Here is a 56,195-nt window from a genome sequence, read left to right on the forward strand (position 1 = left end):
TTGCCGCCCACCAGCTTGAGGGGCGCCGTGCCGGTCCCGCCGAGGTCCAGCACTAGGGGGCCTGCGGGGGAACTGCTGGCCGACGGGTCAGGACGTGCAGTATCCATTGCGGGCCCCTACTCAAGGTCCGTTGGACTGCCGGTGTCCTCCCACATCACGTCCAGGTTCCGGAACACCGGCGGCCCATCGCAAAGGGCCGCCATCCGGGCGGCGAAGTCGGAGGTCTCGGGCCGCGCCGAGTTCTCCATCGCCGAGTCGTAGGAATCGAATTCGACCAGGGTGAGATAGGTTCCGGGACGGTCGCGGTCCGCGGTGGCCAGGATCCGGCGGAACGTGGGCGGGGTGCTTCCCTCGGTTCTCGACGGCCGGCCCAGCGCCTCAATTTCCTCGATGCGGGAGGTCTGGAATTCGATGATCTGCACAAACCTGGCCATGACGGCTCCTCGACAGCGGCGGATGCTGATGCGCTCACGGTAGACCCGGTCCCCTCGGAAGAACAAGAGCCAGAACAAGAGCCGGCAAGAGGCGATCCCTTAGGGGGTCAGCAGGACCTTGATGGCCCGTCGTTCGTCCATCGCGCGGTAGGCCTCCGCGGCCTCCTCCAACGGCATAACGACGTCGAAGACGCGGCCCGGGTTGATCGTGCCGTCGAGGACGTCCGCGAGCAGTTCCGGGATGTAGGTGCGTGCCGGGGCCATGCCGCCGCCGATAGAGATGTTCGTGTCGAAGAGGTAGCGCAGCGGGACCTCGCTGCCGCCGGTGGGGACCCCGACAAAGCCCAGAGCGCCGCCCGGGCGGGTGCTGTGCAGCGCCTGGTCCATGGATTCCTTGGTCCCGACGCACTCAAGGACGGAGTCGGCCAGCACTCCACCGAGGAGTTCACGGACCTTGGCGACGCCGTCGTCCCCTCGCTCCGCCACGATGTCGGTGGCCCCAAACTCGCGGGCGATCGCCTGGCGGTCGGCGTGGCGCGACATCGCGATGATCCGTTCCGCCCCGAGCCGCTTGGCGGCCAGCACCCCGCAGAGTCCGACGGCGCCGTCGCCCACCACCACCACGGTGCGGCCCGGACCGGCTTTCGCGGCGAGGGCCGCGTGGTGGCCGGTGGCCATCACGTCGGACAGCGTGAGCAGGCTCTTCCGGAGGGCATCATCCGGTTCCGTGATGCCGGGCACCTTGACCAGGGTGGCGTCGGCCAGCGGGACGCGGACCGCCTGCCCCTGGCCGCCGTCGACGCTCAAGCCCGTGTCGTCCCTGCCTCCCCAGCCGGCCAGATGGTCACAGGCCACAGTGACCCCGTTCAGGCACTGGGGGCAGGCCCCGCAGCTGATCACGAACGGTGCGATCACGAGGTCGCCGACGGCCAGGCCGGTGATCCCGGAGCCGATGCTCTCCACGGTGCCGATGAACTCGTGGCCGATCGCGGTGGGCCGGCGGGTGGGCCGCACGCCGCGGTAGGGCCACAGGTCCGAGCCGCACACGCAGGACGCGGTGACCTTCACGACGGCGTCGGTGGGCAACTGAACCGTGGGATAGTCGCGGTCTTCAACCCGGATGTCGCCGGGGGCGTGGATGATCGTGGCGCGCATGGAAGCTCCTCGCATGGGGGCGGGCGGGTTTGGATCGAGTTTAGTCCTCCCTGCCCGCCGGCCCTTGTGTTGGCCGCTGTCCCTGCCCTTGTATTGACGCCAAGGGCACCAGCACGAACCGCATCCACCTGGCCGCTGCATCGGTGCACGCCGCTGAAAGGAATTGGCATGACCTACACGCTCCCCGCCAACATCGCGGACCGGCCCATTACCGTCGTCGGCGGCGGAACCCGGGGCCGGCGCATCGCCTTGATGCTGTCGCTCCAGGGCGCGGAAGTGCGCGTCTTCGACATCAGCCTCGCCGTGGCCAGAGCCGCACTCGAGTATGTCGCCACGCAGCGCCACCGCACCGTCGAAGAGCTCGGCGGCAGCCCGGCGGTCCGGCTCGCGGCGCGGGACAACCTCGCGGACGCCCTGCGGGATTCGTGGCTCGTGGTCGAGGCGGTGCCCGAAAAGCTGGGCCTCAAGCAGGCCATCTTCGCTGACCTTGACCAGCTGGCAGCCACGGACGCCGTGCTGGCCAGCAGCTCTTCCGCGTTCGCTTCCTCCGAATTTATCGGCGGCGTGAACAACCCGGAGCGGGTCCTGAACATGCACTTCTACATGCCGCCGGAAGTGCGTTCGGTGGAGCTGATGTCCAGCGGCCACACCGACCCGCGGATCATCGAACTGCTCATGGCCGAGCTGCCCAAGTACGCGCTGGTCCCGCATCGGGTGCGCAAGCAGAGTGCCGGTTTCATCTTCAATCGGATCTGGGCGGCGATCAAGCGCGAATCGCTGCTGGTCGTGGCCGAGGGGGTGGCGGAGCCGCGGGACGTGGACGCCTTGTTCGCCGACCTCTTCAAATCCGAGATCACCCCTTTCCGCTTCATGGACGAGGTGGGCCTGGACGTGGTCCTGGACCTCGAGAACCACTACTGCGAGCTGGCCGGGGTCGAGAACAAATCGGCCCCCATGCTGCAGGAGTACATCGCCAACGGCTGGCTGGGGGTCAAGAGCGGCCGCGGCTTCTACAACGACTACGCCTGACCCGGCCCCGCAGCGTCCCGGCCCCGCCCGACCCGGCACCGCACGAGCAACCCATCACAAGCAACGCCGGGGTCAGACACGGCCCATCAAGGCGTCCGGCACCGGCCGGATCTGACTGTGAGGATTGCGCTGGTTTCCTCAGACGGCTTCAAGCACGCTGACGTAGTTGGCGATGCCGACCCCGCCCATGTTCTGCACGGCGCCGCGGCGCGGATTCGCCAGCTGCATGGCGCCGGCGGTGCCGGTGAGCTGCATCGCGGCGATGACGTGCTGCGAGACGCCGGTCGCACCCACGGGATGGCCCTTGGCCTTGAGTCCGCCGGAGACGTTGACGGGCAGCTTGCCGTCCTTGAAGACCCAGCCTTCCTCGATGGCGCGGGAACCCTGGCCCGGTTCGGTCAGTCCCATGGCCTCGTACATGAGCAGTTCGGCGATGGTGAAGCAGTCGTGCACCTCGGCGAAGTCCAGCTCATCGAGCCCGACGCCGGCCATCCCCAGCGCGCGCTGCCAGGAGGCCCGCGTCGCGGTGAAGGCGGTGGGGTCGCGGCGCTCGGTGGGGAAAAAATCGTTGGCATGACCGAACCCGGCAAGCCGGACCGGGGCCGTGGCACCGCCGGTGGGGGAAACGCTGAGCACGACGGCGGCAGCGCCGTCGGACACGGGCGAGCAGTCGGTGCGGCGCAGCGGGTCGGCGACCATCGGGTTCTTGTCCGAGACGGTGCGGCAGAACTCCTCGCCAAGGTCCTTGCGGAGCTGGGCGTAGGGGTTGTCCACGCCGTTGCGGTGGTTCTTCGCGGCGATGGTGCCCAGGACGTCCGACAGGTTCCCTGCGCCAGCGCCATAGCGCTTCTCGTAATGCTTGGCGACCTCGGCGAAGAGACCGGTGAAGCCGGTGCTGGAGGCCTTGCCGGCCATGTCGTAGTCGGCGCCGAGCAGGGCAGCCCCGACGACGTCGGCCCCGGCGTGGGTCATCTTTTCGGCGCCGATCACGAGGACGGTCTTCGCGGTTCCGGCCAGCAGCGATTTGGTGCCCTGCTGGAAGGCGGCCGACCCGGAGGCGCAGGCGTTCTCGACCCGGGTGGACGGGACGTTGGCCAGCTGCTCCGAGACCTGCAGCGCGAGTGAGGACGGGAACGCCAGCGGCATCATGCCGGAGTTGAACTGGCCGAGGTAGATCTCGTCGATCTGGCCGGGTTCGATCCCGGCATTGCCGATCGCTTCCGTGGCGACCTGGACGATCAGGGATTCGAGGGTTTCATCGGTGAGTTTTCCGAAGCGGCTGTGGCCCCAGCCGGTCAGCAGGACGTCTTTGCCGAACTGTTCGCGCAGGCTCATGCGGTTGCTCCTTCAAGGGTGCTGGCTTCTATGGTCGGGGTGGTGTCCAGGGACGGGGCAACCTCGAACGGGGCCTCGGTCTTCCCGCGGAGTTCCTCCACGGTGACGCCCGGGGCGAGGCGGGTCAGCGTGAGCTGCCGGCCGCCGCCTGCAACGTGTTCATTCTTCACAAGGTCGAACACCGCGAGGTCGCTGATGATGCGGTCCACGCAGCTCAGCCCGGTGAGGGGCAGGGTGCATTCCTTGACGATCTTGGCGGTGCCGTCCTTGGCGTTGTGCTCGGTGAGGACCACGACGCGCGGGGTGCCGGCGACGAGGTCCATGGCCCCGCCCATGCCCTTGACCATCTTGCCGGGGATGGTCCAGTTGGCGAGGTCGCCGTCCCCGGAGACCTGCATGGCGCCCAGGATGGCGACCTTGACGTGCCCGCCGCGGATCATGCCGAAGGAGGCGGCGGAGTCGAAGATGCTGCCGCCAGGCAGGACCGTGACGGTTTGCTTGCCGGCGTTGATGAGGTCCGCGTCCTCCTCGCCCTCGTAGGGGAACGGGCCCATGCCGAGAAGGCCGTTTTCGCTCTGCAGCACGACGCGGACGCCTTCGCGCAGGTTGTTGGCGACCAGCGTGGGGATGCCGATGCCGAGGTTGACGTAGTCGCCGTCGTTGAGCTCTTCGGCCGCGATGGCAGCCATTTCATTCCGGGTCCAAGCCATGATGTTTCTCCTGAAGGAAGTAGGGGCGGGCGCTTAGGCCGGGACGGATGCGGCGGCCGCGGCGGCTGCTGCGGCCGCTTCGGCGCGGGGGCGGACCGTGCGCTGTTCGATGTCCTTGACCCGGTCGCTGGCCTGGACCAGGCGCTGGATGAAAACGCCGGGAGTGATGATGTGGTGGGGGTCCAGGACGCCGGGTTCGACGATGACCTCGGCCTCCGCGACGGTCACGGCGCCGGCAGCCGCGACGACGGGGTTGAAGTTCTGCGCGGTGTAGCGGTAGATCAGGTTGCCGTCGGTGTCGGCGGTGTGGGCGTGCACCAGGGAAACGTCGGCCTTGATGGCGCGTTCCAGGACGAACGTCTCGCCGTCGAACTCCGCAAGCGGTTTGCCTTCAGCGACGAGGGTGCCGACGCCGGTCTTGGTGTAGAACGCCGGGATGCCGGCGCCGCCGGCGCGGAGGCGCTCGGCCAGGGTGCCCTGCGGGGTGAACTCCACCTCCAGCTTGCCGGCGAGGTACTGCTCCGCGAAGAGCTTGTTCTCGCCCACATAGGAGGCGATGACCTTGCGGACCTGGCCGGCTTCAATCAGCACGCCGAGGCCCTTGCCGTCCACGCCCATGTTGTTGGACACCACGGTGAGGTCCTTGACGCCTGAGTCGCGCACCGCCTCGATCAGATCAGCCGGGATGCCGCTGAGGCCAAAGCCTCCGACAGCGAGCGTCATGCCGTCCCGCAGTACGTCCTGCAGCGCGGCGGCCGCTCCGGATTTCAGCTTTGACATTGCATCTCCTCATTGAGCTCTTGACGCAATCCACTTTGTGGACTGTTCCTCTGGTGTTGGAGCCTACGGTGCCGAAATGGGGGCTGTCAATGGATAATTTTGGCCTCAAAGGTGCCGTTATTACAGTGTGGACGGTAGGCTGTTCACCATCCACAATGTGGATAGTCTGGATGGATCCAACGCAAAGTCCGAGGAAAAAGATGTCTTCATTACCGGTCCAGGGCGCACAAGTCGTCAGCCGCGTGGCGTCCCTGCTGCGCATCGTCGGGCGGAAACCGGAGGGCTCCCCGCTTGTGGAACTCGTCAGGGAATCCGGGCTCACCCGTCCCACCGTGCACCGCCTGCTCAGTTCGCTGGCCGCCGAGGGGCTGCTGGACCAGGACCCGGCCAGCGGCAACTGGGTGCTGGGACCGGAAATCCTGCTGATGGGTTCGGTGGCCTCGGCGCGGTTCCCGCTGGAGGACATCGCCCGGCCCAGCCTCCGCCGGCTCGCCGAAGAGACCGGCGAAAGCGCATTCTTCTCCATCCGGCGCGGCGCCGAAACGGTGTGCCTGCTCCGGGAGGAGGGCAGCTTCCCGGTGCGGTCCTTCGTGCTGCACGAGGGCGTCCGTTTCCCGCTCGGGGTCGCTTCCGCCGGGACCGCCATCATGACGTTCCTGCCCGAGGCGGAGCAGGAGGAACTGCTGGCAGACTGGCCCGCGCACGCGGGCAGTTTCGCGGCAGCCCACACCGAGGCGTTGGTCCGGGCCAACCTGGCCGCGACGCGGCAGGCCGGCTACTCGGTGAATCCTGGGCTCGTGCTGGAAGGCAGCTGGGGGATGGGGGCAGCGGTGTTCGACCAGCGCGGGCGTCCGGCCTGGGCGCTGTCACTGACCGGCATCGAACCGCGCTTCAAGGGGGAACGCCAGGCGATGCTGGGCCGCCTGCTGATGGACGAGGCCCACCGTATCTCCACGCTGCTGCAGGGCACCACCCAGGCGCAGGGCACCACCTAGCTTCCGCCGTCCGGGGGCACATTGGCACGGATACGCCGGCCCCGGGCGCCGAAACCGTCCGGTCAGGGCTCAAAGTGCCCCCGGACGGCCGGACCGCTGACTATCCGGGGCCGGCTACTTCCACCAGGTGTCAAAGATGGTGACCGGGACGGTGCGCTTGTGCCGGGTGCGGAGGTATTTCTCTTCGATCAGCTGGGCCTCGGCATCGGGGATGTCTCGGCCCTCAAGGTAGTCATCGATCGTGTCGTAGCTGATGCCCAGTTCGTCCTCGTCGGTGCGTCCGGGCTGGCCGTCGAGGAGGTCGGCCGTGGGCACTTTCTCCCAGATCCGGGCCGGGGCGCCCAGCTCGGCGAGCAGGGCACGGTTCTGGCGCTTGTCCAGTCCGAACAGCGGCAGGATGTCCGCGCCGCCGTCGCCGTACTTGGTGAAGAAGCCGATGACCGATTCCGCGCCGTGGTCCGTGCCGATGACCAGGTAATTGTGCTCGCCGGCGAGGGCGTACTGCGCGATCATGCGGGTGCGGGCCTTGGTGTTGCCCTTGTGGAAGTCGGAGATGCCGTTGCCCACGGTCTTTTCGAATTCGTCCTCAAAGCCGTCCACGGCCGCGGAGATGTTGAACGTCCACTCGGTCTTCGCCTGGATGAAGTCCAGTGCGGCCTGGGCGTCGTGCTCGTCGTGCTGCACGCCATACGGGAGGCGGACGGCGACAAAGTCGGCGTCCACACCTTCGGCGGTGAGCTCGTCGACGGCGAGCTGGGCCAGACGGCCGGCGAGGGAGGAGTCCAGCCCGCCGGAGATCCCGAGGACGAATCCCTTGGTGTGGGTCGCTTTCAGGTAGTCCTTGAGGAAGGTGACGCGTTTACGCACCTCCCCGGCGGGGTCGATCCGGGGCAGCACGCCCATTTCTTCGATGATCTTCGCCTGGAGTTCACGCATGACTCAAAGCCTAGCCAGCAGTGTCAACCATGCTCAACTGTGTCCGTCCGGCTGGCGCGCCCGCCGTCACACCAGCGGAGCCGGCCCGGTGGAGCCGCGGACCGTGAGGTGCGTGGGCATTACGGACCGGTTGCGGGCACCGCCGCCGGCCAGGGGATTCAGCCGGGCGAGCAGCATGGACACGGCCACCCGGCCCGCCTGCTCGATCGGCGAGGCCATGGTGGTCAGCGGGGGGTTGCAGAAGTCGGCGCCGAAGATGTCGTCGCAGCCCACGATGCTCATGTCCTCCGGTACGCGGATGCCGCGTTCGCGGAGCCGCTGGAGCATGCCGATGGCGATGAGGTCGTTGAACGCAATGCAGGCTGTCACCCCGCTATGCACGGCGGCGTCCGCGGCTGCCGCGCCGGACTGTTTCTTGGGCGCGAACGGTCCCAGCCGGCGCACTTCCACGCCGCGCTCCTCGGCCGCCCCGGACAGGGTGGTCCAGCGCCGGGTGCTCGACTGGGACGTCAGCGGCCCGGCCATGTAGGCGATCCGGGTGTGGCCGAGCGAGATGAGGTGGTCGAGCGCCTGGCTAGTGGCGGACGGGGTGTCGATGAGGACGGCGGGGACGCCGGGAACGTCACGGTTGATGGTGACCAGGGGCATCTTGGCCGCCGCGGCCAGCAGGGCGTCGTCGCTGAGCCGGGACGCGGCAACGATGATGCCGTCGGCACTCTTTCGCAGCTGCTCCACGGTGCTGGCTTCCACTTCGTCCGATTCCTCCGTGTCCACCAGCAGCTGGGTGTAACCGGCCGCCTTCAGCTGGAGCTGGGTGCCCCGGATGAGGTCGAAGTAGAACGGGTTGGTGATGTCCGGGACAAGCACTCCCACTGCGCCTGTGCGGCCGGAGCTCAGCGCCTTGGCCTGGCTGTTGGGGATGTAGTGCAGCTGCGCCGCGGCCGCCTGGATCCGCTGGCGCGTCCTGATGTTGACACGGTCCGGTGTGGAGAGCGCCCGGGAAACGGTGGAGGCCGCCACGCCGCAGAGCGCGGCGATGTCATGGATGGTGGCAGGGCGGTCCGCTGCTGCTGGTTGCGTCGTAGCCACGGCGCTCCTCTCTGAACGTGGTGGCCGGGCCGTGCCGGCCGGGTCGATGGGACAGGCCTGTGACTGGAGACACAGATCCGCTCTGCAAAGAATGCCACAGATTGTCAAACTATGGCAACCGGTTGTCATGGTTCGCTGCGCTGGCTAAACTGAGCCGGACACCGTTTGTGAACTGCGTCACCGCGCTGGAGCCGAAGTGAGGGCTGCCCGTGCGGTGGCCTCGAAATCCAGGAGATCCGCGTGAGCGAAACAACAACCGCAGTCTGGCCGCTCTCAGGCTTCGGCGACGAAATTGATCCCGATCCCGCGGTGCAGGCCGCCGTATTGCTGGCCCTCGGCGCTGGCTACATCGAGGTGCGCAGCGCGTGGGGCACCAATGTTTCCGAGCTGGAACCGAAGCAGGTTGCCGCCCTCAAGGACATCCTCGATGAGAAAGGCCTCAAGGTCTCGGCCGTGGCCAGCCCGATCGGCAAGGTGGACGTGAGCCTGCCGGTGGAGCACGAACTGGCCCGTCTCCGCCAGATCATCTCCGTGGCCAAAGGCCTCGATACCAAATACGTCCGGATCTTCTCCTTCTACCGGGCGGACGGCCGGAGCGCCGAGAACATCCGCGACGACGTCATGGTGCGCATGGGTGCGCTGGCAGCGCTCGCTGAAGAGGCCGGCGTCGTGCTTCTGCATGAAAACGAAAAGGGCATCTTCGGCGACACTCCCGAACGCGTCCTCGACATCATGACGACCGTGGATTCCCCGGCCCTGCGGGTCGCCTGGGACAACGCCAACTTCGTCCAGGTGGGCGTCAAGCCCTATACGGACGGTTACGCCATGCTGCGCCCCTACCTCGAGTACTTCCAGGTCAAGGACGCGCTGTCCACCACCGGCGAAGTGGTGCCCGCCGGCGAGGGCGACGGCGAACTGGACGCCACCATTGCCGCACTCAAGGCGGACGGCTATTCCGGCTTCGCCTCCCTGGAGCCGCACCTGGCCAGCGCCCACGAACTGGGCGGCTTCTCGGGTCCCGTCGCTTTCGGCACTGCCGCCCGCGCCTTCGCGGCGCTCGCCGCGAAAAACGGGGTTGAACTCTCGTGAGTGCAACGGCAGCGGTCATCGGCTGCGGCGACGTTTCAGCCGTGCACTTCGAGGCGGTGGCAAAGCTCGACGGTGCCGAACTGGTGGCGGTCTGCGATTCGGATCCGCAGCGGCTGGCGGCCGCGGTGGCCGTCCACGGCGTCCCCGGCTTCGCCGACCACTTGAGCCTCCTCGAGGCGGTCCGGCCGGATGTGGTGCACATCTGCACGCCGCATGACCAGCACGCCTCGGTGGCGGCGGACTGCCTGGAGCGTGGCGTGCATGTCATTGTGGAGAAGCCGCTGGCCCACACCCTGGCCGAGGGCCGGCGGCTGGTTGAAGCCGCCTCGGCCGGCAGCACAAAGATCGCCGTGTGCTTCCAGAACAGGTACAACGCGACGTCGCAGGCCATGCACGGACTGCTGCAGTCCGGCGAGCTGGGCGCGGTGGTGGGAGCATCGGCAACGGTGATGTGGCAGCGGTCCGCGCAGTACTACCTGGACCGGCCATGGCGGGGGACCTGGGCCGGCGGCGGCGGCGGGCTGATGATGAACCAGGCCATTCACACCGTGGACCTGCTCCAATGGCTGGTGGGCGACGTCGTTGCCGTCACCGGAAATGCCTCCACGCGGTTCCTGGGCGGCACCATTGAAGTGGAAGACACGGCGGAATTCGTGGCGGAACACGCGAACGGTGCACGAAGCGCGTTCTATGCCACGCTCGCCAATGCCTTCAACGCGCCGGTGACGCTCGAAGTGGTCACCGAGAAGGCGGTCCTGAGCCTGCGGGGCGACCTCACGGTGGCCCATGGGGACGGACGGGTGGACGTCGTTCCGGAGCGCCGGAGCGACTCCGGCGGCCGGTCCTATTGGGGGGTTTCGCACGAGCTGCTGATCAACGACTTCTACGCCCGGCTGGACGAGCCGGAGCCGTTCTGGATCAGCCCGGCGGAGGCTGATAAGTCGCTGCGCATCATCAAGGACGTCTACCGCCAGAGCTACCCGGAAGCGGCTGACCTAGTCTCCTGAGCGTCCACTGATACAACCGGTTGCGACTCCGTGCCGGTCCTTTGAACGTTTCATTTCCGGGCATTGAGAGACAATAATGCAACACCATTGACAATCGGTTGCCAAAACGGGCAGCACTGCGTACTGTGAGTCTCACCAGGCAGGTGTGGCCCACGCCACACCCACCTACTCCGTAAGCCCCAAGTTCCACAGATTCAAGGAGCCAACAATGAAGTTAGGTCCCAAAGCGGCAGCAACCGCCCTCACAGTCAGTGCGGCACTAGCCCTGACCGCGTGCGGCGGCGCCGCGAACTCCGGCCCGGCGGCCGGTGCGGCTGCCACCGCACTGACGATCGGCACCATCCAGGACGTACGTTCCTGGGACCCGGCCCAGGCCCACGTGGGACACGTGCTCCAGCCTTACCAGGCTGTATATGACTCGCTGATCCTGCGCGAACCGGATGGAAAGCTCAGCCCGCTGCTGGCCACCGGCTGGAAGTACAACGACACGAACACCAAGCTCACCGTGGACCTGCGCACGGACGTCACTTTCAGCGACGGCGCCAAGTTCGACGCCGAAGCCGCCAAAGCCAATATGGACCACTTCAAGAAGGCCAACGGCCCGCAGCTGGCCCAGCTCGCCGCCGTCCAGGATGTCGCCGTGGTCGACGCGGACACCATCGACATCAACCTCGCCACGCCGGACCCGGCACTGGAGTACTTTCTCAGTCAGGCCGCCGGCCTAATGGGCAGCCCCACGGCGCTGGGAACCGAGGGGATCAAGACGGAGCCGGCCGGTTCCGGCCCCTACGTTATGGACAAGGCCGGCTCCGTCAAGGATTCGCAGACCGTGTTCAATGCTCGCCAGGACTACTGGAACAAAGACCTGCAGAAGTACCAGAAGCTCACATTCAAGATCCTGGCGGACATCACCGCCCGCACTAACGCCTTGGTTTCCGGCCAGGTTGACGCCACAATCCTGGACCCCAAGACGGGCAAGCAGGCCGAGGGTGCCAAAATGAAGCTCGCCGCCAACGAGGTGGACTGGCAGGGGCTGCTGCTGATGGACCGTGACGGCACCAAGAACGCTCCGCTGAAGGACGTCAAGGTCCGCCAAGCCATCAACTACGCGTTCGACCGCAAGACCATCCTTGACCAAGTCATGCTGGGCCAGGGCACCCCCACGTCCCAGCCGTTCGGCAAGGAAAGCGGAGCCTGGACCGAAGGGCTGGAGAATCACTACAGCTACGATCCGGCCAAGGCCAAACAGCTCCTCAAGGAAGCCGGCTACGAAAACGGCGTCACCCTGGAAATCCCGGGCATCCCGAACTTCGAAACCCAGATCTCCGTAGTGAAGCAGCAGCTGGCGGACGTGGGCATCACCCTCAACGTCGGTGCCGCGCTGACCAACACCTTCACATCCGACGTCGCAGCACAGAAGTACACCACCATGTACTTCTCCCTTTTCCAGGGCGAGCCGACGGTCGCCATCAACCAGATCATCTCCACCAAGGCGCTCTACAACCCGTTCAAGAACGCCGATCCGGAGCTGGACGCAAAGATTGAGGCCGTACGCACCGGCGGCGCCGATGCCGGCAAGCTGGCCCAGGACGTGAACAAGTACGTCGTTGACCAGGCATGGTTTGCCCCGCTGTTCCGCGTCAACCAGATGTACTACCACAACTCCAAGGTGGACGTGGTGCCGCAGATCCAGCAGGCCGTTCCTTCCATCTACAACTACTCACCGGCCAAGTAGGGCACCATGATCAGGTTCATTGCGAAAAGGCTGGGCAGCGGGCTGGCGGTGCTGTTTGTTGTCTCGGCGATCACCTTCTTCCTGCTGTATATGTCCAGCGGAAGCATCGCCCGGAACATCCTGGGCGATCAGGCCACGGCTGAGCAGGTGGCGCTGAAAGAAGCGGAACTGGGGCTGGACCAGCCCCTAGTGGCCCGCTACTTCTCTTGGGTGTTCGATGCCCTGGGCGGAAACCTGGGTGCTTCGTGGTTCACCTCGGAGCCGGTGGCCAATTCCCTAGCCAGCCGGATTCCGGTCACCATGACCATGGTTTTCGCTGCAATGATCCTGATCGCAATTTGTGCCACGCTCATCGGCGTTACTGCCGCGGTGAAGCGCGGCTGGGTGGACAGGGTGGTCCAGGTTGGCGCCATCATCGGTGACTCCATTCCGGGGTTCGTGATCGGCGTTATCCTGGTCACCGTCCTGGCCATCCAGCTGGGCCTCTTCCCGGCCACCAGCACCATTTCCCCGGAATCCGGTCCCGACGCGTGGGTCTATTCCATGTCCCTTCCGGTGATCGCCTTGCTGGTCAACGGCGTCACCGGTGGGGCGCAGCAAATCCGCAGCGCCGTCATCAAACAGCTCGAGCGGGATTATGTCCGCACCCTTCGCAGCCGCGGCATCGGCGAGCGCGAGATCCTGTTCAAACATGTACTGCGCAGTGCTGCTCCGGCCGGTCTGACCGTTCTGAGCCTGCAGCTAATCGGCATGCTTGGCGGCGTGGTGATCATCGAGCAGATCTTTGCCCTCCCGGGCATGGGTCCACTGGCGGTCACTGCCACCGGCCAGTCGGATCTTCCCGTGGTGATGGGCGTCGTGATGTACACGGTGGGCGTCGTCATCGTGGTGAACCTGCTGGTGGACGTTCTTAACGGCTGGCTCAACCCGAAGGTACGTGTGTCATGAGCGATTCAGTAGAAACTGCGGCAGTGGCCGCGCCGGCCCCCGGTACCTCCACTCAACCCGCCCCGACTCACACAGGGCAGAGCGGTACGGTGGTCCGTTCCACCGTCCTCCGGCGCCTGTTCAAGAACCCCCTTGGCATCGTTGCCATGGCGATCCTGCTGGTGATCTCGCTCCTGGCCGTCCTGGCTCCGGTCCTGGCGCCCTTCGAGGAGAACTACTCGAACATCGCCAAGACGCTGGCCGCTCCGGACTCCGTGAACATCCTCGGAACGGACAGCGCCGGGCGCGACGTCTGGAGCCGGCTGCTGTTCGGTGCGCAGCTGACCCTTCTGTCCGCTTTGCTCTGCGCGGGCGTTGCCATCGCCATCGGCCTGCCCGCCGGCCTGATCGCTGGCTACTACGCCGGAAAGTTCGAAGCGGTCTCCAACTGGGTGGTCAGCATCCTGATGAGCCTTCCCGGCCTGATCGTGCTCCTGACCATCCGGGCGGCGTTCGGCCCGTCGGTATGGATTTCCATGATCGCCTTCGGCATCCTGATCAGCCCGTCCTACTTCCGGCTGACCCGCACGGCCGTGCAGTCGGTGCGCAACGAGCTGTACGTTGACGCCGCCCGGGTGTCCGGGCTGTCCGACTGGAGCATCATCGCGCGCCACATCTTCTCCGTGGTCCGCGCCCCCATCATTATCCAGACCGCGGCCATTGCCGGCGTGGCCATCGCCATCCAGTCCGGGCTCGAGTTCCTCGGCCTGGGCGACCCCAGCAAGGCAACCTGGGGTGTGATGCTCTCCGAGGGCTTCAAGAACGTCTACCTGACCCCCACGCTGCTCTTCTGGCCCGCGCTTGCCATGGCGCTGACCATCGGCGGCCTGGTCCTGCTGGGCAACGCTATCCGTGACGCCCTGGAAGACGGCGAGAAGATCAAACACCGCAAGAAAAAGGCCACGCTGGAAGGTTCGACGGCGGCGCCCGCCGCCGCGCGCCCGTCCCGTAAGTCTGTTGCCGCCGTCGACGCCGGCACCGAGCACCACCTCGTGAAGGTGACCAATCTCGGCGTCGGCTATCCGCAGGCCGACGGCTCCATCAAGAAAGTGGTGGACGACGTCTCCTTCCACGTGGACCGCGGCGAGATCCTGGGCATCGTGGGAGAATCCGGGTCGGGCAAGTCCCAAACCGCCTTCTCCATCCTGGGACTGCTTCCGGACAACGCGCGCATCGTTGCCGGCTCCATCCAGTTCGATGGCAACTACACCGTGGCCCCCGGCGAGGAACTCGTCAGCCAGGCGCGGCTGTCCAAGCTGCGCGGCAGGCGGATCTCCTACATTCCGCAGGAACCCATGAGCAACCTGGACCCGGCCTTCACCATCGGCTACCAGTTGGTCACCCCCATGGTGCGGGTCCTCGGCATCGCCAAGGAGGAAGCCCGCAAGCGGGCCCTGAAACTCCTGACCGACGTCGGGATTACCAACCCGGAGCGGACCTTTAACGCCTACCCCCACGAGGTCTCCGGCGGCATGGCGCAGCGCGTGCTGATCGCCGGTGCCATCAGCTGCGAACCTGACCTGGTCATCGCGGACGAGCCCACCACGGCTCTGGACGTCACGGTGCAGGCGGACGTGCTGGACCTCCTGCGCGAACTCCAGCAGCGCCTGAACATCGGCGTGATCCTGGTGACCCACAACTTCGGGGTGGTGGCGGACCTCTGCGACCGGGTGGCCGTGATGCAGAACGGCCGGCTCGTGGAGGAAGGATCCGTCCGCGACATTCTCCGGAACCCCAAAGAGCCGTACACCCGGACCCTCCTGGCGTCCATGCTTGAAGGCAAAACCCCTATGTCCATGCTTGTATCCAGGCAGAAGGAGCCGGTCGCATGAGCACCACGGAGAACGACCCGGTCCCGGCAGCCCCGCTCCTGTCTGTGGACCACCTGGTGGTGGAATACCCCAGCAAGAAGTTCAGGGCCAAGCCGTTCCGGGCGCTGACGGACATCAATATCACTATCGGCCGGGGAGAAACCCTCGGCCTGGTGGGGGAGTCCGGCTCCGGCAAGACCACCCTGGGCCGGGCGGTCCTGGGCCTGGCCCCGGTGACCGGCGGAAAAATCATCTTCGAGGGCAAGGACATCAGCCACGCCACTCGCAGGCAGCGGCGCACCCTGAGCCGGGACCTGCAGGTGGTCTTCCAGGATCCGTACACCTCGCTGAATCCGGCACTGGAGATCGGCGCCATCCTCGCCGAACCCCTCGGCGTGCAGGGCATGGAACAGACGGCGGCGAAGAAACGGGTCAAGGAACTGCTGGACCAGGTGGGGCTCCCGTCGGACGCCATCCACCGCCTGCCCCGGGAGTTCAGCGGCGGCCAGCGCCAGCGCGTGGCAATCGCCCGGGCGCTCGCCCTCTCGCCGAAGCTGATCGTCTGCGACGAACCCGTCAGTGCACTCGACCTGTCCACCCAGGCGCGTGTCCTTGACCTGTTCCTGCAGATCCAGAAGGACACCGGCGTTTCGTACCTCTTCGTCTCCCACGACCTGGATGTCGTGCGGCACATCAGCCACCGGGTGGCTGTGATGTACCACGGCGAGATTGTGGAGCAGGGGCCGGCCGACGTCGTCACCCGGGACCCGGAGCACCCCTATACCCAGCGTCTCCTGCTGGCGTCCCCGGTACCTGATCCGGACCGGCAGGAACAGCGCCGGGCGGATCGCCATCGGCTGCTGGAAATCCAGCGGCATCAGAAAGAACAGGCCGGTGCAGTCGCCTAACACCCGGCAAGCACAACACCCGGCAGGCACAGCACCCGGCCAGCACAGCAAAACGGCAAAGCGGCCCTTGCGGGTCCGGAACACAACGGAGGAACACAGTGGCCAAAATTGGCGTACAGGCGATGATGCTGAAAGGCAGCTTCGCCGAACTCGGAGCATTTGAAACGCTTCGCAAGGTCAGCGCGATCGGTTACAACGCCGTCGAGATCTCCCAGATCCCGATGACACCGGAGAACGTGGCGGAACTGGACCGCTCCCGCAGTGAGCTGGGCATGGACATCGCGGCGTTGTCGGTCGCGGTGGAAGCCCCCAAAGGAATGCCCGTTGATTCCCTCAAGGACGATTTCGACAAGATCGTGGACAACGTCAAACGCCTCGACTCAACGCTCCTGCGGATCGGCATGTTGCCCTTTCCGGCCATGAAGTCGATTCATGCCGTGATGGACTTTGCCAAGCAGGCCAACGAGTACGCCGAGCGGCTGCAGGAGCAGGGAATCAGCCTCTACTACCACAACCACCACATCGAGTTTGCGAAGTTCGACGGCAAGTACATGCTGGACATCATCGCCGAGAACTCCCCGGCCATGGGTATGGAGATCGACGTCCACTGGGTGCAGCGCGGCGGCCTGGACCCGGTCCGGACGCTGGAGAGGTACGCCGGCCGCACGGCCATGGTGCACCTGAAGGACTACCGCATCGGCCAGATGCCGGAGGCGGCGTTCGGCATGTTGCAGACCGGCGATTTCCCGGGCTTCATGGCGGAGTTCAGGAACGTGGTCCAGTTCGCCGAAGTGGGCGAAGGCAACCTGGACTTCCCCGCCATCATCCCGGCCGCAGAGGCCGCCGGAGCCCAGTACATGCTGGTGGAGCAGGACGAACTTTACGGCCGCACCGTGTGGGACGCGCTTCAGACGTCCTACGACAACCTGACGGCCATGGGCCACTCGAACCTTTTCTAGACAGGAGCATCACCATATGAGCAAGAAAGTACGCCTCGGCATCATCGGCCTGGGCCAGCAGGGCGGCGCCTACGCCAGGTTCATCAGGGACGGCATGGTCCCCAACATAGAAGTCGGCGCCATCTGCGACACCGACCCCGCGAAGAAGGAACTGGCCGCGTCGCAGTACCCGGACGCACCCTTCTACGACGACTACATCACGATGTTGGAAAGCGGCGACGTCGACGCCGTCGTCACGTGCGTACCGCACTTCCTGCACCCGGAAATGGGCATCGAGACGCTCAAGCGGAACGTGCACGCCCTCGTGGAGAAGCCCGCCGGCGTGTACACCAAGCAGGTCAAGGAGCTCAACGAGTTTGCTGCGAGCAAGCCCGATCTGTCCTTCGCCATCATGTTCAACCAGCGCAACAACCCGCTGTACCGGAAGCTCAAGGAGATCGTCGACAACGGCGAAATCGGTGCCATCCGCCGCAGCAACTGGATCATCACCAACTGGTGGCGCCCGCAGGGCTACTACAACTCCAGCGAATGGCGCGCCACGTGGGGCGGCGAAGGCGGCGGAGTCCTGGTCAACCAGGCACCGCACCAGCTGGACCTGTGGCAGTGGATCTGCGGTGTGCCCAAGTCCGTCTACTCCAAGGTTGCCTACGGCTTCCGCCGCGACATCGCCGTGGAGGACGAGGTCACGGCGGTGGTGGATTACGGCAACGGCGCCACCGGCGTCTTCGTCACGGCCACGCACGACCTCACCGGCACGGACCGCTTCGAGATCCTGGGCGACCAGGGCAAGATCGTCGTCGAAGACTCCAAGACCGCCACCGTGACCCGCCTGAAGAAGCCCGAGCGCGAACTCAGCGACGCCATGGATATGGACGATGTCCGCAAGCTCTTTATGGGCGAGCTGAACCCCGAGCAGTACTACACCACCGAGGTCATCGAGTTCGAGTCCGTCTGGGGCGCCCAGCACGCCGGCGTCCTGGAGAACTTCGCGGCGAACATCCTGGACGGCACCCCGCTGCTGGCGCCGGGCTCGGACGGCATCAACGGTGTCCGCCTGGCCAACGCCATCCACCTTTCCAGCTGGACCGGAAGGGAAGTGGGACTGGACTTTGACGAGGACGAGTTCCTCGCCGAGCTCAACAAGCGCATCGCGGACGAAGGCAAGTTCCCCGAGCGCTCCTAGTCCAGCCCAACTGAGTCGCAGCTGCGGCCGTTCTGAGCGCTCAAAACGGCCACAGCTGCGAGCTAGTTAGGTTGTTTCGTCGTTAGGATGGGGCGGTGACTGAACCCAAGACGCCGGACGCTGACGCCACCAAGGCTCCGGCCAAGAAGCACGCCCGCGACGGAAAATCCAGCGCCACCATCTACGACATCGCCAAGGTAGCCGGCGTCAACCCGTCCACGGTTTCCCGGGCGCTCAGCAAACCCGGCCGGGTGAGCGCCAAGACGCAGAAACTCATCGAGGATGCCGCCGCCGAGCTCAACTACCAGGTCAACCCCTTCGCCCGTGCGTTGCCGACCGGCCGGACCAACACCTTCGGGCTGATCGTCGCGGACATCACCAACCCCACGTTCTTCGACATCATCCGGGGGGCGGAGACCACCGCGACAGCCCGGGACTACACCCTGGTGCTCGCCGAGTCGGCGGAATCCGCGATCACTGAGCTGACGGCCGCCCGGCGGATGATGGCCACCGTGGACGGCCTCATCCTGGCCAGCCCGCGCATGGACGACGACGACATCCGGGCCCTCGCCCGCGACAAGCCCGTGGTGGTCATCAACCGCGAGGTCGACGGCGTGCCGTGCGTGGTCCCCGACGTGAACAAGGGCATCAGCGAGGCGGTCCGCAGCCTGGCCGCCAACGGCCACCACAAAGTTGCCTTTGTGGCCGGACCGCCGCAGTCCTGGATGTCCGCCCGCCGCTGGGAGGGTGTGCAGGCGGCCTGCGAGTGGTCCCGGCTGGACGCCGTGCGGCTCGAATCCGGCAAACCCACGGTCGACGGCGGCCGACAGGTGGCGCGCGACGTCCGGGCCAGCGGCGCCACGGCCGTGCTGACCTACAACGACCTCCTGGCCATCGGCCTGATGCAGGAACTTCAGGCCGCCGGGGTGGTGGTCCCGGACCAGATCAGCATCGTGGGCTTCGACGATATTTTCGGGGCGGATTTCACCACGCCGCCGCTGACCACCGTGCGTTCGCCTCTCGGCGAGTGCGGCTCGGGTGCTGCCGCGTTGCTGCTGGATCTCCTGCACGGCACGGGGGAGCCGGCCGGGACCGTGCGCGTCGAAACAGAACTCGTGCTGCGGGGTTCCAGCGGACGGTTGCTGCCCGCGGGCTAGCGTTGCCGGGAGGGCGAACCGCGCAACTGAATGGCAATTTATGGCAACCGGTTGACAAGAACCTGCGGCAGGCCGGACCATTGAGCTATGTCACAGTCGATTGCCGCCAACCCTGACCGGCTCCTGCCCGCGGATCCCGGAACGCGCAGCATTGCGCGCGAACTCCTCGGCCGGGTCCAGGACCTCCCCATCATTTCTCCGCACGGGCACGTTGACGCCGCCGTCATCGAGCACAACACCCCCTTCCCGGACCCGGCAGCGCTGCTGGTCAGCCCGGACCACTACGTCACCCGGCTGATCCACGCCAGCGGCGTCCCGCTGGACCGGCTGCGGGATACCTCGGAACCGGACTCCCGCACCGTCTGGCGCGAGTTCTGCCGGGCCTGGCCCTTGTTCGAGGGCACCGCCTCCGGATACTGGCTCCGCACCCAGTTCGAAAACGTCTTCGGCCTCGAGCAGGAGATCAGCGCCGAGGCCGCAGACGCCAGTTACGATGCCATTTCCGCCAAGCTGCTGGAGCCCGGCTTCCGTCCCCGGCAGCTCTTCAAGGACTTCAATATCGAGGTCCTGGCCACCACGGACGACCCCCTGGACAGCCTGGCCAGCCACAAGTCAATCGCCCAGGACCCCACGTTCCACGGTCGCGTCCTGCCCACGTTCCGCCCGGATGCCTACCTCAACATCGCGCACTCCACGTGGTCCGCAAACGTTGACCGGCTCATCGCGGCAGCGGGCGACGGCGCCACCGGCTATGCCGGCTACCTCACCGCGCTGGAAAACCGGCGTCGTTATTTCGTGGACCACGGCGCAGTCTCCGCCGACCACGGCGTCCGCACGCCCGCAACGCTCAAGCTCGACGCCGCCGACGCAGCGAAGCTGTTTGACCGTGCGCGCTCCGGCCAGGCGACGGCGCAGGACCGCGACGACTTCGAAGCCCACATGATGTACCAGATGGCGCGGATGTCCGTGGAGGACGGCCTCGTGATGACCATCCACCCGGGGTCCTACCGCAACCACCACGGCCCCACGTTCGAAAAGTTCGGCACGGACACCGGCCACGACATCCCGTTCGCCGTGAACTACACCGAGGCCATCCGCCCGCTGCTGCAGGACTTCGGCACCGCCAAGGACTTCCACCTGGTGCTGTTCACCCTGGACGAGACGGTCTTTTCCCGCGAACTCGCGCCGCTGGCCGGCTTCTACCCGTCCGTCTACATTGGCGCCCCGTGGTGGTTCCTTGATGCTCCGGATGCCATGCTGCGCTTCCGCTCGGCCGTCACTGAAACAGCCGGCTTCTCCCGGTCCTCAGGCTTCATCGACGACACCCGGGCCTTCTGCTCCATCCCGGCACGGCACGACGCCTCCCGCCGGATCGAGGCCTCCTTCCTGGCCCGCCTCGTGGCGGAGCACCGGGTCAGCGAGGACCGCGCCCACGAACTCATCGTCGACCTCGTCGACGCCTCACCCCGAAGGGTCTTCAAACTGTGAGCATCGACCTGCAACCCGAAGCGGAACCCGCTGTGGAACTTCCCCGGCTGAACCGCCGCCTGCTGCCGGCGACCAAGTCTCCCGTGCGCATCGTGCACCTGGGGCTGGGCGCGTTCCACCGCTCGCACCAGGCCTGGTACACCCACCAGGCGGGCGACGCCGCGGACTGGGGCATCGCTGCCTTCACCGGCCGCCGCCCCGACGCGGCCCTGGCCCTGGCCGAACAGGACGGGCTCTTCACCGTGGTGGAACGTGCCGACGCCGGCGATTCCTTCACCGTGGTCAGCAGCATCGTGGAGGCAGCGGACGGCGCTGACGTGCAGCGGCTGGCGGAACTGCTCGCGGCTCCTGCCACCACCGTCGTCACCCTGACCATCACCGAAGCCGCCTACCGGCTCGGCCCCGACGGACAGCTTGACCGCACCGCGTCCGACGTCGTTGCCGACCTTGCGCTGCTGGCTTCCGGAAGCGGACATCCGACGACGCCGCTGGGCCGGCTGGTGCTGGCCCTCGCCGCCCGCCGGGCTGCCGAAGCGGGACCGCTGGCCGTGGTCTGCTGCGACAACCTCTCCAGCAACGGGACCGTGGCACATAACGCCGTGGTGGGTATGGCCGGCGCCTGGGACGAAGGCCTCGCCGACTGGATTGACGCAAACGTCAGCTTTGTCAGCACCTCCGTGGACCGCATCACGCCGCGTACCACGGAAGAGGACGTTGCGCTGGTGGAGGCTGCGTGCGGCTACCGGGACAATTCCCCCGTGGTGGCCGAACCCTTCTCTAACTGGGTGCTCAGTGGGGACTTTCCCGCGGGGCGCCCGCGCTGGGAAGACGCCGGCGCCGTGTTCGTCGCGGACATCGAGCCCTACGAAAACCGCAAACTCTGGCTGCTCAACGGCGCGCACTCGCTGCTCGCGTACGCAGGGCAGCTCCGCGGCCACACTACCGTGGCCCAGGCGCTGGCGGACCCGCTGTGCCTGCAGGCGGTTGAAGGGTTCTGGGACGAGGCCGAGGCGAACCTTGCCGGCGGTGGGACGGCGGGCGCCGACCTGCAGATCCCGGCCTACCGGGCCGCCCTGCTTGCACGCTTCAGCAACGCCCGGATCGCCCACCACCTCGCGCAGATAGCCATGGACGGCAGCACCAAGTTGCGGATGCGCGCAGTTCCGGTGCTGGAGGCTGAACGTGCCGCCGGCCGCACCGGTGCCGCTGCCGCGCTGATGATTGCGTCGTGGATGGACTACAGCTCTGCCGCCGTCGCGTTCCAGGATCCGCTGGCCGATGAGGTGGCCGCCGCCAACCTCATCAGCGGCGCCGAACGGATCCGTGCCTTGCTGGCCCTGGTGGACCCGGTCCTCGCCGCGGACGCGGCGGTTGTGGACCTGATTGAAGACTTGTGCGGAACGTTCGGGGAGCGGGCTGTCTCCCTTTAGCGTCGTCCGCGCACGCGCTGCTGCCCGGCTCCCGGATCGCGGGGGCCGGGCAGCAGTGTTTTTAATGAACTTTCAACAAAAATGTATGGCAACCGCTTGCCATTTGATTGCCACGTGACTAGAATTACATTCAGACGAAGGCGCTCCGGGACGACAACCCGGCCGCCGCCCAGACCCGCAGGCGCACCCCCGCAACGACGCGTAAGGACTCCCCAGATGCTCAAGCCCCAGGCAAATGAAACCCGTGAGCTCGTCAACCTTGACGGGCTGTACCGGTTCAAGGTGGACTTCGACCGGTCCGGCCACCGGGACGAATGGTTCAAGGCGACGCTCGACTCGCCGCTGGAAATGGGCGTCCCCGCCAGCTACAACGACGTCTTCCCGGACAAAGCCATCCGGGACCACGTCGGCTACGTCTGGTACCAGCGCGACGTGCGGGTGCCCCGCGGCTGGGCAGGGGAGCGGATCCACCTGCGCCTCGACTCCGCCACGCACGAGGGGATGGTGTGGGTGGACGATGTTCTGGTCGCCCAGCACGCCGGCGGCTACATGCCGTTCAGTGCCGACATCACGGACCACGTAACCCCCGGCCAGGCCTTCCGCCTCACCGTCTCGGTGAACAACGAGCTCACCCAGGCCACGATCCCGCCGGGCAGCATCACCGTTACCGAGGACGGCCGCCGCCAGCAGAGCTACCTGCACGATTTCTACAACTACGCCGGGCTGCACCGCAGCCTGTGGCTGTTCAGCACCCCCGCGGTGACCGTGGACGACATCACGGTCGTCACCGGCTTCGACGGGCCCACGGGCAGCGTCAGCTACTCGGTAGCCACGGCCGGCGGGACGGGCAGTGAAACGGTGACCGTTTCGCTCAGGGACGCCGACGGCGTCGAGGTGGCCCGCGCCGACACCGCCCGGGGCACGCTGTCGGTCGCCGACGTCGTGCTCTGGAAGCCCGGCGCCGCGTACCTCTACAGCCTGACGGCCGAGATCCGCGACGGCGGCACGCTGCTGGACAGCTACACGCTGCCGGTCGGCGTCCGGACGGTCGAAGTCAGCGGCAAGGAATTCCTCATCAACGGGGAGCCGTTCTACTTCACCGGCTTCGGCATGCACGAGGACCACGTCACCGTCGGCAAGGGCCACAGCAACGCCCAGATGGTCAACGACTTCCAGCTCCTGGACTGGGTGGGCGCCAACTCGTTCCGGACCTCGCACTACCCCTACGCCGAAGAGGTCATGGAGTTCGCGGACCGCCACGGGATCGTCGTGATCGACGAAACCGCCGCCGTCGGGCTGCACCTGGGCTTCGGCGCCGTCTTCGGCGGCATTGCCAAGAAGACCTACGAGGACGGCGGGGTGGACGCCAACACCGCCGCCAGCCACCGCCAGGCCATCACCGAGCTCGTGGCCCGGGACAAGAACCACCCGTCGGTGGTGATCTGGTCCATCGCCAATGAACCCAACGGTTCCGAGGAAGGCGCCCGCGAGTACTTCCAGCCGCTGGTGGAACTCACCCGCGAGCTGGACCCCACCCGTCCAGTGGGCTACGTCAACGTCATGTTCGACACCCCGGACAAGGAACTGCTCGGCGACCTCTTCGACGTCATCATGCTCAACCGCTACTACGGCTGGTACCTGAACAACGGGGACCTCGAAACCGCCGAACAGGTCCTGGAAAAGGAACTCCGGGAATGGGAAGCCAAGTACGGCAAGCCCATGATCATGACCGAATACGGGCCGGACACCATGCCCGGGTTCCACTCCATCTATGAACAGCCCTGGAGCGAGGAATACCAGGCCGCCTTCCTGGCCATGTACCACCGCGTCTTTGACCGCGTGGACGCCATGGTGGGCGAGCAGGTCTGGAACTTCGCCGACTTCCAGACGTCCAACGGCATTATGCGCGTGGACGGCAACAAGAAGGGCGTCTTCACCCGCGACCGCCGGCCCAAGCCCGCCGCGTTCGCCCTCCGGCAGCGGTGGACCGCGCTGGCCGGCACGAAGAACGGCAGCACGAAGAGCATCACCACCCCCTAGTTTTCACGATTTTGCCGGCCCCAGGGGCGGCCCCGGGTAAAGGAGCCCACACATGAAGAAGCCCAAGAAACTCAGCAAGTTAAGCATCATCGGCTATGGCGCCGGCGACGCTGCCAACAACCTCGCCTTCACCACCGCCACCATGTTCCTGCTGGTGTACTACACGGACGTGGCCGGGATTTCGGCAGCCGCGGCCGGCACCCTGCTGCTCACGGTCAGGATCTTCGACGCCTTCGCCGATGTCTTCGCCGGCCGGGTAGTGGACCGGACGTTCAGTAAGCGCTTCGGCAAGTTCCGCCCGTTCATCATGTTCGGATCCATCCCGCTGCTCCTGCTGAGCGTGGCAACGTTCTCCATCCCGGAGCTCGGTGAGTCAGGCACGCTCCTGTACGCCTACGTCACGTATGCCGCCCTCGGCCTGGCCTACAGCCTCGTCAACATCCCCTACGGTTCCCTGGCCGGCGCCATGACGCAGGATCCGGGGGAGCGGGCAAAGCTGGGCTCCGCCCGCATGATCGGTGCGCTGCTGGTGGGCTCCGCCCTCGGCATCTTCGTGGCACCGCTCATCAAGCCGGGGGCCGACCTCCAGGAAACCTTCACCACCATCACCGTGGCGTTCGTGGTGGTCGGCGCCGCCCTCTACTTCTTCACCGTCCTGACCGCCAAGGAACGGGTCCACCGCGCGGTCCCGAACGTTACCTTCAAACAGAGCATGGACACGCTCAAGGGCAACAAGCCGCTCCTGATGCTCTGCCTGAGCTCCTTCTTCTTCCTCTCCGGCTACCTCGCCCTGACCTCGGTCCAGCTGTACTACCTGCGCGACGTCCTGGGACGGCTGGACCTGTACCCGGTCCTGTCCATCATCCAGCTGGTCCTCACCTTCGTGCTGGCCGGGTTCATGCCCAGGCTGGTCCGGAATTTCGGCAAGAAGCGGGTCTACATCTACTCCTCACTGCTGACGGTCATCGGCGGCATCACGGTCTTCCTCGCCCCGGCCAGCCAGGTCTGGATCGGGTTCACGGGCCTGGTCGTGAGCCTGCTGGGCGTCCTCGCCGTCAACATCGTGGTGTGGGCACTGGAGGCCGACACTGTGGAATACGGCGAATGGAGGACCGGTGTCCGCACGGAAGGCATCACCTACGCGCTCTTCTCCTTTACCCGCAAAACCGGCCAGGCCGTGGGCGGAGCACTCGCCGCATACGCCCTGGCGCTGGGCGGCTACAAGTCCGGCGCCGTCCAGACCGCAGAAGCCGTGTTCGGAATCCAGGTCGCCGCCGGTGCCATCCCGGCCGTGCTGACCATCGTCGCCGTGGCCGTGATGTCCAAATACAAGCTCACGGACGCCCGGCATGCGGAGATCCTCGCGGAGATCCGGTCCCGCCGCGACAGCGGCGCCGACGACGCTGCCGGGGGCACGTCCGACGACGCTGCCAGCAGCAGCCCGGACGGCCCCGCCAGCGACACGAAACCCCTCGCGTCCACCACCAACTAAGCCCCTGACCCAGCCACGACTGAAGGAACAGTTAAGACCATGAAAATCATTGCTGCGGAAGTCTTTGTGACCAGTCCGTCCCGTAACTTCGTGACCCTGCGGATCACCACCGAGGACGGGGTGACCGGGATCGGGGACGCGACGCTGAACGGGCGTGAGCTTGCGGTGGCGGCGTATTTGAAGGAACACGTTGCGCAGCTGCTGATCGGGAAGGATCCGCACCGGATCGAGGACACGTGGCAGTTCCTGTACCGGTCCTCGTACTGGCGCCGGGGTCCGGTGACGATGGCCGCGATCGCGGCGGTGGATATGGCGTTGTGGGACATCAAGGGCAAGATGGCCGGGATGCCGGTCTACCAGCTCCTCGGCGGGGCGTCGCGGAACGGGCTGCGGGCCTACGGCCATGCCTCGGGCGCGGACCTTCCCTCGCTGTTTGATTCGGTCCGGGAGCACCTGGAACTGGGCTACAAGTCGGTGCGGATCCAGACCGCGGTGCCCGGGATCAAGGCCGTGTACGGGGTCGCGGCGCAGGCCCAGGCCTCCGGGGAGCGCTACGACTACGAGCCCGCGGGCCGCGGGGCGTTCCCGGCGGAGGAGGACTGGGACACCCGGGCGTACCTGCGGCACCTGCCTTCGGTGTTTGAGGCGGTGCGGAACGAGTTCGGCCCGGAGCTGCCGCTGCTCCATGACGGGCACCACCGGATGACCCCGATCCAGGCCGCGAAGCTGGGCAAGGCGCTGGAACCCTACGACCTGTTCTGGCTCGAGGACTGCACCCCGGCGGAGAACCAGGAGGCGCTGCGTCTGGTCCGCCAGCACACCACCACGCCGCTGGCGATCGGGGAGATCTTCAACACCGTCTATGACTTCCAGGCCCTGATCAAGGAACAGCTGATCGACTATGTCCGGGCCGCGTCGACGCACTTCGGCGGGATCTCGCCGCTGAAGAAGGTGATGGACTACGCCGCGCAGTACCAGATCAAGTCCGGCTTCCACGGACCGACGGACATTTCCCCGGTCGGGTTCGCCGCGCAGCTGCACGTGGGCCTGGCGATCCACAACTACGGCATCCAGGAATACATGCCGCACTCGGACGCGACGAACACGGTGTTCGAGCAGTCCATGACGTTCGTCGACGGCTACCTGCACCCGGGCGAGGCGCCCGGCATCGGGGTGGAATTCAACGAGGAAGCCGCCAACAGCTACCCCTACCAGCAGGCCTACCTGCCCTACAACCGCCTCGTCGACGGAACGGTCCACGACTGGTGACGCGCCCTACAACCGGCCCCGCCCCCGCCCGCCGCGTCGTCGTCATGGGCGTCTCCGGCTGCGGCAAGACCACCATCGGTGACCTCGTGGCCCGCGAACTGGGGGTGCCGTTCCTCGACGGCGATTCCCTGCACCCGGTCGAGAACGTCGCCAAGATGGCGGCCGGCACGCCGCTGACGGACGACGACCGCTGGCCCTGGCTCGCCACCGTGGGCAGCACCCTGGCCAACGAGGGCGACGACGGACTGGTCCTGGCCTGTTCCGCGCTCCGGCGCAGCTACCGGGACGCCATCCGCGCCCTGGCGCCCGGGACCGTGTTCCTGCACCTGCACGGCAGCAAGGAGGTCCTCGGGTCCCGGCTCGAAGGCCGTTCTGGCCATTTCATGCCGGCCGCGCTGCTGGAATCACAGCTCGCGACGCTGGAACCCCTCGACGCCGACGAATCCGGGATCGTGGTCGACATCGCCGCCCCGGTCCACCAGGTCGTGACCGAGGCGCTGGCCGGGATAGCCGCCGTCGCCACTCCGGCCGGCAACGCCATCGGTGGGGCGGGCACCCGGCGCCGCCGGTTCGACGTCGACCTTCAGGCGGCGCCGTTCAACCTTGACGATGACGCGGTCGCGTGGGTGGATTCCACGATCGCCGGGATGAGCCTCGAGGAAAAGATCGGCCAGCTGTTCATCAACCACAACAACGACTACTCCCCGGAGTATCTGGACGGCATCCTGGAGAACTACCACGTGGGCGGGATGCGCTACCGGCCCGGCCCCTCCGCCGCGGTGCAGGACCACATCCGTTATGCGCAGTCCAAGACCCGCATCCCGCTGCTCGTGGCCTCCAACCCGGAAATGGGCGGAGCCGGAAGCTGCGACGACGGAACGTTTGTCTCGACGCACCTGCAGGCCGGCTCGCACCCGGACAAGGCCATCGCCCGGCAAATGGGGCGCGTGGCCGGTGTCGAAACCGCGGCGCTGGGCTGCAACTGGGCGTTCGCGCCGATCGTTGACATCCACTACAACTGGCGGAACACGGTCATCTCCACCCGGGCCTTCGGCAACACCCCGGAGATCGTAGTGGAGCGCGCCAAGGAGTATTTCGACGGCATCAGTGAGTCCGCCACCGTCTGCGCCATGAAGCACTTCCCGGGCGACGGCATGGACGAACGCGACCAGCACGTCGTCACGTCCTACAACACCCTCGGTTACGAGGAATGGAACCGGACCTACGGGCACGTGTACCGGGAGATGATCGGGCACGGCGTGCAGTCCATCATGATCGGGCACATCGGGGCGCCGGAACTTTCCCGGCACTTCCGCCCCGGCCTGGCGGACGGGGACATCCTGCCCGCGACCCTCGCGCGGGAACTGCTCCAGGACCTGCTCCGCGGCGAGCTCGGCTTCAACGGGCTGATCCTGACGGACGCGTCGCAAATGATCGGCCTGACGCAGGCCATGAAGCGCAAGGACCTGGTGCCGGCCACCATCGCCGCCGGCTGTGACATGTTCCTGTTCTTCCGCAACCCCGCGGAGGACTTCGAGTACATGCTGGATGGCTACAAGTCCGGCGTCATTTCCGAGGAACGCCTGCACGATGCGCTGCGCCGGATCCTGGCGCTGAAGGCCAGCCTGGGGCTGCACCGCAAACCGGCCGCGGAACTTGTCCCGCCGGCGGAAGCACTCGCGGTGATCGGAAGCGACGCCCACCGGGGCGTGGCAGCGGCGATCGCGGACAAGACCGTCACCCTGGTCAAGGACACCGCGTACAACCTGCCCATCACGCCGGAGACGCACCCGCGGATCCGCCTGTACGGCATCTCCGGCGGTGCGGACTTCACCCGCGCGGATCCGCTGGCCTACCTGGACACGGTCAAAGCCGAGCTAGAAGACGCCGGTTTCGAGGTGCACCTGTTCAAAACGGCGGACCAGCGGGAAGCGGCGGGGGAGACGGGCGTGAATTTCATGTCGGTCATCTCCGAGGAAGCCACCGGCGATTACGCAGACAAGTACGACGCCGCCTTCGTGTTCGCCAACGTCAAGGGCTTCGCCCAGGAGTCGGCCATCCGGATCAAATGGTCCACCCCCATGGCCGCGGAAATCCCCTGGTACGTCACCGAGGTCCCCACCGTCTTCGTCTCGCTCAACCAGCCCAACCACCTGATTGACGTGCCGATGGTAAAGACCGCCATTCACGCCCACGCCGGAACCCGGGAGGCCATCCGGGCCACCATCGAGAAGATCCGGGGCAAGTCGGAGTTCCAGGGCACGTTCAACGAGAACGTGTTCTGCGATTCCTTCGACACACGGCTCTGACCGGGGCCGACCTTTGTGACCTGACGCGGCGCCTCGGGATGGCCGCTACGCTCGATACCCGGCGCTGCCGTACTCCCGTAGCGCCGGGTATCGTGCGCCGCGCGAGCCCGGAACCGCAGCGCCGGTCCGGAACCGCCGCGAAAACATCTCCCGCGGCACCGTGCGCAGGCGTAGCGTATGGCCATGGAGAAGACCGGATGTGTGGTGGTCGGCGGCGGGCCGGCGGGCATGATGCTGGGACTGCTGCTGGCGCGGGCCGGCGTGCAGGTCACGGTGCTGGAGAAGCACAATGATTTCTTCCGGGACTTCCGCGGCGACACCGTCCACGCCTCCACCATCCGGCTGATCGATGAGCTGGGCCTGGGCGAGGAGTTCCGCCGGCTGCCGCAAAGCCGGCTGAGCAACGTCGCCTTCCCTGTCCCCGGCGGTCCGCCCGTGACCATGGGCAACTTCGATTCGCTGCCGCCGCCCTACAACTACGTGGCCATGATGCCGCAATGGGACTTCCTGAACTTCCTGGCCGACGCCGCCGCCCAGGAACCGTCCTTCAGCCTGCGGATGGGCCACAAGGGAACCTCGCTGGTCCGCAACGGCGGCCGGGTCACGGGGGTCCGCTACCGGACCGCTGACGGGGCCGGGGGGGAGATCCGCGCGGACGTGGTGGTGGCGACCGACGGACGCCATTCCGCCCTGCGCGCCGCGGCAGGTCTGGCCACGAAAGAGTATCCCGTGCCGTTCGACGCCTGGTGGTTCCGCCTGCCGCGCTACGCCTCCGAGCCTGGCGCCGTGGCGGGGATCGTTCCCGCGTTCGGCCGGGGTGAGGCCCTCGTCGCGCTCAACCGCACGGACTACTACCAGATGGGGTATCTGGCACCGAAGGGAACGGACGCCCGGATCCGCGCCGAGGGTATTGAGGGCTTCCGACGCCGGATCGCAGCGCTCCGCCCGGACCTCGCCGACCGGGTTGACGCCATCGCGTCACTGCAGGATCTGCGCTGGCTCGACGTGCGCCTCGACCGGCTCCGCCAATGGCACATCAACGGATTGCTCTGCATCGGCGACGCCGCCCATGCCATGTCCCCGGCAGGCGGGGTCGGGATCAACCTCGCCGTCCAAGACGCCGTGGCCGCCGCGGAGATCCTTGCCCCTGCGCTGCTCCGCGGGCAGGTGCCACGCGCCGAGCTGGCCAAGGTCCAACGGCGGCGTCAGAGGCCCACGGTGATTGTCCAGACCGTACAGCGGATCATGCACCGCCTGATTTTCGGTCCGATCATGACTGGAAAGCGGTCCGGGGCGCCGGCTGTCCTGCTGTTCCTGGGCAGGCGCATACCGGCCATCGGCAGGGTGATGCCGCGCTTTATCGCATTCGGACCGCGGCCGGAGCACGCCCCCGCGTTCGCCCGGCGCGCCCCGCAACGCCGGTAGCAAAGATGAGGAGCCGATCATGGGTCAACTGGTTGTCCAGGAATTCGTGACCGCCGACGGGTTCGCGGCCAACACCAACAACGAATTCAACACGTACGAGATGCTCCAAGGCGGCACCGCAGAGTTTGACCGCAGCCAGCTGGCATGGCTCGACACCGTGGACGCCATGGTGCTCGGGGCCGCCACCTACCGCATGTTCGTGGAATTCTGGCCCACCCCGGCCTCGGACGGGGAACTCATAGCCCCGGCGCTGAACGGTCTCCGCCGCTTCGTCTTTTCCCGCAGCCTCAGGAACGCGCCATGGGGCGACCTGCCCGCGGCAACCATCGAATCCGGCGACGCGGTCGAGGCGATCCGCCGGATCAAGCACGAGGTCGAGGGCGCCATGGTGCTGTGGGGCAGCCTGACCTTGAGCGAGGCGTTCTTCGCCGCCGGCGAAGTGGACTCCGTGCGGCTCGTTGTGATGCCGATCGCGATCGGCGCGGGCCGTGGTGTGTTCCCGGCCCGCCCGGATCCGACCCTGCTGAGCCTGCGGAGCGCGAAGACCTACGACGCAGGGTTGGTCGAGCTCGACTACGCGGTCCGCGCGGTGCGCTCCGGCGGGTAGAGCGACGACCCGGCCGCCGGCTCAGCCGTGTGTCTCGAGGTAGCCAATCAGTCCCTTTACGGTGGCCACTGCCGGGTAGTCCCGCTCCGGGATGTCGACGCCGGTGGCCGTGTCGATCGTTTCGACCAGCCGGAGGAAATCCAGCGAATCGAGCTCGAGGTCCTGCCGGAGCCGGGCGCGCCCTCGTCCACCTCGGCCAGGCCCACGTCCGGCGCCACCTTGCCCAGAGCCGCCTCCACGGCCGCCTTGGCGTCCTGTTCGTTCAGGTTCCTCCCGTTTCACAGTTGCTCCGGTGCCTGCAGCAGCTCGTCGATCCGCGCCAGGTAGCGGCCGCCGCGCAGCCCGTCGCTGACCCGGTGGTCGGCGGAGAGTGTGGCGGTTACGGCGGGCCGGACGCCGAGCATCCCGTTCAGCGCCCACGGCTGTTCCAGGACCCTGCCGAAACCAACCATCGCAACCCGCGGGGGATAGATGACGCCGAAGACACTTTCCACACCGAGGTCCCCCAGGTTCGTCACCGTGATCGTGGGATCCGCCATTTCGGCGCGCTGCAGCCGTCATAGTCCATCAGGTTCGGCCGGACCCGGAAGCTGCCGACGTCCTTGCGAATGGCGGGCCAGCGGGTCGAAGGTTCCGTTCCTGCCGTCATGGTTCCATCGCACTCCTGCCCGGCAGGGGTTCCTAGAGTACAAAGACCCGCCGCCGGATCAGGGGAGCCGGCGGGAGGCGGGGCCGACATCAAAGTGGCCGGCTGGGAATCCGGTGCCGGCCAGCCACTAAACTGGGTCCCATGACTGCCAACAGTGCCCCTGCAGCTGACACCGCTGCCGCCCGTGCCCGCCTGCTTGAACTGATCAAGGAGCTGGCCGTCGTGCGCGGCAAGGTCATCCTCTCCAGCGGCGCCGAGGCCGACTACTACATCGACCTGCGCCGGATCACGCTGCACCACGAGGCCTCCAAGCTGGTCGGCCAGGTCATGCTGTCGATGCTGGACGACGCCGGCATCGACTTCGAGTGCGCCGGCGGGCTCACCATGGGGGCCGACCCGGTGGGCACCGCCGTGATGCACGCCGCCGTCGACGCCGGACGCCCCGTGGACGCCTTCGTGGTCCGCAAGGCGCAGAAGTCCTACGGCATGGGCCGCCAGGTGGAGGGCCCCTCCGTCGAGGGCCGCAAGGTGCTGGTGCTGGAGGACACCTCCACGACCGGAGGCTCCGCGCTGGCGGCCGTCGAGGGCGTCCGCCGGGCCGGCGGCAACGTCGTCGCCGTCGCCGTGATCGTGGACCGCGACACCGGTGCCAAGGAAAAGATCGAGGCAGAGGCCGGAGTTCCCTACCTCTTCGCCTTCGGCAAGGACGAACTCGGCCTCAGCTAGGAGTTCACCCTTCAGCGGACGCGTGTGGACGGTGGATTGACCGTGAATTATCATTTTCAGATATCCACCCCACCCCTCCGGAGATCAAGCGCCATGCTCCTACCCGAAGAAGACCTCGAATCTGAGCCCCTCAGCACCGTCGACCAGATCCAGAACCTCATCCTGGACAGCGCCGATTTTGAGGAATTCCTCAACGAACTCGCTCGTTTCTCCGCCCACCAGGTCGCCGGCTCCGGCGACGACGCCCTGTGCGGCATCACCCTGCTGCGCGACCGCAAGGCCGCGACCATCGGTTGGAGCAGCGACTCCGCCCGCGAGGTCGACGAAATCCAGTACCGGCTCTCGCAGGGCCCGTGCTTGACGGCGGCGCAGGAGGAACGTGAAGTCTACGTTCCGGACCTGTTCGATGAGGACCGCTGGGGCCCGGACTATGCCGACGCCGTCGCGTCGCACGGCCTTCGTTCGGTGCTATCCGTGCCGTTCCACCTGCAGGGCGAAGCCCAGGCGGCGCTGAACCTGTACTCCGACGCGCCGCACAAGTTCGACGGCGATGTGGCCGCCCGGGCGCGCGGCTACACCCGCCAGATCTCGCAGGCGCTCCGGCTCGCGGTCCGCTTCTCCCTGCACACCGACAGCGCCACCAACCTCCGGGCCACCCTCGAATCCCGCACCGTGATCGACATCGCCATCGGGATCGTCATGGCACAAAACCGCTGCAACCAGGAGACGGCCGTCCGGATCCTCACCGACGCGTCCAGCAACGGCAACGTCAAGCTGCGCGATATCGCCGCCTCCCTGGTCCAGTCTGTGGGCGGCACCACCTCGCGTACGCACTTCGAGGAACCCGGCCGGAGACAAATCGGCTAACCGTTACCGGCGTATGACTTGTGCGCGCCTCCTGCGGCCGATACCCTGATCGAGGTTGAGCCGTCGGCCATAGACACCCTTTTTTGGAGTACCTATGGACACCTCGTTGAACGCCCACGCCAAGCTGGACATCGCCTCAGATGTCGTCCGGATCGATGTCCGGGGCAGCCTCACGCAGCACTCCCGCCCCAGCCTGATGCAGCTGATCCAGCGCGTCCGCCGGATGGGCATCACGTCCCACATCCGGGTGGACCTCGGCCAAGCCGCCTTCGTGGAGTCCTCTGCCCTGGCAGGCCTCCGCAACGACCTCAACGCCATCGACGGCGCCGCGGCGCTCGTCGACACCGCCGGAGCCCTGCCGAGCTCGGCCGGCGTGTCCCTGGAGCTGAGTCCGTCCCGGGACACCGCCGCCGCCGCGCTGCCGTCCCTCGATCTCTCGGCGGACTTCACCGCGTCCATTGACACCACCGCGACACGGCCGCTGAACGTCTTCTCCGACGCCGAACTGCTCGCCGCGAGCGACTCCGTGTTCGGCCTGCTGGACAATCCGGCGGACATGGCCCGATCGCAGCTCCTCGCGACCTACGACGAAATCGGCCTCGAAATCAACCGCCGGGAAGCCGGACCGGAAACCGTCCGCCACGACGTCGGCCTGGAAATCAGCCGCCCCGGGTTGGGCCGGGAACCGGAACCGGCCTAGGCGGCGCCAGCCGGACCGGGCTGTAACTGAGCTGTTATCCGGCACCGTTTCTGATCCGCGTTCCTCGGTGGCTACGGTAGAGATGTGCCGCGTGAGCCTGAAGTTGAGGATGTGGGCGGGGCCGGCGATGCCGACGCCCGTGTGCTCCGGCACGCCGCCGAACTCCGGCGGTTCTCCCGGCGGGGCTTGCTGATTGGTGCCGGCGCGGCCTCCGTGCTGGCGGCGGACATGCTGCTGACCCGTCGGGTGCAGGCCGAACGCCGGGTTCATAAAATCCTCACGGTGCCGGACGAGACCGCCGAGCGGTACTTTCCCAACGCCAGCTGGTTCCTCTTTCCCGGCTACAAGACGAGCTGGGAGGAAGCCCTGTGGATCCTGAACGCCCTGCGTGGCGCGCTGAACAAGCGCGGCCAGCTCGCCGCCGTCGGGTACTCCAATGTGGGCCTCGACATCGACCAGATCGTGATCGCCGTGGTTGAGCACGCGCGGGCGCATCAACTGACCACGTTCTACTTCTACGGCCACAGCTTCGGCGGCATGGTGGCCACCCAGGTCGCCGCCCGGCTCCGGGAACTGCACGGGATTGAGGTGGCGTTTATCCTGCTGGACTCCAGCCCTTACAGCAAGTACGACGTGCTGGACCAGAGCTGGTTCGAGGGGGTCGTGTTCCTCTACGAGAGCGGCTTCCGGTTCCCCTCGGTGCTGCGCGGCGGCTATGAACTTGGTGAGCGGATGATGCACAAGGACGAGCGCAGCTGGGGGCAGGTCGTGGACCAGACCCTGGAACAGCTCTCGCCGATTGCACCCTCCAGCGTGCTGATCCAGTCCGAGTCCGCCTACATCTACCACTATGACGCCACCCGCTTCGCCGGCAAGCTCGGCGGGACCCGGATGGCCTTCGTCGGCAACCCGCGGGACCGGACGGTCGACTACGAGACTGCCCGGGACTCCTGGTCGTTGATCTTCAAGGACAACATGGCCGCCGATTCACTGCGGACCGACGGCGCCCAGCCGGCGCACGCCAGCCCGGGCTGGAATCCGTTCATATACCGGCCGATCATCGAGGAGCTGCAGGACGGGATCCTCCCGCTGCCCTCCGGCGGAGGCAAGAAGACCGCCTTCTAGAGTGCTAGATCTGGTTTTTCAGGTCGGCCACGGAGTTCAGGATCTGGTTGGGCCGGAACGGGTAGGCGGCGATGTCGTCCTTGTGGGTGATGCCGCTGAGCACCAGCACCGTGTGCAGCCCCGCTTCCATCCCCGCGATGATGTCGGTGTCCATCCGGTCACCGATCATGGCCGTGGTTTCCGAGTGCGCATCGATCTGGTTCATGGCCGAGCGGAACATCATCGGGTTCGGCTTGCCCACAATGTAGGGTTCCCGGCCCGTGGCCTTCGTGATGAGCGCCGCGATCGCGCCGGTGGCCGGCATCGGGCCGTCCTTCGAGGGGCCGGTGGCGTCCGGGTTGGTGGCGATGAACCTCGCCCCGCCCAGGATCAGCCGGATGGCCATGGTGATGGCTTCAAAGGAGTAGGTGCGGGTTTCGCCGAGCACCACGAAGTCCGGGTCCTGGTCGGTGAGGATAAAGCCGGCCTCGTGCAGCGCGGTCGTCAGGCCCGCTTCGCCGATCGTGTAGGCGCGGTTGCCGGAATCCGAGCCGCGCACCTGGTCCTTGAGGAACTGGGCCGTGGCCAGTGCGGAGGTCCAGATGTTCTCTTCGGGGATTTCCAGGCCCGAGCTCTTCAGCCGGGCGGCGAGGTCCCGGGGCGTGAAGATCGAGTTGTTGGTCAGGACAAGGAAGCGCCGGGACGTGTCCACCCAGCGCTGGATGAGTTCAGCGGCGCCGGGGATGGGCTGGTTTTCGTGGACCAGGACACCGTCCATGTCGGTCAGCCAGCACTCGATCTCCTGGCCGCTGCGGTACACGGATTTGAATGAACGCACGTGGTCCGCGTCTTCCCTGTGGTCTGCCTGCTGCTCCGCCATGCTGTCCTCCGCCGATAATGTGCCGATGCCAGTCCCAGTCTAATGTTGAGGCGTGACTGAACCCGAGATCCCCAGCGAAACCCTTTCCGGCACCCCGGCGGAGCCGGAGGCAGAGGCCAAGGCGGAGGTCGGCGTCGGGCCCTGGGAAGGGGAACTGCCGGAGGGCGCTCACTGGGACCCGGACCTCCTGGCGGACGGTGACCGCCGCAACGTGGTCGATAAATACCGCTACTGGAAGCACGAGTCGATCGTCGCGGACCTGGACTCCAGGCGGCACAACTTCCACATCGCGATCGAAAACTGGCAGCACGACATGAACATCGGCACTGTCGTGCGCAGCGCCAACGCGTTCCTGGCCAAGGAAGTCCACATCATCGGGCGACGCCGGTGGAACCGCCGCGGGGCCATGGTCACGGACCGGTACCAGCACATCCGGCACCACCCCACCGTCGCGGACTTCGTGGCGTGGGCGCAGGGGGAGGGCCTGGCGATCATTGGCATCGACATCTTCCCGGACTCCGTCCCGCTGGAAACCTATGAACTGCCCAGGGACTGCGTGCTGGTGTTCGGCCAGGAGGGCCCGGGACTTTCCCCCGAGGTCCACGAAGCGGCGGTGGACACCTTGTCGATCGAACAGTTCGGCTCCACCCGCTCGATCAATGCCGCCTCCGCCGCCGCCATCGCGATGCACGCCTGGATCCGCCGGCACGTTTTCAACCAGCTCCCAGGGTAGGTGGCGGCGGGCGCGCCGCGCTCACATCGAGTTGGCATTTCGTGGCAATGTTTCACGCCAACACTGCCACGAAATGCCAACTCGATGCCCCCGGCTGCATAGGGCTGTGGATAACTCAACCGAGACGTGATCGAAGCAGGCACAATGGGCCATGCGCAGGGCACCGCTTCCGCTCCATCTCACTACCGGATCCTTTTCCCTGCGTGCCGCGGACCAGGCGGGCGTCACCCGCACGCGCACCGCGGCGCGGGACCTGGTGACGGTCTCTCGCGGCATCCGGATCTGTGCGGGCTCCGCCGCAGCCGGAGCCGCCGCGCTGCGGGCCTACACCGATCTCGACGACGAGGCCACCCTCAGCCTCGGGTCGGCGGCGCGCCTGTGGAACGCGCCCCTGCCCGGCTGGCTGGAGGAGGACTGGCGCATCCACCTCGCCCGGCGCAGGGGTCTCAGCACACCGCGTCGGGTCAACATCGTAGGGCACCAGTTGGCGCTGCTGCCGGACGAGGTGGTGGAGCTCGACGGCGTCCGGCTCACGTCGCCCGCCCGGACCTGGCTGGATCTGGCCTCGGTACTCAGCATCGACGACCTTGTCATTGCCGGCGATTCCATGGTTTGCGAGCACGGGCCGGAGTTTCCCTTTCCCCGGGAAGCCTTGTGCAGCATCGAAGACTTGCGGCGCATGCTTGAGCGGCACCGGGGAAGCCGGGGCGTGCGGAAGGCGCGGGCCGCCGTCGAGCTAATCCGGGTGGGTGCCGATTCGCCGCCCGAAACGCGGCTGCGCCTGGCGCTCGTGCGTGCCGGACTGCCCGAACCCGTCCTGAACCATGTCATCTGGAGTGAGGACCCCTGGGGCGGCCCGGGCTCTCCCGTCCTGTGGCCTGACGCCGCCTACCCGCAGTGGCGGATTGCCCTCCAATACGAAGGGGCGCAACACAATGGGGAAGACCAGTATTTGCGTGACATCCGGAGGGCAGACACTACGGCGCGTTCCGGCTGGCTCGAGGTGCGCGTATCCCGTTGGGACCTCGCAGGGGAGCGTCCGGCAGCCGTCCGCAAGGTCCGCGCCGTCCTCGAAGGCCGTATCAGGCCCGCGAGTTGACAGTTCGCGGCAATGTTTTCGCACCATACTGCCGCGAAGTGCGAAATCGATGGGCTGCCGGGACGCTGATCACGCGCGGGCGAGTATTACAGGCACGAGTGACCGGAACCACTGCCCGGGCGAAGGAATGGCTAGGATGGTTCCTAGCCGACGAGGTTCACTTCAGGGTGAGCCCAGCCCGCAGACGAAACTCACTTTAGGAGTCAGCATGCCCATTGCAACCCCAGAGATCTACTCCGAGATGATCGACCGCGCCAAGACGGGCGGCTTCGCGTTCCCCGCCGTCAACGTCACGTCCTCCCAGACCCTCAACGCGGCCCTCCGCGGCTTCGCCGAGGCCGAGTCCGACGGCATCGTCCAGGTCTCCACCGGCGGCGCCGCCTACTGGTCCGGGGCCTCCACCAAGGACATGGTGGCCGGTTCGCTCGGCTTCGCCGCGTTTGCCCGCGAAGTCGCCAAGAACTATGGCGTCAACATCGCCCTGCACACCGACCACTGCCCCAAGGACAAGCTGGAGGGCTTCGTCCTGCCGCTGCTGGCAGCCTCCGAAGCCGAGGTCAAGGCCGGCCGCAACCCGCTCTTCAGCTCCCACATGTGGGACGGCTCCGCCGAGACCCTGCCGGAAAACCTGCGCATCGCCCGTGAACTGCTGGAGCGAACCGCTGCCGCCAAGATGATCCTCGAGGTCGAAATCGGCACCGTCGGCGGCGAGGAAGACGGCGTCGAGAACGCCATCAACGACAAGCTGTACACCACGGTCGAGGACGCCCTCGCCACTATCGAGGCCCTCGGTGCCGGTGAGAACGGCCGCTACATCACGGCACTGACCTTCGGCAACGTGCACGGCGTCTACAAGCCCGGCGGCGTCAAGCTCCGCCCGGAGATCCTCAAGGACATCCAGGAGCAGGTCGGCGCCAAGATCGGCAAGGCCAACCCGTTCGACCTGGTCTTCCACGGCGGCTCCGGCTCCTCCGAGAAGGAGATCGCCGACGCCGTCTCCTACGGTGTGATCAAGATGAACATCGACACCGACACCCAGTACGCCTACACGCGCCCCGTGGCGGACCACATGTTCCGCAACTACGACGGCGTGCTGAAGGTCGACGGCGAGGTCGGCAACAAGAAGCTGTACGACCCGCGCGTCTGGGGCGCCTCCGCCGAGGCCGGCCTCGCAGCCCGTGTGGTCGAGGCCGCCCAGCAGCTCGGCTCCACCGGCAAGACGTTCTAGGCATGTCGGACGAGTTCCGCAAGAACCTGATGGGTCCCGAGCCCACGCTCCTGCCCGCCGAGACCGAGGTCTACGCGGCGCTGGACGCGGGCCAGGAAGCCCTGGACCTGGTGGAAAAGCACCCGACATCCTCGCTGCTCTGGGCCGTGCTGGCCGAGGAAGCGTGGAGCGAGGGCCGGACCATCGATTCCTACGCCTACTCCCGCGTCGGCTACCACCGCGGCCTGGATTCGTTGCGCCGCAACGGCTGGCGCGGCGTCGGGCCCATCCCGTGGGAACACGAACCGAACCGCGGCTTCCTGCGGGCCCTGTATTCGCTGGGCCGGGCCTCCGCGGCGATCGGCGAGGCCGAGGAGCCGGAACGGATCGAGAAGTTCCTCAACGACTCGGACCCCTCCGCCAAGGCAGCCATCGAAGCCGAAAAGCGCTAACCACAACGCGGGGTCACTCCCGGCCCATTCCACACCTTGGGATGGGCCGAATGTGACCCCGCGTTCTTAGTTAAAGTGCGACGGCGGGCGTCCACCAGTGTGGTGGGCGCCCGCCGTCGTTGTTGTTGCGGAGAACTAGCTGGTCTTGGCCAGACCGGTCCGGGCCATGGCGTCCGCGTAGACGGTGCCCATCTCGTCGAGGTACTGCTCCTGGCGGGCCGGGGTGCCGGCGAAGGCGCGGCCGCTGAGCGAGCGGACCTTGTAGGTCTTGAGGCCGCGGCGCCAGATCATGGGCACCTCGGTCTTGAGGAGCAGGTTCGCGAGGCGGTTGGCCTCGGTGCCGTGGGCAACAATCACCGAGGCGCGGGGCACGACGGCGAGGAACTTCAGCAGCGGCTTCAAGCCGGCGGAGATCTGGTCCGGCGTGAACTTGCCGTTGGGCTCGCCCGGGACATACCAGGGGTGGACGTTCCAGGGCATCACGTACTCGGGCCGCAGGCCGAGCTTCCACTGGACGCCGAGCAGGCGGGTGGCCGCTTCCTCGTCGCCGGCGGTGATGAAGCCCGACTCGTCCTCGGTTCCGATGTTGGAGAAGAGGCTGATGATCCGGCACTCGTCGACGTCGTGCAACGGGTCCACATACGGGACGTTCGTGCCAGCTTTGGTTGCCTGCAGCGTGTCGCACAGCTCGTTGACTGCTGCAACGCTAGGTTCGTAGCGGCGGCTCAGAAGCTGTTCGCGTGAATTTTCAGTGGCCAAGGCTGTCATATATTGCTGAGTCTCCTGCGGGATTGGTAAAGCTGCCAGACCGTACACGGCATGCCGGGCACCGGGGCATGCCAAGTACGGTGTGGTTTGAAAATGTGGTGTGGACCGATTCCTAGTCGATCCTTATTAGTCTATCAAGCCCTGCGAAATGCCGTTTCGGCCGAAGCCGGATTACCAGAGCCGCGTGGTGGCGCGGCGGGCGCCTTCCCCCAGAGATTCCAGCTTGGCGAAGGCGATTTGCGGGTGCACACGGCCGCCGAGTCCGCAGTCTGTGGAAGCAATCACATTTTCCCGGCCAACCAGTTTGGCGAAGCGTACGATCCGGTCCGCCACCAGGTCGGGGTGCTCCACGACGTTGGTGGCATGGGAGACGACGCCGGGGATGATGACCTTTCCGTCGGGGAGCCTGGTGTCCTCCCAGACGCGCCATTCGTGCTCGTGGCGGACGTTGGCGGCCTCGAAGGAGTAGCCGCCGGCATTGATCTGCAGCACGGAGCCGATGATGTCCGCGAAGGGAATGTCCGTGGTGTGCGGGCCGTGCCAGGAACCCCAGCAGACGTGCAGCCTGATCTGCTCCTGGGGGAGGCCGCGCAGGGCCCAGTTGGTGGCTTCAACCCTGAGCTGGATGAATTTGAGATAGTCCGACAGGCTCGGTTCCGGGTTGATCTGGTCCCAGCTTTCGGCCAGCGACGGATCGTCGAGCTGGACCGTGAGCCCGGCGTCGATGATGGCCTTGTACTCCTCGCGCATGGCGTCGGCGCAGGCGTAGAGGAGTTCCTCATCGGTCTTGTAGTACTCGTTGGCGACGCGGGCGCAGGAGCCGGGGGAGAGGGAAGCGACGAAGCCCTCGGCCAGCCCGGCGGCGGCCAGGCCGGTTTTGAGGTTGGCAATGTCCGAGGCCACGAGGGCCTGCCCGGTGTAGTGCAGCCGGCCGGCAATTTTCGGCTGCGTGACACTCTTGCGGTGCGCCAGGATCCCGGAGGACGGGTCGTTGTAGGCCTCGTTGAACTTCTGCCGGTCGCGCCGGTCCGGGAAGGACGTCAGCACGATGTTGCCCGGTGTGGAGCGGTGCACCGCGGCGTCGGCCCAGCGGTCGACCTCCGTCGGCTCGAGGCCGCCGAGCCGGCTGAAGGAGTAGTTCCACCACGCGCCGTAGTCCACCGAGCTGGACATCGTGTGCCCGTATTCGCCGTCGTTGGGGATGTCGATGCCGAGGTCCTTCTGGCGCTGGACGATGTCCACTACGGAGGCTTCCAGCAGATCCAGGAACTCGGGGGTGACGCCGTCTGCTTCCCTGGCCTCGTTCGCGGCAATGAGTTCGGGGGTGCGGGGCAGGGATCCGGCGTGCGTGGCGCGGATATGGTTGATTTTCTGGCGCATGGGGCGCATCCTTTCCATCGGTCCTGGCGGTAGCACCCTTCACCGGCACAAGGCTGTGTCCGGGCAGGGTTGCTGCGGCGTCAACGGTCCAGGTCCCTCGGCCGCTCGGGATGGTCAACTCTCACTTAATTCCACCCGGCCGGCCGGCGCAAGTGCGTGCGCCGAAGTTCCGCTGGCTGGACGCAGGGCCGCGGGCCGCAGCCGGCGGGAAGTCCATTGGATGGTCAAATGAGTCGCCGCCACCGCCATCCGCTAAACTTGGGTGGTAAGAGCCCCGGACTCTGGCGTTGTTAAGAGCACAGCGGTAGATTCGGGGCGTTCTCATGAACGGCGCTGAGTTCCGGTGACCACCCAGGTGAATCACGCGGACTTCGGCCCGAACGAATGGGGGAGGATCCCATGCCAGCAATCGTGATCGTCGGAGCCCAATGGGGCGACGAAGGCAAAGGCAAGGCCACTGACCTGCTTGGTGGCCGAGTCGACTACGTCGTCAAGCCCAACGGCGGCAACAATGCCGGGCACACCGTCGTCGTAGGCGGTGAGAAGTATGAGCTCAAGCTCCTTCCGGCCGGCATCCTGAGCCCCAACGCGGTTCCGATCATCGGCAACGGCTGCGTGGTGAACCTCGAGGCGCTGTTCCAGGAGATTGACGGCCTCGAAGCCCGCGGCGCCGACACCTCCAAGCTGCGTGTCTCCGCCAACGCCCACCTCGTGGCGCCCTACCACCAGGTCCTGGACAAGGTCACGGAGCGGTTCCTCGGCTCCCGCGCCATCGGCACCACCGGCCGCGGCATCGGCCCGGCGTACATGGACAAGGTGGCCCGCCTCGGCATCCGCGTCCAGGACGTCTTTGACGCCTCGATCCTGCGCCAGAAGGTCGAAGGGTCGCTGCGGCAGAAGAACGAACTCCTGGTCAAGGTCTACAACCGCCGCGACATCGAGGTGGACGAGATCGTGGAGTACTTCCTGTCCTTCGCCGAGCGGCTCCGCCCGCTGGTCATCGACAGCACGTATGTCCTGAACACCGCCCTGGACGAGGGCAAGGTGGTCCTCATGGAGGGCGGCCAGGCGACGTTCCTGGACGTTGACCACGGCACCTACCCCTTCGTGACCTCCTCGAACCCGACGGCCGGCGGCGCCTCCGTGGGCTCGGGCATTGGCCCCACCCGCATCTCGCGCTCCATCGGCATCATCAAGGCGTACACCACCCGGGTGGGCGCAGGCCCCTTCCCGACGGAGCTGTTCGACGAGATGGGCATGTACCTGCAGAAGACGGGCGGCGAGTTCGGCGTCAACACCGGCCGGCCGCGCCGCTGCGGCTGGTACGACGCCGTGCTGGCGCGCCACGCCTCGCGCGTCAACGGGTTCACCGACTACTTCGTCACCAAGCTGGACGTGCTCACGGGCATCGAGCAGATCCCGGTCTGCGTGGCCTACGACGTCGACGGCGTCCGGCACGATGAAATGCCGATGACGCAGACCGAGTTCCACCACGCCAAGCCGATCTTCGAGCACTTCGACGGCTGGACCGAGGACATCACCGGCGCCCGCACCCTGGAGGACCTCCCGGAGAACGCCAAGAACTATGTGCTGGCGCTCGAGAAGCTCTCCGGCACGCGATTCTCGGCGATCGGCGTCGGCCCGGACCGCGACCAGACGATTGTGATCAACGACCTGATCAACGACTGACACTGATTGACGCTTCAGAAGCTGACGCACGACGGCGGCGGGTCACCTGCGAGGTGACCCGCCGCCGTCGTTAACGGGCGCCCAACAAGTCCTTGACCGCGGATCGGGTCGGAGCCACCATGGGAAAAGCGCTGCACCGTCCGGCGCGGCCGATTGATCCCGGCGGGTGCCAGGAGAAGGCTGCGGCCCGGCCGCCGCGGAGCGGAACGAAAGGACGCGACATGAGCGAAACGCCAGAGGGCGAACGCCGCCACAGTGAGGCGCCGGCTGAGGGGGATCCGGACGCGGACACTTCGGAAACCAGGGTCCACTCGCAGGACCCTGCCGAAGGCCCTGATACGGAAAACGGGGACCGTGTGCCGCCGGCCGGAGGCCGGGACGAACCCAACCCGGCTAGCGCCGGTTAGCACCGCGCATCGGCGCTAACCGGCAAACTGGCAGCGGTGCCGACGGATGCGCCCGGAACGGGATTGATGACGGGGGGTTTAGATGAGCCAGAGGACGTCGGAATCCTGGGGGCAGGAACCCGACGTGTCCGCCGAGCCCGCGAGCGTCGACGTGCTGATTCCGACCTGCGACCGTCCAGCCGAGCTGGGGGTCACCCTGGCGGGCCTGGCGGCCCAGGACGAGCCGTCCTTCCGGGTGGTGATCAGCGACCAGTCGCGCGAGCAGCCGGCCTGGCAGCACCCCGCCCCGGCGGCGATGATCCGTGTCCTGCAGGCCCAGGGACGCGAAGTGGTGGCGCTGCGCCATGAACCCCGGCGCGGTCTGGCCGAGCACCGGCACTTCCTGCTGGAGCAGGCGCGGACGGGTCACTGCCTGTTCCTGGATGACGATATATGGCTGGAACCGGGCGCGCTGCACTGTATGCACGACGCACTGCGGGAGTTAGGCTGCGGCTTTGTCGGAATGGCACCCCAGGGCCTGTCCTTCCTCCAGGACCGGAGACCGCACGAGGTTGTGACCTTCGAGCGGTGGGAAGGAACCGTTTCACCGGAACGAATCCGGCCGGACGCCCCGGGATTTAGGCGCTGGCCGCCGCACAACGCAGCGAACCTCAGCCATCTGGCCGCCGACCTAAGATTGCGCCCGGGTGAGTGGGTTCCCTACCGGGTGGCGTGGCTGGGCGGCTGCGCCATGTACGACCGCGAGGCCCTGGCCGACGTCGGCGGCTTCAGTTTCTGGCATCTGCTGCCCCCGGAGCATTGCGGCGAGGACGTTGTGGCACAGTGGCGGGTAATGGAGAAGTTCGGCGGCGCGGGCATCCTGCCTTCCGGGGCCGTGCACCTGGAGTCGCCGACCACGGTCACGGACCGAAGAGTCGAGGCCTACACGGTAGTTATGCCGGAGGAATCGGACACGGCAGAGCCTTGACCCCCGCCCGCGCAGGGCGGGGGTCAAGTCAGCGCGGCTAGGCCAGGACCTGCCGCTTCGAGGAAATGACCCCCGTGTCGAAGCCGGCCAGATGCAGGCCGCCGTGGAACCGGGCATGCTCAATCTTCACGCAGCGGTCCATCACGACGTCGAGCCCGGCAGCTTCCGCTTCCTTCGCGACGTCCTCGTGCCAGGAGCCGAGCTGCAGCCAGAGCGTCTTGGCGCCGGCAGCGATGGCCTCGTCCAGGACTCCCGGCAGGTCACCGTGCTTGCGGAACACGTCCACGATGTCCGGGCTCTCGGGCAGGTCCGCGAGCGAGGCGTAGGTCTTCTCGCCCAGGATCTCCTTCACCACCGGGTTCACGAAGTACACCTTGTAGCGCGTGGAGGACTGCAGGTAGGTCGCCACAAAGTAGCTCGCACGGGACGGCTTATCCGAGGCGCCCACAATCGCGATCGATTTCGCCTGCCGCAGCAGGTTCAGCCGCTCCGGCGCCGACGGTCCGGCCCAGGTGCGCTCTTCAATGGTCATCAGTTCGCTCCGATTGTGCAGGTGTCGGCCTCCGGTGCATCCGCACGCGGCTTAGACACACCGCCTCGTTCCTCGGCGGCGCGATGCGCCGCTTCCGCGGATACACCGTCGGCCCCCATGAAAGACGCCACGTCCAGGGCCTGGTCAAGGTCCCAGAGGATGTCCTCGATGTCTTCCAGACCGATCGAAATCCGGATCAGGTCCTCGGGGATACCGGCGGATTCGAGCTGCTGCGGGCTGAGCTGCTGGTGGGTGGTGGAGCCCGGGTGGATCACCAGGGTCCGTGAGTCGCCGACGTTGGCCAGGTGCGAGGCCAGCTGCAGGGACTCGATGAACTTCTGGCCCGCGGCCCGGCCGCCCTTCACGCCGAAGGAGAACACCGATCCCGGTCCCAGCGGCAGGTACTTTTTCGCCCGCTCGAAGTGCGGGTGCGAAGGCAGGCCGGAGAAGTTCACGTAGGCCACGCGCTCGTCGGCTTCGAGCCATTCCGCCACGGCCTGGGCGTTCTTGAGGTGCTCGTCCAGGCGCTGCGGGAGGGTCTCCACGCCCTGCAGGAGCTGGAACGCGGACATCGGCGACAGCGCGGGTCCGATGTCGCGCAGCTGCTCGCAGCGGAGCTTGGTCAGGAAGCCGTACTCGCCGAAGTTCCCCCACCAGGAGACGTTGCCGTAAGACGCGACCGGCTCGGTCATGGTGGGGAACTTACCGTTGCCCCAGTCAAAGCGGCCGCTCTCGACAATGACGCCGCCGAGGGTGGTGCCGTGCCCGCCGAGGAACTTGGTGGCGGAGTGGATCACGATGTCCGCCCCGTGTTCGATCGGCCGCACGAGGTACGGGGTGCTCAGGGTGGCGTCGACGACGAGGGGGATGCCGGCGTCGCGCGCGACCTTGGCCAGCCCCTCCAGGTCCTGGACCTCCGAGGACGGGTTGGCGACCACCTCGACGAAAATTGCCTTGGTGTTCTCGCGGACCGCCGCGGCGTAGTCCGCCGGGTCGGTGCCGGGGACGAACGTGGTGTCCACTCCGAAGCGGCGCAGCGTAACGTCCAGCTGGGTCACGGTGCCGCCGTACAGCTGGGAGGCCGCGACGATGTGGTCGCCGGACTGGGTGAGCGCGGCGAAGGTGATGAACTCCGCGGCCATGCCCGAGGACGTGGCCACCGCGCCGATGCCGCCCTCCAGGGACGCAATGCGTTCCTCGAACGCGGCGACCGTGGGGTTGCCGATCCGGGAGTAGATGTTGCCGTACTTCTGCAGCGCGAAGAGGTTGGCGGCGTCCTGGGCGTCCTTGAACACGAAGGACGTGGTCTGGTAGATCGGCACGGCCCGGGCGCCGTGCTCGGCGTCGGGCGTTCCTCCGGCGTGCAGGGCGCGGGTGCGGAAACCGAACGTGCGGTCGGCCATTACGCGTTCACCAGCTCGCTGGCAGTGCCGGCCGGAGCTGCCGGAGTGCCGGACAGGTCCAGTTCCGTGCCGTTCTTCCGGGCGAGGTCGGCTTCGAGTTCGCGGACGATCGGCAGGATGTCCTGGCCGAAGGCCGCGACCTCCTCCTGGAAGTGCAGGTAGCCGGTGAGGAACAGGTTCACGCCGATCTTCTTGTACTCCACGATCCGTTCGGCGATCTGCTCCGGGGTGCCGATCAGCTGGGTCTTGAAGCCGTCGTTGTACTGGACCAGGTCCTCGAAGCTGGAGTCGGCCCACATGCCCTTGCCGTCCTTCGTGGAGGCGCCGGCTTCCTGGACCGCGGCGCGGAAACCCTCGACGGCGGGCTTGTGCGCCTTCGCGACGATCTCGCGGAGGGTGTCCCGGGCCTCCTTCTCGGAGTCGCGGGCGATGACGAAGCCGTTCAGGCCAAATTTCGGGTTGGGGAGCGCCCCGTCGGTCCCGCGGCGGGTCTCGCCGGCCGCGGCGACGACGCCGGCGATGTTCTCCTTGAAGCCTTCGAGGTCCTTGCCATTGGAGAAGTACCAGTCCGCCACGCGGCCGGCCGTGGCCTGCGCGGCGGTGGAGTTGCCGCCGAAGAAGATCTCCGGGTGCGCCCGGCCCGGCACGTCCACCGGTGCCGGGTTCAGGGTGAAATTGTTGATGTTGTAGTACTTGCCGGACTGGCTGTAGTCCTGCTCGGTCCAGAGCCCGCGGAGGACCTTGATGAACTCCTCGGTGCGGACGTAGCGTTCGTCGTGCTCGAGCCATTCGAGGCCGAAGTTCTCGAACTCCGCCTTGAGCCAGCCGGAGACGATGTTCACGGCGGCGCGGCCGTTGGAGATGTGGTCGGCGGTGATGATGAACTTCGCCAGCACACCGGGGTGCCACATGCCCGGATGGACGGCGGAGATCACCTTAATCCGCTCGGTGGCGGCCAGCAGCGCGAGGCTGAAGGAGGTGGCCTCGTGCTGCTTGTCCGCGCCGTAGGAGGCGGCGTAGCGGGTCTGGGTCAGGGCGTACTCGAAGCCGGAGTTCTCCGCGATCCGGGCCAGTTTCTTGTTGTACTCAAAGTCCCAGCCGGTGCGCTGTTCGATGGTGGAGACCACGAGGCCGCCGGAGACATTCGGAACCCAGTAGGCGAACTTGAGCGGATCGGAAAGACGGGCGACGTTGCTGATGTCAGTCATGGATGTTCCTTACTTCTGGGGTATTTCGAGTTGGTCATTGCGTTCACGCAGGACGGTCTGGATGCCGGCGATCGACGGTTCGTTCTGCAGCGAGGTCGTGTCACCGAGCGTGGTTCCTTCGAACAGCTGGGTCAGCAGCCGGCGCATGATCTTGCCGCTGCGGGTCTTCGGCACATCCTCGACGACGACGACATCGCGCGGCTTAGCGATCGGCCCGATCTCCTTCGCGACGTGCGCCTTCAATTCGGACGCGATGTCCTCGGTAGCCGCGCATCGCGCGAGCGAGGAACGAGCGAGTGTGTCTAAGCGGCGCGAGGACATCGCGTCCGAACTCTTCAGCACCACGAACGCCACGACGGCGTGGCCGGTCTTCGGGTCTGCGACGGGGCAGACGCCGGCCTCCACGACGTCGGGGTGCGAGACGAGGGCCGATTCGATCTCGATCGTGGAGAGCAGGTGTCCGGAGACGTTCAGGGTGTCGTCCACCCGCCCGAGGATCCAGATGTCGCCGTCGTCGTCGTACTTGGCGCCGTCACCGGCGAGGAACCAGCCCTGGTCGGCGTACTGGCGCCAGTAGGAGTCGAAGTAACGCTGCGGATTGCCCCAGACGGTGCGGGCGATGGCGGGGCCGGGGGCGTCCACCACAATGAAGCCCTGGACGCCCGGCGGGACCGTGTTGCCGGCGTCGTCCACGATCCGGGTGCTGACGCCGGGCAGCGGCCGGGCGGCGCAGCCGGGCTTGAACTCGGTGTCGGTCGGCGCGGGGGAGAGGATGGTGGCGCCGGTTTCGGACTGCCACCAGGTGTCCACCACCGGAGCCGTGCCGGACCCGACGTTCTTCCGGAACCAGCGCCACGCCTCGGGGTTGACGGCTTCGCCGACCGTGCCGAGCAGGCGGATGGAGGAGAGGTCGTAGCCCGCCGGGACGCCGTCCGGGAACCAGCCCATCAGCGAGCGGATCAGGGTGGGCGCGGTGTAGTACTGCGTGACGCCGTAGCGTTCGATGATTTCGAAGTGCCGGCCCGGGTGCGGAGTGTTCGGCGTGCCCTCGAAGATCACCTGGGTGGCGCCGTTGGAGAGGGGGCCGTAGAGCTCGTAGGTGTGGGCCGTGACCCAGGCGAGGTCCGCCGTGCACCAGTGGACGTCGGCGTCGCGGAGGGCGGGGTCCGGGTTACTGAAGAGGTGCTCGAAGCTCCAGGACGCCTGGGTGAGGTAGCCGCCGGAGGTGTGGACCAGACCCTTGGGCTTGCCGGTGGTGCCGGAGGTGTACATGATGAACAGCGGCGTTTCGGCGTCGAAGGCTTCCGGCGTGTGGTCCGCGGAGGCCTGCCCGACGGCGTCATGCCACCAAACGTCGCGGCCCGCGGTCATCGGGACGGTGTCCAGTAGTTCCGGTGCGGTGGTGCGGTTGACCACCAGGACGTGCTCGACGGCGTTGTCCCCGGCGACGGCCGCGTCCGCGTTGTCCTTGACCGGCACGGCGACGCCGCGGCGGAACTGCCCGTCGGTGGTGACGAGCAGTTTGGCGCCCGTGTCCTCCACCCGGAACCTGAGTGCTTCGGCGGAGAAGCCACCGAAGACGAGCGAGTGGATGGCGCCGATGCGCGCCACGGCCAGGGTGATGATCACGGTTTCCGGGATGACCGGGAGGTAGATGACCACCCGGTCGCCCTTGGTGATGCCCAGGTCCAGCAGGGCGTTGGCGGCCCGGGAGACCTCGCGCTGCAGCCCGGCGTACGTGATGGTGCGGCGGTCCCCGGGCTCGCCCTCGAAGTGCAGGGCCGCCTTGTCCCCGCGTCCCGCCGCGACATGGCGGTCGACGCAGTTGTAGGCGACGTTGAGCCGGCCGCCGTCGAACCAGGTGATGTCCGGGCCGGTGCCGGCGCCGACGTCGGCCGGGACCCGGCGGTGGGTGGTGTGCCAGGGTTTGTCCTGACCGGGAATGTCCTCCCAGTCCAGCCGGAGGGCCGCCTCCTCCCAGAAGGCGAGGCGCTCGGCTTCCGTGGCCGGGTGGCTGGCCGGGGCTGTTTGGTGCACTGTGCGCGCGGGCGAGGAAAGGGCAGTTGTCATTGGGATACTCCATCGGTCCTGGCGGTAGCACCCTGCGATCAGGGTTGCTGCGGCGTCATGGATCCAGGTCTCTTGGCCGCTCGGGATGGTCCTTCCCAACTAAAACGGATCGGCGGCGTTTCCTCAAATTCCGAGGATTTGTCGCGTAATATTCGGCCAGATGCCCTTCGGGGCGGAAGTGTCGGTCAATTGTTCGGATTGCAGTGCCCCTCGGAAGTCCTGTCGTTGGCCGTGACCAGGCGCGGTGGCGGTTAGGCTGTGCTCATGGCCCACGTCAACGATCCGGCAGTCCTCGAAAAGCTCATGCGCACCAAGGGGCGGTGGGCCATTGTCGGACTGTCCACGAACCAGTGGCGTGCCGCCTATGACACGTCCCTGTTCATCCGGGACCGGCTCGGGATGGAGATCATTCCGGTGAATCTGCCGGCCGATCCCGTGCACGGGGAAACCGGCTACGCCGCGCTCGCCGACATTCCCGCCGAGAAGCAGCCGATCGACGTCGTCGACTGCTTTGTGAATTCCCGGAAGGTGGGGGCCGTGGTGGACCAGGCGATCGCCGTCGGCGCCAAGGCTGTCTGGATGCAGCTCGGTGTCATCGACGAAGCTGCCGCGGCCCGGGCGAAGGCCGCCGGGCTTGACGTCATCATGAACGCCTGCCCCGCGCAGGACGCCAGGCGCTTCGGCCTCTGACCGGACTCCCGCTGGAACCGGAGCGGCCGGCCGTCCCGGCAGTAATGCCTGCAGAATGTCCGGGCCGGCCAGTAGGCTCGGCACATGGATGCAGCTGAACTCCGGGGAATCTGCCTGGGCTTTCCCGGCGCCTTCGAGGACTTCCCGTTCGGGCCCGAGACATCGGTGTTCAAGGTGCGGGCCGCAGTGTCCGGCGGCGCCCGCCACGCCGCCAAGATGTTCGCCCTCTCCGCCCTGGCGGCGGCCGACCTCTCCGTCAGCCTGAAGTGCGAGCCCGCCCTGGCCGAACAGCTCCGCGCGGCGCACCCGGAGATCACCGGAGCGTGGCATATGAACAAAAAGCACTGGAACGGGGTGCGCCTGGACGGGACCCTGCCCGATGCGATGGTGCGTGACATGGTGGAGGATTCCTACGACCTCGTGGTGGCCCAGCTGAGCCGCCGCCAGCAGGAGCAGCTGGGCTGGGCGCGGCTGGCCGACGGCGGCCGGGCGTGACCGCGCGGATCGCCCGGGGCGACCTGAACTACCCCGGCATCGGATTCACCAGCGAGGGCCGGGCTCCGGAGGGCTTCGACCGGTCCCGGGCCAGCACCCACCTGGGCGAGGGCTTCGAAACCTACCGCCGCGTCGCCGACGGGATCCTCAACTGGCAGATCCAGCGCCGGTCCGGGCTGCGGGTCCGTACCGAAACCGAGGCGGTGGAGTCCGGCTCCCGGATTGTCAGCGGCTTCGGCATCGGGCCCTTCCGGATCAAGGCGCCGTGCGAGGTCGTGTGGGTCCGGCACCCGGTCTCCGGAAACACGGCGCAGTCGGCAGGGTTCGGCTACGGCACACTCCCCGGCCATCCGGAGCGCGGCGAGGAAGCGTTTGAGGTCTCCATCGACGCCGCCGGCGCCGTGACCTTCACCATCACCGCCTTCAGCAGGCACTCCAACTGGTTCTACGCCGCCGGCGGGGCAGCGGCCAAGGCCGCCCAAAGGCTCATCACTTCCCGATACATTGACAGTGCACGTCAACTGGCCGCAGGTGAGAGCCGATCAGGAGCAGGCAATGCTGAATCAAACCACGCTTGATGAACTTTGGAACTTCGAGGACCCGCAGGCCTCGGAAGCCCGCTTCCGGGCGGCAGCGGCCGATCCGGCCTACGACGCCGACGAACGCGCCGAGCTGACCACCCAGCTGGGCCGCGCGATCGGCCTGCAGGGCCGGTTCGAGGAAGCCGACGCGCTGCTGGACGCGGTCGACGGCGACGAACCCACGGTGGCGGTCCGCGTGCTGCTGGAGCGCGGCCGGGTGCTGAACTCCAGCGGGAACGCGGAGATGGCCGTGCCGCTCTTCGAACAGGCCGCCGAACTCGCGGACCACCTGGGCGAGGAATTCCTGGCCGTGGACGCGCTGCACATGCTCTCCATCGCCGATGCGGGCCACGCCGAGACGTGGACCCGCAGCGCGTTGGAATACGCGTCCGCCGTGCACGACGAGCGGACCAGACGGTGGCTCGTGGCCCTTCACAACAACCTGGGCTGGACGCTGCACGACGCCGGGCGCTGCACCGAGGCGATGGTGGAGTTCCAGCTCGCCGCGCAGTGGGCGGACCGCGTGGGCACCCCGCGGCAGCAGGCACTGGCCCGCGAGGCGATCGAGGCTTGCTGAGACCGGTCCCTCGGACTGCAAGAATGGAAGACCGTCCCGCCATACCGAAAGGCAGTTCCCATGATCTTCATTGTCGTCAAATTCAAGGTCAAGCCCGACTGGTCCGACCGCTGGCTCGGCCTCGTGCACGACTTCACCCAGGCGACCCGCCAGGAACCGGGCAATCTGTGGTTCGACTGGTCCCGCAGCGTGGAGGACCCCGACGAATTCGTTCTGGTCGAGGCCTTCAAGGACGACGCCGCCGGGGACCACGTCAACAGCGCACACTTCAAGCAGGCCATGGCGGTCATGCCCCAGGCTTTGCGGGAGACGCCGCACATCATCAGCCGCCAGTTCGACGGCGAGGGCTGGGACCGGATGGGCGAGCTCACCATCTAACCCCCGTCGGTTGCTCCGTAACCGCCCTTTTGGCACCCCAAAACGGCAGTTACGGAGCACTCGCTAGGATAAATGCATGTGGATCGGCTGGATTGAATTCGACGTCCTCCTCAGAGACGTCCACAGCCTGAAGGAGAAGCGCTCCGTGGTGCGCCCGGTGCTCGCCGAGCTCAAGCGCCGCTTCGACGTCTCCGCGACCGAGGCCGGACTGCACAATCAGTACCGCCGCACGGTGATCGGCGTCGGGCTCGTCGCGGCGGACCGGGCGCACCTCGTCGAGGTGCTGGCCGCCGTCGAACGCTTTGTCGCGGCGCGGCCGGAACTGGAACTGCTCAGCGCCCGCCAGCGCGAACTCCGCAGCGACGACTAAAACCATCGATTGCTCCATAGGTGCCCTTATGAGGTGTCATAACGGCACCTGTGGAGCAGCGGATTGGGTGGTGTGGATAACTTCTGCGGCGTTCCCGCGGTTCTGGTCTCATGAAGCCATGAAAACCGCACGCCCGCTGCCGGACGATTTCCGTGGACGCCCCTTCACCGTTGTGGAAGCCGCCGCGGCCGGAGTGTCGCCCAAGCGGCTCCGCCACCGCTCCCTCGCAGCGCTGGGGAAGGGGATTCGTTCCCAGAGCCCGACGCCGGGGATTCCGTTGAGCGTGAGGGTGCGGCCATTCATTGAGGTCAATGAGCGATGCGCCGCGTCGCACCTCACCGCGGCGGAGCTTGGTTCGCTTCCGGCGCGGCGTCAAAAGGAGGGACCGCCGATGTATCACGTGATCAGACCCGAGGGTGCAGCCCATCTCAACCGTCCGCATGTCATCGTTCACCGCATGAAGCTCTACGACGACGAGATCACGCTCCTGGACGGGATTCCCCTCACCACACCGGAGCGAACCTGGCTGGATCTCGCCGAAATGCTGACCGTGGACGAACTTGTGGTGGCCGGCGACAGCTGCGTCCGCGTCCCCCGGCTCGAGTTCGAGGGCAGGGACATGCCGTTATGCAGCCTCGCGGATCTGCAGCGGATGATCGACCGCCACAGGGGAAAGCGAGGAATCCGCAGGGCGCGGGAGGCCATAAGGCTCATACGCGTGGGCTCGGATTCGCCGCAGGAATCCATGCTGAGACTTGCCATTGTCCGGGGCGGTCTTCCGGAACCGGAACTGAACGTGCCGATCGTCGACGATGCAGGAACGCGGCACCACGAACCCGACTTGTCGTACCGGAAATACAGGATCGGCATCGAGTACGAGGGCGAGCAGCACGGCGAAGAGGGACAGATTGTCCGGGATATCGCCCGATCCGAGCGGTACACGGCCCTCGGCTGGACCGAGGTCCGGATCTCCAACCGGCATATGCACAATGACGCCAAGGCTGCCGTGGCCAAGGTCCGGGCCGCGCTGGTCCAGGCCGGCTGGCGGCCGGGCCGTTAAACCACATCGACTGCTCCGAAACCGCCGTTCTGAGGGTTCAGAAGGGCAGTTGCGGAGCAGTCGATGGTGGTGCGTGGGGCGGTGGGGGCTAGCCGAAGTACTTCGGCAGGGTGGCCTCGTGGGCTTCGCGGAGGGATTCGAGGTTCATGGTCTCGACGCCGGTGATCTCCAGCGTGCCGCCCTCAGCGTCGACGACGCCGATCCGCAGATGCGGGAAGCCGCGGGCGGTGCACATGTCCGTGAAGCGGATCTCCTCGGAGCGGGGCACAGCCACGATGGCGCGGCCCTGCGTCTCGGAGAACAGCGCTGTGAACAGGTCCACGCCGTCGCGGTCCAGGATATCCTGGAGCGCGACCCGGGCACCCACGCCGTAGCGCAGCGAGGACTCCACGAGGGCAGCCGCTAGGCCGCCTTCGGAGAGGTCGTGCGCGGAGTCCACCATGCCGTCGCGGGAGGCGTTGATCAGGATCTCACCCAGGGCGCGCTCGGCGGCGAGGTCAACCTTGGGCGGCAGGCCGCCGAGGTGTCCGCGCATGTTGGACCATTCGGAGCCGTCCAGTTCCGCCGCCGTGGTGCCGAGCAGGTAGATGGCCTGGCCGTCTTCCTTCCAGCCCGACGGCGTGCGGCGGGCGACGTCGTCGAACTTGCCGAGCACGGCCACCACGGGGGACGGGTGGATGGGGGTGGTGCCGGTCTGGTTGTACAGCGAGACGTTGCCGCCGGTGACCGGGATGCCCAGCACCATGCAGGCGTCCGACAGCCCGCGGATGGCTTCGGCCAGCTGCCACATCACGTCGGGGTCCTCGGGGGAGCCGAAGTTCAGGCAGTCGCTGACCGCCATCGGCACGGCACCGGAGGTGGCGACGTTGCGGTACGCCTCGGCCAGCGCCAGCTGCGCACCGTGGTACGGGTCGAGGTAGGTGTAGCGGCCGTTGGCGTCGGTGGCCAGGGCCACGCCCAGACCGGTTTCCTCGTCCACGCGGACCACGCCGGCGTCGTCCGGGAACGCCATGGCGGTGTTGCCGCCCACGTAGCGGTCGTACTGGTTGGTGATCCAGGACTTGTCGCACATGTTCGGTGAGGCGACGAGTTCGGTGATGGCGGCGGCCAGTTCCGCGGGGCCGGACGGGCGGCCGGCGTCCTGCACGGACCCGGTGAAGGCATCGGCCTGCACGGCGTCCTGCCACTCGGGGCGGGCGTACGGGCGGTCGTAGACCGGACCGTCGTGGGCTACGGTGCGCGGGTCGACGTCGACGATAACGTCGCCTTCCCAGGTGATGATGAGGCGGCCGGTATCCGTCACCTCGCCGAGCCAGGAGTACTCCACAGCCCACTTGTCCATGACCGCTTCAAACGCGGCGACGTTCTCCGGGGTGACCACGGCCATCATGCGTTCCTGCGACTCGGACATCAGGATTTCACCCGGGGTCAGGGTCGGGTCGCGGAGCAGGACGGAGGTCAGCTCGACTTCCATGCCGCCGTCGCCGTTGGAGGCGAGCTCGGACGTGGCGCAGGAAATGCCGGCGGCGCCGAGGTCCTGGATGCCGTCCACCAGGGAGCCCTTAAACAGCTCGAGGCAGCATTCGATCAGGACCTTCTCGGCGAAGGGGTCGCCGACCTGCACGGCGGGGCGCTTGGACGGCTTGGTGTCGTCGAAGGACTCCGAGGCCAGCACGGAGGCGCCGCCGATGCCGTCGCCGCCGGTGCGGGCGCCGAAAAGCACCACCTTGTTGCCCTTGCCGGAGGCATTGGCGAGGCGGATGTCCTCGTGCCGCATGACGCCGACGGCGAGGGCGTTGACCAGCGGGTTGCCCTGGTACACGGAGTCGAAGACCATTTCGCCG

The 56,195-nt window shown here is 66.9% G+C and carries 55 protein-coding genes and 1 riboswitch (2 of these 56 cut by a window edge); of the genes, 37 read left to right on the plus strand and 18 right to left on the minus strand.

From position 1 onward, the window contains the following. From J2W14_RS09795 to J2W14_RS09805, 3 genes are all read right to left on the minus strand, one after another. Positions 1-107, minus strand: partial view of a PEP/pyruvate-binding domain-containing protein gene (locus J2W14_RS09795; protein ID WP_307461742.1) — the start only. Its footprint begins 2,260 nt before the window's first position; 107 of the gene's 2,367 nt are visible here — the first part of the coding sequence; it begins with the start codon at positions 105-107; its stop codon lies off the left edge, out of view. Between the two features lie 9 nt (positions 108-116). Then, complete coding sequence (locus J2W14_RS09800; protein WP_307461746.1) at positions 117-434, minus strand: hypothetical protein; 318 nt, start codon at positions 432-434, stop codon at positions 117-119. Positions 435-533: 99 nt separating this feature from the next. Beyond that, positions 534-1,589, minus strand: coding sequence for a zinc-dependent alcohol dehydrogenase family protein (locus J2W14_RS09805; RefSeq protein WP_307461748.1), 1,056 nt, complete (start codon positions 1,587-1,589; stop codon positions 534-536). A gap of 168 nt (positions 1,590-1,757) precedes the next feature. Here J2W14_RS09805 and J2W14_RS09810 point away from each other — a divergent pair, with 168 nt between their 5' ends. After that, the gene (locus J2W14_RS09810) at positions 1,758-2,618 is read left to right on the plus strand and encodes a 3-hydroxyacyl-CoA dehydrogenase family protein (protein WP_307461751.1); all 861 of its coding nucleotides are present in this window, start codon (positions 1,758-1,760) and stop codon (positions 2,616-2,618) included. Positions 2,619-2,756: 138 nt separating this feature from the next. Here the strand turns inward: J2W14_RS09810 and J2W14_RS09815 are convergent, their stop codons facing one another. Genes J2W14_RS09815 through J2W14_RS09825 form a run of 3 tightly spaced genes read right to left on the minus strand, consistent with a single transcriptional unit; the run spans position 2,757 to position 5,443 of the window. After that, positions 2,757-3,953 (minus strand): acetyl-CoA acetyltransferase, encoded by a 1,197-nt coding sequence (locus J2W14_RS09815; RefSeq protein ID WP_307461754.1) that lies wholly within the window; start codon positions 3,951-3,953, stop codon positions 2,757-2,759. Then, positions 3,950-4,663, minus strand: coding sequence for a CoA transferase subunit B (locus tag J2W14_RS09820; RefSeq protein WP_307461757.1), 714 nt, complete (start codon positions 4,661-4,663; stop codon positions 3,950-3,952). The genes J2W14_RS09815 and J2W14_RS09820 overlap by 4 nt, the downstream gene beginning before the upstream one ends. Before the next feature lie 33 nt (positions 4,664-4,696). Next, positions 4,697-5,443, minus strand: coding sequence for a CoA transferase subunit A (locus J2W14_RS09825; RefSeq protein ID WP_307461760.1), 747 nt, complete (start codon positions 5,441-5,443; stop codon positions 4,697-4,699). Positions 5,444-5,643: 200 nt separating this feature from the next. On the opposite strand from J2W14_RS09825, the gene J2W14_RS09830 reads away from it, so the two are divergent. Next, positions 5,644-6,438 (plus strand): IclR family transcriptional regulator, encoded by a 795-nt coding sequence (locus J2W14_RS09830; protein WP_307461763.1) that lies wholly within the window; start codon positions 5,644-5,646, stop codon positions 6,436-6,438. A gap of 114 nt (positions 6,439-6,552) precedes the next feature. Here the strand turns inward: J2W14_RS09830 and nadE are convergent, their stop codons facing one another. Then, on the minus strand, positions 6,553-7,374 hold the full coding sequence (nadE, locus tag J2W14_RS09835) for an ammonia-dependent NAD(+) synthetase (protein WP_307461766.1): 822 nt from the start codon (positions 7,372-7,374) through the stop codon (positions 6,553-6,555). A 66-nt stretch (positions 7,375-7,440) separates the two neighbouring features. Continuing rightward, the gene (locus tag J2W14_RS09840; protein WP_307461769.1) at positions 7,441-8,463 is read right to left on the minus strand and encodes a LacI family DNA-binding transcriptional regulator; all 1,023 of its coding nucleotides are present in this window, start codon (positions 8,461-8,463) and stop codon (positions 7,441-7,443) included. Between the two features lie 240 nt (positions 8,464-8,703). Between J2W14_RS09840 and J2W14_RS09845 the strand changes: the two genes are divergently transcribed. The 17 genes from J2W14_RS09845 (at position 8,704) to J2W14_RS09925 (ending at position 31,359) form a co-directional block, all read left to right on the plus strand. Continuing rightward, entirely contained in the window at positions 8,704-9,552 is an 849-nt protein-coding gene (locus J2W14_RS09845; protein WP_307461772.1) for a sugar phosphate isomerase/epimerase family protein, read from the plus strand. After that, a complete protein-coding gene (locus J2W14_RS09850; protein WP_307461775.1) occupies positions 9,549-10,559 on the plus strand; it encodes a Gfo/Idh/MocA family protein in 1,011 nt (336 codons plus the stop codon). The genes J2W14_RS09845 and J2W14_RS09850 overlap by 4 nt, the downstream gene beginning before the upstream one ends. A 208-nt stretch (positions 10,560-10,767) precedes the next feature. Then, positions 10,768-12,294 (plus strand): ABC transporter substrate-binding protein, encoded by a 1,527-nt coding sequence (locus J2W14_RS09855; RefSeq protein WP_307461779.1) that lies wholly within the window; start codon positions 10,768-10,770, stop codon positions 12,292-12,294. A gap of 6 nt (positions 12,295-12,300) precedes the next feature. Continuing rightward, entirely contained in the window at positions 12,301-13,242 is a 942-nt protein-coding gene (locus tag J2W14_RS09860; protein WP_307461782.1) for an ABC transporter permease, read from the plus strand. After that, positions 13,239-15,113 (plus strand): dipeptide/oligopeptide/nickel ABC transporter permease/ATP-binding protein, encoded by a 1,875-nt coding sequence (locus J2W14_RS09865; RefSeq protein ID WP_307461784.1) that lies wholly within the window; start codon positions 13,239-13,241, stop codon positions 15,111-15,113. Before J2W14_RS09860 ends, J2W14_RS09865 begins: the two co-directional genes overlap by 4 nt. Then, complete coding sequence (locus J2W14_RS09870; RefSeq protein ID WP_307461787.1) at positions 15,110-16,000, plus strand: ATP-binding cassette domain-containing protein; 891 nt, start codon at positions 15,110-15,112, stop codon at positions 15,998-16,000. The genes J2W14_RS09865 and J2W14_RS09870 overlap by 4 nt, the downstream gene beginning before the upstream one ends. 98 nt (positions 16,001-16,098) lie before the next feature. Further along, positions 16,099-16,959: a sugar phosphate isomerase/epimerase family protein gene (locus J2W14_RS09875; protein ID WP_307461790.1), complete on the plus strand. Its 861-nt coding sequence runs from the start codon at positions 16,099-16,101 to the stop codon at positions 16,957-16,959. 16 nt (positions 16,960-16,975) lie between these two features. After that, positions 16,976-18,142 (plus strand): Gfo/Idh/MocA family protein, encoded by a 1,167-nt coding sequence (locus J2W14_RS09880; RefSeq protein WP_307461792.1) that lies wholly within the window; start codon positions 16,976-16,978, stop codon positions 18,140-18,142. Between the two features lie 95 nt (positions 18,143-18,237). After that, entirely contained in the window at positions 18,238-19,299 is a 1,062-nt protein-coding gene (locus J2W14_RS09885) for a LacI family DNA-binding transcriptional regulator (protein WP_307461794.1), read from the plus strand. An 87-nt stretch (positions 19,300-19,386) separates the two neighbouring features. Further along, on the plus strand, positions 19,387-20,787 hold the full coding sequence (gene uxaC / locus J2W14_RS09890; protein WP_307461796.1) for a glucuronate isomerase: 1,401 nt from the start codon (positions 19,387-19,389) through the stop codon (positions 20,785-20,787). After that, positions 20,784-22,217 carry a mannitol dehydrogenase family protein gene (locus J2W14_RS09895; protein ID WP_307461799.1) on the plus strand — a complete coding sequence of 478 codons (1,434 nt, stop codon included), beginning with the start codon at positions 20,784-20,786 and terminating at the stop codon, positions 22,215-22,217. The genes uxaC and J2W14_RS09895 overlap by 4 nt, the downstream gene beginning before the upstream one ends. Before the next feature lie 216 nt (positions 22,218-22,433). After that, positions 22,434-24,257 carry a beta-glucuronidase gene (gene uidA, locus J2W14_RS09900; protein ID WP_307461802.1) on the plus strand — a complete coding sequence of 608 codons (1,824 nt, stop codon included), beginning with the start codon at positions 22,434-22,436 and terminating at the stop codon, positions 24,255-24,257. A gap of 52 nt (positions 24,258-24,309) precedes the next feature. Further along, positions 24,310-25,749, plus strand: a complete 1,440-nt coding sequence (uidB, locus tag J2W14_RS09905; protein ID WP_307461806.1) for a glucuronide transporter — start codon at positions 24,310-24,312, stop codon at positions 25,747-25,749. 39 nt (positions 25,750-25,788) lie between these two features. Next, positions 25,789-27,018 (plus strand): D-mannonate dehydratase ManD, encoded by a 1,230-nt coding sequence (manD, locus tag J2W14_RS09910; protein WP_307461809.1) that lies wholly within the window; start codon positions 25,789-25,791, stop codon positions 27,016-27,018. A 44-nt stretch (positions 27,019-27,062) separates the two neighbouring features. Continuing rightward, positions 27,063-29,327, plus strand: coding sequence for a gluconokinase, GntK/IdnK-type (locus J2W14_RS09915; protein ID WP_307462367.1), 2,265 nt, complete (start codon positions 27,063-27,065; stop codon positions 29,325-29,327). A gap of 183 nt (positions 29,328-29,510) precedes the next feature. After that, positions 29,511-30,752 (plus strand): FAD-dependent oxidoreductase, encoded by a 1,242-nt coding sequence (locus J2W14_RS09920; RefSeq protein ID WP_307461811.1) that lies wholly within the window; start codon positions 29,511-29,513, stop codon positions 30,750-30,752. Between the two features lie 19 nt (positions 30,753-30,771). Next, a complete protein-coding gene (locus tag J2W14_RS09925; RefSeq protein WP_307461814.1) occupies positions 30,772-31,359 on the plus strand; it encodes a dihydrofolate reductase family protein in 588 nt (195 codons plus the stop codon). A gap of 21 nt (positions 31,360-31,380) precedes the next feature. Here the strand turns inward: J2W14_RS09925 and J2W14_RS09930 are convergent, their stop codons facing one another. Beyond that, a complete protein-coding gene (locus J2W14_RS09930; protein ID WP_307461817.1) occupies positions 31,381-31,641 on the minus strand; it encodes an acyl carrier protein in 261 nt (86 codons plus the stop codon). Next, positions 31,638-31,898 (minus strand): 2-oxo acid dehydrogenase subunit E2, encoded by a 261-nt coding sequence (locus tag J2W14_RS09935; RefSeq protein WP_307461819.1) that lies wholly within the window; start codon positions 31,896-31,898, stop codon positions 31,638-31,640. The genes J2W14_RS09930 and J2W14_RS09935 overlap by 4 nt, the downstream gene beginning before the upstream one ends. A 251-nt stretch (positions 31,899-32,149) precedes the next feature. On the opposite strand from J2W14_RS09935, the gene pyrE reads away from it, so the two are divergent. The 4 genes from pyrE (at position 32,150) to J2W14_RS09955 (ending at position 35,426) form a co-directional block, all read left to right on the plus strand. Beyond that, positions 32,150-32,734 carry an orotate phosphoribosyltransferase gene (gene pyrE, locus J2W14_RS09940; protein WP_307461824.1) on the plus strand — a complete coding sequence of 195 codons (585 nt, stop codon included), beginning with the start codon at positions 32,150-32,152 and terminating at the stop codon, positions 32,732-32,734. Between the two features lie 93 nt (positions 32,735-32,827). Beyond that, positions 32,828-33,601, plus strand: coding sequence for a GAF and ANTAR domain-containing protein (locus J2W14_RS09945; RefSeq protein WP_307461827.1), 774 nt, complete (start codon positions 32,828-32,830; stop codon positions 33,599-33,601). 94 nt (positions 33,602-33,695) lie between these two features. Beyond that, complete coding sequence (locus tag J2W14_RS09950; protein WP_307461829.1) at positions 33,696-34,301, plus strand: hypothetical protein; 606 nt, start codon at positions 33,696-33,698, stop codon at positions 34,299-34,301. Between the two features lie 84 nt (positions 34,302-34,385). Next, positions 34,386-35,426, plus strand: coding sequence for a thioesterase domain-containing protein (locus J2W14_RS09955; RefSeq protein WP_307461831.1), 1,041 nt, complete (start codon positions 34,386-34,388; stop codon positions 35,424-35,426). Positions 35,427-35,430: 4 nt separating this feature from the next. Here J2W14_RS09955 and J2W14_RS09960 read toward each other — a convergent pair whose 3' ends face one another. Beyond that, entirely contained in the window at positions 35,431-36,285 is an 855-nt protein-coding gene (locus J2W14_RS09960; protein ID WP_307461833.1) for an HAD-IIA family hydrolase, read from the minus strand. Positions 36,286-36,352: 67 nt separating this feature from the next. Here J2W14_RS09960 and J2W14_RS09965 point away from each other — a divergent pair, with 67 nt between their 5' ends. The 4 genes from J2W14_RS09965 (at position 36,353) to J2W14_RS09980 (ending at position 39,776) form a co-directional block, all read left to right on the plus strand. Then, entirely contained in the window at positions 36,353-37,018 is a 666-nt protein-coding gene (locus J2W14_RS09965) for a TrmH family RNA methyltransferase (protein ID WP_307462369.1), read from the plus strand. A gap of 151 nt (positions 37,019-37,169) precedes the next feature. Then, positions 37,170-38,117: a hypothetical protein gene (locus J2W14_RS09970; RefSeq protein ID WP_307461835.1), complete on the plus strand. Its 948-nt coding sequence runs from the start codon at positions 37,170-37,172 to the stop codon at positions 38,115-38,117. A gap of 208 nt (positions 38,118-38,325) precedes the next feature. Beyond that, entirely contained in the window at positions 38,326-39,345 is a 1,020-nt protein-coding gene (fbaA, locus tag J2W14_RS09975) for a class II fructose-bisphosphate aldolase (RefSeq protein WP_307461837.1), read from the plus strand. A gap of 2 nt (positions 39,346-39,347) precedes the next feature. Further along, complete coding sequence (locus J2W14_RS09980; RefSeq protein ID WP_307461840.1) at positions 39,348-39,776, plus strand: DUF3151 domain-containing protein; 429 nt, start codon at positions 39,348-39,350, stop codon at positions 39,774-39,776. 135 nt (positions 39,777-39,911) lie between these two features. Here J2W14_RS09980 and J2W14_RS09985 read toward each other — a convergent pair whose 3' ends face one another. Beyond that, positions 39,912-40,544 carry a uracil-DNA glycosylase gene (locus J2W14_RS09985; RefSeq protein ID WP_282378176.1) on the minus strand — a complete coding sequence of 211 codons (633 nt, stop codon included), beginning with the start codon at positions 40,542-40,544 and terminating at the stop codon, positions 39,912-39,914. 171 nt (positions 40,545-40,715) lie between these two features. Then, the gene (locus J2W14_RS09990; protein ID WP_307461842.1) at positions 40,716-41,924 is read right to left on the minus strand and encodes a cobalamin-independent methionine synthase II family protein; all 1,209 of its coding nucleotides are present in this window, start codon (positions 41,922-41,924) and stop codon (positions 40,716-40,718) included. Positions 41,925-41,935: 11 nt separating this feature from the next. Further along, positions 41,936-42,041, minus strand: a riboswitch (SAM riboswitch). A 282-nt stretch (positions 42,042-42,323) separates the two neighbouring features. Between J2W14_RS09990 and J2W14_RS09995 the strand changes: the two genes are divergently transcribed. The 3 genes from J2W14_RS09995 (at position 42,324) to J2W14_RS10005 (ending at position 44,987) form a co-directional block, all read left to right on the plus strand. After that, positions 42,324-43,613 carry an adenylosuccinate synthase gene (locus J2W14_RS09995; RefSeq protein WP_307461845.1) on the plus strand — a complete coding sequence of 430 codons (1,290 nt, stop codon included), beginning with the start codon at positions 42,324-42,326 and terminating at the stop codon, positions 43,611-43,613. Between the two features lie 221 nt (positions 43,614-43,834). Then, positions 43,835-44,020, plus strand: coding sequence for a hypothetical protein (locus tag J2W14_RS10000; protein WP_307461848.1), 186 nt, complete (start codon positions 43,835-43,837; stop codon positions 44,018-44,020). Positions 44,021-44,144: 124 nt separating this feature from the next. Then, complete coding sequence (locus J2W14_RS10005) at positions 44,145-44,987, plus strand: glycosyltransferase family 2 protein (protein ID WP_307461850.1); 843 nt, start codon at positions 44,145-44,147, stop codon at positions 44,985-44,987. 37 nt (positions 44,988-45,024) lie between these two features. On the opposite strand, the gene J2W14_RS10010 is transcribed toward J2W14_RS10005, so the two are convergent. Genes J2W14_RS10010 through acs form a run of 4 tightly spaced genes read right to left on the minus strand, consistent with a single transcriptional unit; the run spans position 45,025 to position 50,200 of the window. Further along, on the minus strand, positions 45,025-45,519 hold the full coding sequence (locus J2W14_RS10010; RefSeq protein WP_307461852.1) for a CoA-binding protein: 495 nt from the start codon (positions 45,517-45,519) through the stop codon (positions 45,025-45,027). After that, positions 45,519-46,922: an O-acetylhomoserine aminocarboxypropyltransferase/cysteine synthase family protein gene (locus tag J2W14_RS10015; protein ID WP_307461857.1), complete on the minus strand. Its 1,404-nt coding sequence runs from the start codon at positions 46,920-46,922 to the stop codon at positions 45,519-45,521. The genes J2W14_RS10010 and J2W14_RS10015 overlap by 1 nt, the downstream gene beginning before the upstream one ends. Continuing rightward, positions 46,922-48,130 carry a dimethylsulfone monooxygenase SfnG gene (gene sfnG / locus J2W14_RS10020; RefSeq protein WP_307461860.1) on the minus strand — a complete coding sequence of 403 codons (1,209 nt, stop codon included), beginning with the start codon at positions 48,128-48,130 and terminating at the stop codon, positions 46,922-46,924. The genes J2W14_RS10015 and sfnG overlap by 1 nt, the downstream gene beginning before the upstream one ends. 9 nt (positions 48,131-48,139) lie before the next feature. Next, on the minus strand, positions 48,140-50,200 hold the full coding sequence (gene acs, locus J2W14_RS10025; RefSeq protein ID WP_307461863.1) for an acetate--CoA ligase: 2,061 nt from the start codon (positions 50,198-50,200) through the stop codon (positions 48,140-48,142). A 264-nt stretch (positions 50,201-50,464) separates the two neighbouring features. On the opposite strand from acs, the gene J2W14_RS10030 reads away from it, so the two are divergent. The 7 genes from J2W14_RS10030 (at position 50,465) to J2W14_RS10060 (ending at position 54,351) form a co-directional block, all read left to right on the plus strand. Further along, complete coding sequence (locus J2W14_RS10030; RefSeq protein WP_307461867.1) at positions 50,465-50,890, plus strand: CoA-binding protein; 426 nt, start codon at positions 50,465-50,467, stop codon at positions 50,888-50,890. 84 nt (positions 50,891-50,974) lie between these two features. Continuing rightward, positions 50,975-51,385 carry an MmcQ/YjbR family DNA-binding protein gene (locus J2W14_RS10035; RefSeq protein ID WP_307461870.1) on the plus strand — a complete coding sequence of 137 codons (411 nt, stop codon included), beginning with the start codon at positions 50,975-50,977 and terminating at the stop codon, positions 51,383-51,385. After that, complete coding sequence (locus J2W14_RS10040; protein WP_307461872.1) at positions 51,382-51,963, plus strand: DUF1990 family protein; 582 nt, start codon at positions 51,382-51,384, stop codon at positions 51,961-51,963. Before J2W14_RS10035 ends, J2W14_RS10040 begins: the two co-directional genes overlap by 4 nt. After that, the gene (locus J2W14_RS10045; protein WP_307461874.1) at positions 51,941-52,543 is read left to right on the plus strand and encodes a hypothetical protein; all 603 of its coding nucleotides are present in this window, start codon (positions 51,941-51,943) and stop codon (positions 52,541-52,543) included. Before J2W14_RS10040 ends, J2W14_RS10045 begins: the two co-directional genes overlap by 23 nt. A 60-nt stretch (positions 52,544-52,603) precedes the next feature. Beyond that, the gene (locus tag J2W14_RS10050; RefSeq protein WP_307461877.1) at positions 52,604-52,921 is read left to right on the plus strand and encodes a putative quinol monooxygenase; all 318 of its coding nucleotides are present in this window, start codon (positions 52,604-52,606) and stop codon (positions 52,919-52,921) included. A gap of 76 nt (positions 52,922-52,997) precedes the next feature. Next, on the plus strand, positions 52,998-53,291 hold the full coding sequence (locus J2W14_RS10055; RefSeq protein ID WP_307461880.1) for a DUF503 domain-containing protein: 294 nt from the start codon (positions 52,998-53,000) through the stop codon (positions 53,289-53,291). A 118-nt stretch (positions 53,292-53,409) separates the two neighbouring features. After that, complete coding sequence (locus J2W14_RS10060) at positions 53,410-54,351, plus strand: hypothetical protein (protein WP_307461883.1); 942 nt, start codon at positions 53,410-53,412, stop codon at positions 54,349-54,351. Between the two features lie 88 nt (positions 54,352-54,439). On the opposite strand, the gene purL is transcribed toward J2W14_RS10060, so the two are convergent. Continuing rightward, on the minus strand, positions 54,440-56,195 hold the 3' portion of the coding sequence (gene purL / locus J2W14_RS10065) for a phosphoribosylformylglycinamidine synthase subunit PurL (protein ID WP_307461885.1). 584 nt of this gene lie beyond the right edge of the window; the window shows 1,756 of its 2,340 coding nt (coding positions 585-2,340); its start codon lies beyond the right edge, outside the window; it ends in the stop codon at positions 54,440-54,442.

This window comes from Pseudarthrobacter oxydans (assembly GCF_030812335.1).
Taxonomy (GTDB): Bacteria; Actinomycetota; Actinomycetes; order Actinomycetales; family Micrococcaceae; genus Arthrobacter; species Arthrobacter oxydans_B.

Coding starts and splice junctions, on each gene's coding strand:
- J2W14_RS09800 (WP_307461746.1), bottom strand. CDS start 434: ATGGCCAGGTTTGTGCAGATCATCGAATTCCAGACCTCCCGCATCGAG.
- J2W14_RS09805 (WP_307461748.1), bottom strand. CDS start 1,589: ATGCGCGCCACGATCATCCACGCCCCCGGCGACATCCGGGTTGAAGAC.
- J2W14_RS09810 (WP_307461751.1), top strand. CDS start 1,758: ATGACCTACACGCTCCCCGCCAACATCGCGGACCGGCCCATTACCGTC.
- J2W14_RS09815 (WP_307461754.1), bottom strand. CDS start 3,953: ATGAGCCTGCGCGAACAGTTCGGCAAAGACGTCCTGCTGACCGGCTGG.
- J2W14_RS09820 (WP_307461757.1), bottom strand. CDS start 4,663: ATGGCTTGGACCCGGAATGAAATGGCTGCCATCGCGGCCGAAGAGCTC.
- J2W14_RS09825 (WP_307461760.1), bottom strand. CDS start 5,443: ATGTCAAAGCTGAAATCCGGAGCGGCCGCCGCGCTGCAGGACGTACTG.
- J2W14_RS09830 (WP_307461763.1), top strand. CDS start 5,644: ATGTCTTCATTACCGGTCCAGGGCGCACAAGTCGTCAGCCGCGTGGCG.
- nadE (WP_307461766.1), bottom strand. CDS start 7,374: ATGCGTGAACTCCAGGCGAAGATCATCGAAGAAATGGGCGTGCTGCCC.
- J2W14_RS09855 (WP_307461779.1), top strand. CDS start 10,768: ATGAAGTTAGGTCCCAAAGCGGCAGCAACCGCCCTCACAGTCAGTGCG.
- J2W14_RS09860 (WP_307461782.1), top strand. CDS start 12,301: ATGATCAGGTTCATTGCGAAAAGGCTGGGCAGCGGGCTGGCGGTGCTG.
- J2W14_RS09865 (WP_307461784.1), top strand. CDS start 13,239: ATGAGCGATTCAGTAGAAACTGCGGCAGTGGCCGCGCCGGCCCCCGGT.
- J2W14_RS09870 (WP_307461787.1), top strand. CDS start 15,110: ATGAGCACCACGGAGAACGACCCGGTCCCGGCAGCCCCGCTCCTGTCT.
- J2W14_RS09880 (WP_307461792.1), top strand. CDS start 16,976: ATGAGCAAGAAAGTACGCCTCGGCATCATCGGCCTGGGCCAGCAGGGC.
- uxaC (WP_307461796.1), top strand. CDS start 19,387: ATGTCACAGTCGATTGCCGCCAACCCTGACCGGCTCCTGCCCGCGGAT.
- uidA (WP_307461802.1), top strand. CDS start 22,434: ATGCTCAAGCCCCAGGCAAATGAAACCCGTGAGCTCGTCAACCTTGAC.
- uidB (WP_307461806.1), top strand. CDS start 24,310: ATGAAGAAGCCCAAGAAACTCAGCAAGTTAAGCATCATCGGCTATGGC.
- manD (WP_307461809.1), top strand. CDS start 25,789: ATGAAAATCATTGCTGCGGAAGTCTTTGTGACCAGTCCGTCCCGTAAC.
- J2W14_RS09915 (WP_307462367.1), top strand. CDS start 27,063: ATGGGCGTCTCCGGCTGCGGCAAGACCACCATCGGTGACCTCGTGGCC.
- J2W14_RS09920 (WP_307461811.1), top strand. CDS start 29,511: ATGGAGAAGACCGGATGTGTGGTGGTCGGCGGCGGGCCGGCGGGCATG.
- J2W14_RS09925 (WP_307461814.1), top strand. CDS start 30,772: ATGGGTCAACTGGTTGTCCAGGAATTCGTGACCGCCGACGGGTTCGCG.
- J2W14_RS09935 (WP_307461819.1), bottom strand. CDS start 31,898: ATGGCGGATCCCACGATCACGGTGACGAACCTGGGGGACCTCGGTGTG.
- pyrE (WP_307461824.1), top strand. CDS start 32,150: ATGACTGCCAACAGTGCCCCTGCAGCTGACACCGCTGCCGCCCGTGCC.
- J2W14_RS09945 (WP_307461827.1), top strand. CDS start 32,828: ATGCTCCTACCCGAAGAAGACCTCGAATCTGAGCCCCTCAGCACCGTC.
- J2W14_RS09950 (WP_307461829.1), top strand. CDS start 33,696: ATGGACACCTCGTTGAACGCCCACGCCAAGCTGGACATCGCCTCAGAT.
- J2W14_RS09960 (WP_307461833.1), bottom strand. CDS start 36,285: ATGGCGGAGCAGCAGGCAGACCACAGGGAAGACGCGGACCACGTGCGT.
- J2W14_RS09970 (WP_307461835.1), top strand. CDS start 37,170: ATGCGCAGGGCACCGCTTCCGCTCCATCTCACTACCGGATCCTTTTCC.
- fbaA (WP_307461837.1), top strand. CDS start 38,326: ATGCCCATTGCAACCCCAGAGATCTACTCCGAGATGATCGACCGCGCC.
- J2W14_RS09980 (WP_307461840.1), top strand. CDS start 39,348: ATGTCGGACGAGTTCCGCAAGAACCTGATGGGTCCCGAGCCCACGCTC.
- J2W14_RS09985 (WP_282378176.1), bottom strand. CDS start 40,544: ATGACAGCCTTGGCCACTGAAAATTCACGCGAACAGCTTCTGAGCCGC.
- J2W14_RS09990 (WP_307461842.1), bottom strand. CDS start 41,924: ATGCGCCAGAAAATCAACCATATCCGCGCCACGCACGCCGGATCCCTG.
- J2W14_RS09995 (WP_307461845.1), top strand. CDS start 42,324: ATGCCAGCAATCGTGATCGTCGGAGCCCAATGGGGCGACGAAGGCAAA.
- J2W14_RS10000 (WP_307461848.1), top strand. CDS start 43,835: ATGAGCGAAACGCCAGAGGGCGAACGCCGCCACAGTGAGGCGCCGGCT.
- J2W14_RS10010 (WP_307461852.1), bottom strand. CDS start 45,519: ATGACCATTGAAGAGCGCACCTGGGCCGGACCGTCGGCGCCGGAGCGG.
- J2W14_RS10015 (WP_307461857.1), bottom strand. CDS start 46,922: ATGGCCGACCGCACGTTCGGTTTCCGCACCCGCGCCCTGCACGCCGGA.
- sfnG (WP_307461860.1), bottom strand. CDS start 48,130: ATGACTGACATCAGCAACGTCGCCCGTCTTTCCGATCCGCTCAAGTTC.
- acs (WP_307461863.1), bottom strand. CDS start 50,200: ATGACAACTGCCCTTTCCTCGCCCGCGCGCACAGTGCACCAAACAGCC.
- J2W14_RS10030 (WP_307461867.1), top strand. CDS start 50,465: ATGGCCCACGTCAACGATCCGGCAGTCCTCGAAAAGCTCATGCGCACC.
- J2W14_RS10035 (WP_307461870.1), top strand. CDS start 50,975: ATGGATGCAGCTGAACTCCGGGGAATCTGCCTGGGCTTTCCCGGCGCC.
- J2W14_RS10045 (WP_307461874.1), top strand. CDS start 51,941: ATGCTGAATCAAACCACGCTTGATGAACTTTGGAACTTCGAGGACCCG.
- J2W14_RS10050 (WP_307461877.1), top strand. CDS start 52,604: ATGATCTTCATTGTCGTCAAATTCAAGGTCAAGCCCGACTGGTCCGAC.
- J2W14_RS10055 (WP_307461880.1), top strand. CDS start 52,998: ATGTGGATCGGCTGGATTGAATTCGACGTCCTCCTCAGAGACGTCCAC.
- J2W14_RS10060 (WP_307461883.1), top strand. CDS start 53,410: ATGAAAACCGCACGCCCGCTGCCGGACGATTTCCGTGGACGCCCCTTC.